This window comes from Phycisphaerae bacterium, assembly GCA_035384605.1.
GTDB lineage: Bacteria > Planctomycetota > Phycisphaerae > UBA1845 > PWPN01 > JAUCQB01.
The window spans coordinates 1-52,209 of sequence record DAOOIV010000024.1 but is presented as its reverse complement, the minus strand read 5'-3'; the positions used below and the strand labels follow the sequence as shown (position 1 = coordinate 52,209).

Genomic DNA, 52,209 nt, shown 5'->3' with positions numbered 1-52,209 from the left:
CCGCTGATCCTCGGCTGGCGACATGGCCAGACCGCAACAGATCCCGAAGCGACCCTCGCGCGCCAAAAGCCGGACACCGACCGCCGACCACCCCCCGCGCCAAACGAACCCAACCGAGATCTTAAGTCGTTATCGATTAAACACTTAAGGAAAACCGTGCCCGATTCCCCGTCATCCGATCCACCCCGAACGCCTCGCCCAACCTCCCCACCCCGCCCACGTCCTTGGCCGAAAGGGTACGGATCAAGTTGCCAGGCCAGAGGGCTCCGCCGCACCCGCTTACGCGCTCTTGTCGGTGCAGATGCACAAGAGAAGGAGGGTCCGACAGGGCTCACTGCGCAATCCACCCAGGAACCGGTGGAGAGTTCCAAACTCACACGGCAGCGTCCCCTCACTTCTTCCGGGCCGAGGCGTGAACAGCCCGGTCGAAGGCCCAGGAACGAATGTGGTTGATCTGCTCCCTCATCGTCTTGGCCAGCGGAACGATCTGACGAAGCGCCGGGAACAGATGCTCGTCCGTGACGGTTTCCTTGGCCAGACGCGCAGAAACGAGGGCGGCGATCACCGCCTGCTCAATCTCCGCGCCGGTCCAGCCCTCGGTGCGCTCGGCGATCAGATCGAGTCGCAGTGTCGACGGGTCCACGCCACGACGGGAGAGATGAATCTTGAAGATCTCCAGCCGCTCGTCGTAGTCCGGCAGGTCAATGAAAAAGACCTGGTCAAACCGCCCCTTGCGGATCATCTCGGCCGGCAGAAGGTCGATCCGATTAGCCGTCGCCGCAACGAACAGCCCGGCGGGCTTTTCCTGCATCCACGTCAGAAAAAACCCAAAAATCCGGTTGAGCGCGCCCGTTTCATCCTGCTGGTGGCGGGAGATCCCGTTCTCAATCTCGTCGAACCACACCACGGCCGGTGAGACTTCCTCCATCGCCCGGCACGCGCCGGCGAAAAGCCGCTCCGCGTTACCCACCCCGGCAGAGAAAACCTGGACCATGTCGATGCGATAAAGCGGAAGGCAGAAAACGTTCGCCACGGCCCGCGCCGAGAGACTCTTGCCGCAACCTGAGACCCCCATGAGCAGGAGCCCCTTCGGCACGATCTCCGATGAAATGCTCTCGCGAGAAAAGAAGAGTTCGCGCCGCTCCATCAGCCACGTCTTGAGAACGTCAAGCCCGCCGATCTGCTCAACACCGACGGTGCCGGGAACATACTCGATCAGGCCCGTCTTGCGTACGAGTTGCTGCTTCTCCTGTTCCAGCGTCTGCAAGATGGATTCATCGAGCTTGCCATGCTCGGCCATTGCCCGTCGCAGGGCATGCCGAGCCTCATGAAACGTCAGCCCCTGCACCGCTCGCGTGAGCCGGTGGATGGTCTCCGCGGAGAGACCCGCCGAGCCGCCGGCCCCACGGACGGATTCAGCCTCGGTCCGCAGCAGCTCCTCCAGTTCCTTCAGGTCCGGCCGCGGCAGTTCAATGAAGGCCACCTCGCGGTTGATTTCCTCCGGGATGCACTTGACCGGCGAGCAGATCACCGCGAATTTGTCCGTGCCCAGACACCGATAGTAAAGGTCGCGGAGCCGACGGCGAATCTCGACGGCATCGCGCATGAACTCGTGAAAGTCCTTGAGCAAAAAAAGGCCGGGCTTGTCGTGCGTTACGACGAAGTCGAGAACTCCTCGCGGCCCATCAGGCTGGTTCTTGACCGGCTTTCCATTCTGTTGCAGGCCTTCCGTCGCGCTCCAGAGAAACAGGTCCACGCGGCCCCCGCGTCGCTGCTCGGCGATCCGCGAAAGCAACCCGATGACCCGGTCTTCTTCGGCGGACTGGATGTAAATCAGCGGTCGTCCGGCATCGATGATGCCCTGGATCGCCGCCAGACTTTTGCTGGGTGGCTCAGTGCTCATAGTCGGCAACTGTCTGAGATTCCTCCGGATGACGTTGCCCGCCGGCGCCCGCGATGGGCAATTGTACCTCGCCCCCATCCTCACGCCTATAACGTGTACTGCGGAATCTTTAACGTTTCCCCGTCCTTTAACGCCGATAGATGCGCATAGTAGCCCGGCACGGTCATATTCAGCGCGTCGATCACGTCGACCGCCGGCTTGCGCCCCCGAAGGATGGCGTCAATAAAGTCGTCGCCAAGGTAACCGTGAGAGCCCCCATGGCCGCCCGGTTCGACCCCCGGCGGCAACGCGTACTTCTCGATCTGCAAGCCCTTCGCAAGAGCCTCTTCGTACCGCTTCTTGCCCGTTGCGTCCCCGACGAACGTCTTGTTGAATCCGCCATATTCGCCGCGTATGCGCCCCGCTTCCAGGTACTCGCCTTGCGAGTAGCAGACTATCATCCGCGAAATCCCGCCCTCCGCAGTCCGAAACAGCCCGACTTCGGATCTGAAGATGTTTCCGATCGCGTTGGGAACCCGCCGGGATTCGTCGAAATCCGGCGTGCCCTGACATGAAACCTCGACGAAGCTCTTGTGCGTCACCCCGACATAATAGGCCGTCGCATGCGTCGGATACCACATCGGGCAACCGTTTTTCCTCCAATCCTTGTATGAGTCCAGCGGCGGAGCGTCGAGAGAATGAGGATGGCAATACTCGCCTTCGCTGTAGATGATGCGCCCGAACACCCCGGCCGCAAAGAGCTTCTCCATGGCATACAGATCGTCATGAAAGACGGAAGTCTCGAACATCGCATAGACCAACCCCTTGTTCTTCCTGCAACATTCCAAAAGCCTTTCGGCATCTTCGATGTCGCCCCGGAAGGCCGGAACCGCGGTAGCCACGTGCTTGCCATGCTCCATGCACAGAATGGCGTGTTTGGCATGCGACGGTGCGTCGGTGGCGCAATAAATGGCCTCGATCGAATCGTCCTTGACCATCTCTTCCAGTGACGGGTAGGTCTTCTCGCATTTCGCTTTCCGAGCCATGTCCGCACAGCGGTCCGGAAACAGGTCGCTGACCGCCACCAGTTGGACATTCGGGTGATTCTGGAGGTCGAACGCCAGACCGAACTGACACACGCCATGCCCGACAATCCCGACCCGAACTTTGCGGTCGCTGAAGGGCTTCCATTCTTTTGTCCGGTCGTGGTCGGTCTTCTTCTGGTCGACGCCCGGAATGCTCTCGGCTGCTTCAGCGCGTTTGGGCAGGAAATCTCCGATAACGGCCGCCGCAGCCGATGCGGCCAGGAGGGATCGGCGAGATACTTGTGACATGTCGGGACACTCCTCAAAACAAGCGGAAACCCCCACCTACCCAGGCAGGCTCTCTTGTTCCGCAAGTGTAATGATAGCTTTCCTCCCACACGAACGCAACGATCCATCAGACCGCTAACGCAAGGCGTCCCATTCATGTGGTGAAATGGAGCGAGTGGGGTCCCGATAGTGGCCTCCGCTGAGTATCTCTGCTGCCCTCAGACCCTGATCGCCGCTACCGGGCGCCGCTGGCGGCTTGCCCGCCGGTCGTCCCGTGCATTCTGATCATCGGCCCATGGCGTCCATTCAAGCACAAGCAAACCCGTCCACGGCTCCCAGTTGCAGTCCGCACCGCACTGCGGCGAGAATAGGGCCATGGACGAACCAACAGATCAACTGCGTCTGACCTGTGCCCAATGCCGCGCCATAGACAGGTACGCCATCGAGGAGCTCGGCATTCCGGGCGTCGTGCTCATGGAAAACGCCGGACGCAATGCGGCGGACCTGATTCACAAATGGCTTGCCGACCTCGCCGGGAACCGGAAGCGTCCGGGTCGAATCGTGATCATCTGCGGCCGCGGCAACAACGGCGGCGACGGCTTTGTCGTCGCCCGCCACCTGGTGCATCGCGGACACGAGGTGTGGATCGACCTGGTGGCTGACCCCGCCACACTCGCGGGCGACGCGGCAGTCAATCATTCCATTGTCGAGAAGATGGGCCTTCCGATCCGGCTGCTGACCGATACTGCCGCCATTTCGGAAGCGACCCAGCACTGGCGGCAAGCCGATGTGATCGTCGATGCCCTGCTGGGAACGGGGTTCACCGGGACGGTGCGCGAACCGCTGGCCCAAGTCATCCGGGAGGTCAACGCCCTGTCCGGACCGCTGGTGGTCGCGATCGACGTGCCCTCGGGTCTGGACGCCGACACCGGCCACGCGGCCGGTGAAGCCGTCCGCGCTCATCAGACTATCACTTTCTTGGCAGAGAAAAGCGGATTTGCCTGCGAATCGGCCCGGGCATATACCGGCCAAGTCACGGTGGTCGACATCGGCGCTCCCACCTCGATGATCCTTTCGCGCCTCGCTGCCGCCCGATGACCGCACCAGACGCGACCGGTTCATTGCCCCCTGTCGCGCAAAACAACGGCCGGCACAACGCCGGCCGCCGTCGTGAGTGGTTGCGCTTACCCGTCCCAGATGTCGATTACCGCGTACTGGCCTCCACCGCAGGGTTGGTCGCCGGGGAAACAGTCGACTCCGGTTGGCTGGCGGCGGTTCTGGTCGAAGAAACCCGCCCCGTCAAACGAGCCATCATCCTCTCCTGTTTCTCCCTGTGCATCCGCCGTTGATCCTCCGTCGGAATGCGATCCAGGCGGGTCAACAGTTGCCGCCACAAGTCCTCCCTGATCGGCTTCTCCAACTCGTTGAGCCGGTCGTTGAGCTTCTTAATCTCCTCTGAGGCTTTCTTCCTCTCTTCAGGGTCGGTCTTCGGCTCCGAGGCATACAGCTCTTTGAGTTGGTCGTTGAGCGCCGTCAGCTTCTCCTGGTTCCGCTCACGGTAACGTTTCGCCTCCTCCTTCAGCTCCCTCAGAATCGAGCGGGCCGTGCCCTGCTGACCGGCGTCCAAGTTGTACTCGGCAATGAACGAACTCACCCGATAGTCCCATGCGTCCTCCGGCTTGATCGGTGCAGAACGGGGTCCGACCTTGCGCCGAGGAACGTCGGTCGGATCCACGATGCCTTTGCTCCACCGATCCAGCCTCTGCTCAAACTCGTCGAACGTCTTGCTCATCTGTTCGAGATCGCGGTCATGGATCTTCCGCTGGTTCTCATCGAGGATCTCTCTCCATTTCTGGTTTCCGTCCAGAATCTCTTTCTTGATGGCAGCAATCAGCGGTCCTCCACGCCGTGCCAGATCCTTGGCTTCTTCCGCCGAAGGCAGTTCGCCTCGTAGCTGGAGGTACCAGTACTCGGCGAACAGCGACCGGACATCCTTCTCGTAGTCATTCAGGAACCGCTTGACCCGCTGAGTCAGGAGTTGGCGGGTGTACTCCTCCTGGTCCGGCGTAAGGTTGTAGTAGCGGGTCATGTGGCTGACATAATTGTCGATGATCGACTCGACGTTCCACGTCAGCGGAGACCCGGCATAAGGATTCTTCTTCGACGCAGATGCTTGTGCCTGGTCCTGATCCTGGGGCAAGGCCGTCGTCACCCCCAAGACCACCATGGCCACAAACGCCGGGACGAAAACGCTTCTTTGCATGTATCTGTCCTCGTGTAGTTCCAAGGTGCGGGCCTGCATCTCCCTCTCGGCCGGCAACCTCTCATCCCTGGTTCACCATTGGCGGGTGCGGAGGCACTTCTCGTTGTCCGCCCGACGGGCGCGATCCTAGACTCAGGCTGAGCCCCGCCCCCGCACCTAACTTATATTGCCAACCCCCAAGGAGGTTGCAGACAACAATTCAAGCCGGAACGAAACCACAGGGCTTAAAGGCTCACTTGGCTCCGAATACGCTGGAATTGATGCTAACCGATGATCTGCCCGCAGGGCAAGAGCGGCCCTCGATCAGCGCTGCCGCCCGCGTAGCCAGGAAGGGATGAGCCGCCGGCCGAGTTGCCGAAAGCGAAGACCAATGAAGGTCTTGGGCAGGGCCTTGAGACCCGCATGGTCCGGTTGCAGCGCCAAGCCCCGTTGAATCATCTGCCGGGCTTTCGTCCAGTTGCAGGTGTGCAGATAGGCCAAGGCCAGCTTGTGTATGGCCATGATGTTGCCCGGATCGAGCCGCAGGGCTTCGTGGCAGTGACTGATCCCCGCCTCGAAGTCGTTTTGGAGAAAATAGCAGACTGCCAGATTGTGATGGGCTCCCACGGCGCCGCTGTCCAGTTCGATCATCCGCTCAAAGTGGCGCGCCGCCTCCTCCGGACGACCCAGTTCCAGAAGGCAGTTGCCCATGGCCATCCGCGCCATGCAGTCGTCTGGTTGGTCCTCCAACGCCAGGGACAAATGGTGGAGGGCGTCATAGTAGTTGCCGCGACGAAGCTCAACCTCGCCCATATGCGCCCGCAGGCCGGGGCAAGCCTCGTCCAGCATCAGAGCCGACTCGAAATAACGAACCGCCCTGTCCAAGTCGTCCCGCTGCGCGGCAATAAGCCCCAGCATGGCGTAACCGTGCACAGACTGAGGATCCAGCTCCACCAGGTACTGAAACTTCGCCGCAGCACCCTCCAGATCGTCCATCTCGATCAGCAGGTCACCCAGTTCCGCAAGCAGCTCGGTATTCCCGGGATCGTGCCGCAGCGCCGCCAAGTACCCCTCGCGGGCCTTGTCATAAAGCTTCTGCGCCCGGTAGGCCTCCGCGATACGCTGGCGAACCTGAGGATAATCCGGCGCGATTTCAAGGGCCCTCTGCCAGCAGAAGATGGCCTTAGAGTACTCTGCCCGGCAAGCCAGCGATTCCGCCATGTGGTGGAAGCAGTTCGGACAGTCGGGGTTGATCTGCTGGGCAAGATAGAACATCTCCTCGGCCTTGTCGTGCAGGCCCATGCGCGTGTACGCCGCGACCCGGTGACAAAACGACGGCTCGTAGTTCGGGTCGATCTTCTCCATCTCCGCCAGGACTTCAACGGCGTCTGCATATCGTCCGACGCGAATCATGTCGATGGCCAAGGCCGTTTTGATGCCAAGGTGTTCCGGGTCAAGATCAAGCGCCTGACGATACGCCTCTACCGCCGAGTCGTAATTCTCAAGCTGGTCCAGAATCTGACCTCGCTGAGCATGCCAGATCGGATCGTTCGGGTTGATGGCGATGGCCGCCTCCAGCTCCCGCAAGGCCTCACTCCACTGTTGCGCCTCGCTAAGCTGCAGCGCCCGCTCCACGCGACTCTCGGCATCCAGCCAATCATTCATCGTCTCAGCACCCCGATATCTCGCCGGGTGGTCATTGGTGCGCTATAGATATCGGTTGGTGTCGACGCGTCCTCTGGTAAACCGGACAGAAATCATCTCCAGGTTTGTGCCCATCCGTCGCGGCAGTTATGGGGCATCCCTGGTTCCCGTCGCCTGAGCCGCATGGCTGCTTCCAACCTCGGTTATTTCACAAACCGAGACGAAGACCCGTTGCCGACTGTGTCCTCGCAGCGGTGGCGACGCTCGCCTTACCAAACGAACGGGCACAGGACGTGAATGTGGGGACCTCAAGAGGGTGACGACAATACGTCATTCACCCCCAGACCGGTAATCAGGTTCAAATACCTCATCGAACGAGTATACGTCCTGGAAATCCTCGATCTTGTCGCTGGGGAGCTTCTTCAGCCAGTCATTCTCGACCAGCGCAAAAATGATCGCTCCGATGTCCTCTGTCCGCCTGATGTTCCACTTGGCCAAGACGCTTCGGGCCATCAGCCCGTAGCGGCTCAGGGCAACGTCGCGAACCGCCCAGCATAGCTGCTGGCCGGTCACGTGGCGGTTCATCTTTTCCGGCCCCCCGATCTTCGCAAGAATGTCCGCGATATCCGGGGGAAGCGAACCGGTTTCACTCAAGCGACAAAGCGTCTCCAGATCGACGTTGTGCCGATCCATCCACCCGGCCACGACGCTCTCCTCGGGGGTCATCGGCCCGTGGACCTGCTCCGAGGCCGCTCCGATGCACTCCTGCATGAAGATGAAGGCCTCTAACGGATAGCGGCCCAACTCCGCGACGACCTCTTCAATGGGTTTCTTCGGTCGTTGGGGCATCGCTAGACCTTGGCTGAACCGCCCTCCGTCCCGCCGCTCGATCCGCCGTCCGGGCCACGCCCCGGCCGGTTTCGTCGACCACGTCTACGCGATCGGCGGCCTCGTCGGCCATGACGTTGTTGCCGCAGATTGTCGGATGGTTCCTGGATCTTCTGGCCGGCCTCCGGGCCCTTGGGCAAACTGTCCGGCTGGGTTTCGACAGCCGGGCCTGGCTTTTCGGGAAGAGGCGAGTCCGCTTGAACCTGCTCGATCGGAACATCCTCCTCGGTCGGCTCATCATATTTGGGCACGAGTGTGCGCAACAGCCGGCGGTCCGATGGGGCCGGCGCCTCGCGACGATCTCGCTGAGAACTAGAACCGTTACCCCTCTCATCCCCAGGCGGCCTGGGCGGAGGCGCCGGCAGGTTCGTCTCCAGGATCTCCTCGGCAGGAACGACGACAATGCGGTCGTCCTCCATCCGGATTCTCACCAACTGGGTGATGATCTGACGATCCATGACCTTCCCGATGCCTGCGGGTGTGCGGACCCAACTGTTGTTGCGCGGCAACTTCTTGTTCAGCGCGTCGTATGTCTCGTGCTCGTATCGCAAGCAGCACTTGAGCCGTCCGCACCGACCGCTGACCTTCGCCAGGTCAAGGGTAGTCTTCTGGAGCTTGGCCATGGACATGGTGATGGGCTTGAGAGTCTTCAGAAAGTTCTTGCAGCAGCACTCTCGCCCGCACGTTTCATAATCCGCGAGCAACCGCGCCTCGTCGCGCGCCCCGACCTGCCGCATCTCGATCCGCGTCTGAAACTCGGATGCCAGCCGTCGAACCAGTTGCCGGAAATCAACCCGCTGCTCGGACATGAAAAACAGGATGATTCGCTCGCCGCCGAGGATCTGCTCGCAATCCACGATCTTCATATCGAGCCCGTATTCCGCGGCCAGCTTCGAGGCAATGGCCAGTTTCTGGGGCGTGGTCGCCTGAATGTGTCTGAACTCGGCCAAGTCGGCTTCGGTCGCCTCGCGAAGAATACGACCGTTCTTGAATCGATAGGTCTCGTCACCACTACTGGCTTGCGTGTAGGCTTCAATCTGCTCCCGGCGAATCTGTCGTTCGCATCCGGTGCACGTCAGCGGCACGTGCTCGCCAATCTCAAGCCCCCGATCAGTCGAAATCACCAGCTTGCCGCCGCAGGTGAAGTCAAGGTTCGGTGGGTACGAGAACTCGCCGATCAGCCCCATCTTGCCGTACCGCACCGTCGTGAAAAGCTGCATCCGCTCGGCCTCCGGGCCGATTCGGTCAATCGCGCTGGCACGTCCGCCGCATTTGCCCATTCGTTGACACTGCCTCGCTGAGCTTGCACAAAGGCAACGGTTTCGCCCGTCAGCCTCGGCGACGGACGACCCCGGCCTGACCGCTCATAATATCGGACCGGCCATTAGATCTCAAATATCACCTTCACCGCCGTTCCATCCCCCGCAACGCGAAACGCCTGCTCGTACTGATCGAGAGAGAACCGATGCGTCAGCAGCAAAGCCGGGTCGATGATGCCTCGTTGGACCAGGGACATGGCTTCGGCAAAATCACGGCGGCGGGATTCGGAGGCGCCTGATATGGTGATCTGGCCGTAATGGACGGCATTCGGATCGATGGTTGCCGTTGCGCCGCCACTGAAACCTGCGAAAAGACTGATTCTGCCCGTTTTCTTGACCGCCCGCAATGCGACATTCACCAGCTCCGGAACGCCCACGGCCAGGATGGCGGCGTCGAATCTCGCGGCAACAACGAATTGATCGGGCGAGACGACCTCATCGGCCCCGAACCGCCCGGCCAGCTCGCGGCGATGAGCCACCGGCTCAACTACGGTGATCGGCCTCACGCCCTTGGCCTTGGCCAGCATCAAATGGATCAGGCCGATCGGCCCGGCCCCGAAGATAAGCAGCGACTGGGGACGGCCGTCCTTGACGCCCTTATCTTGGCCAAGCCCCATTTCATGCTGGCCGTTCAGACAGCAGGCTATCGGCTCGAGCAAGGGGGCCATCTCCATCGGGATCTGCGGCGGCAGATGAAACAGGTTGCCGCGTGAAACGGCCAGAGCCGGAATGAGCATGTACTCGGCGAACGACCCGTCCGTCGCGTAACCCAGGGTGTATCGCGTGTCACACAGGTTTTCGCGGTCGGCCCGGCAGTACTCGCACTGGCCGCACGACACCACCACACACACGGCCACCGGCTCGCCCGACGTATACCCCGTGACTCCCGCCCCGACGGCGGCGACCGTCCCGGCGCACTCATGCCCGATGGGATGACCATGCCGGATCTCTCGCGTTTTGCGACCGGTGAAGATGCGGATGTCCGTACCGCAGATGGCCGTCGCATGGACGCGAATCAGCACTTCGCCCGGCCCGGGCCGGGGCCGCGGGATCTGACGCAGGTTCATCCGATTGGGGCCTTCAAACACCAGTGCCCGCATCATGTCGGTCATCGTCGCCTCCGGCCGGATATGGTAGCATCTCATGTGCAGGGTGCGAAGCGGGCAGCGGGCAGTCGGCCGCTCGAAGACCCTGCAACAGAAGGAAACAGCCCATGCCACCGATTCCTCAACCGGTTTTTTGTCCTCGAATCCTTTCCATGCTGGTCCTCGCCGTTGTGGTCACCAGCCGGCAAGTGTCGGCCGCCCCGCCGGAAGTCCTGCGCCGCTGGGACTTCGACAGACCCGCCGACATCGAAGGCTGGCGGAAAGGAAACGGTGCGCAGGACCTGGTCGTCGCCGATGGCAGCCTGCGCCTTACCACATCTCACCCCGATGCTTATGTCTTCGCGCCCCCGATCGAGGTGCCCTTGGACGGTCTCGTCGTGCGTGTCGGCCTGCGCGGCGAGAAGAGCGGCGAATCAGCCGTTTACTGGACCACCAAAGATGATCCAACCTGGAGCGAAAAGCAGCGTGCGCCACAACACGTCGCCGATTGCGAATCATTGACCCAGCCCCGCGGCTTCGTGGACGTTGAGTTCACGCTGGGCAAGCCCGCCGACGCCGGCCGTGTCGTGACCGCATTTCGGATCGACCCGCTCAACGGCCCCTCCGCAAACAAGATTGAGATTGACTATGTCGAACTGATTCGCAAGCCACCCGTCTTCGACACGCGACTTGCAGTCAAAGCCCATCATCTCGCCGTCGGAGAACAGACACAGGCGACGGTCACGATCCGCCAACTCGACGGCCGCGGCGCGACCGGCGCTTTTGAAATCGAAATCCCCGGCATCTCGGCCGCTCAGCCGGCATCGCAGGACGTCAATGTCATTCACCCCGCCTCACCGGGCGACGCTGCCCATTCCAGGGCCATCGTGCGTTTCGAAAAGCCGGGCGTGCATTGGTGCCGGGCTCGTGTCTCGTCCGAGGAGCAAGTGCTCGCCGACTCCGAGGCCGCGGTCATTGTCGGCAAAGGCGAGTCGATGCCGACGCTGCCGGGTTTGCGGTCCGATCGCGTCCGGCTCGACCTTGTTCCCACCCCTGACAACAAGCATGTCGGGGCGGCCCGCTGGATGGTCGCCGGCCGACTTGCCGGCTGGCTGCTGCCGCTGGCCGAGATCACGGTGCTCAGCGGCGACGTGGCCGTGACGCGCTGCCCGGTCTTGGCGGTGGCCCGATCGTCACCTGAAATGGTATTGCTCAACGGACAAATCTCCGACCTGCCGGCTTGGGAAATCGAGATTCTGCTGAGCTTGAGAAGATTCGGCGAGCACGAGGCGATCGAGATTGCCGGTCGCCTGCGAGGCCCAAAAGGGGGGCAAGTGCTTGACTTTTCGGTCCCCGTGCTTCGGACAGACCGCGACCCCGCCGGCGACCCGATTGACCGTTACGCCATTTTTGGCGGTCTGGAATTCCTGGAGCCCGGCTGGTCATCATCGAGCGATCGTGCCGTGGGAGACAGGTTCGCCGACCGCTGGTCGCCCCATCCCTTCAAGATCACGCTGCCCATGATGGCCGTCGAAGCCGGCCGGATGACCTCGGCACTTGTATGGCAGCCGGCGGTTTCAGGCTCTGAGGCCGGTCCCTGTGCCACTTTCGCATCGCCCAACTTCCTCGACGGACAATCCAACCACCTGATGAAGCTCTCCGTGCCTGCTCGTGAGGAAAATGAGTCGTCAGCCCGACGGCCGTACGCACTCACGAACGACAGACTGCTGAGTATTCAGGCAGTGCTCGTCGCCGAGCCCGACGTTCCCGTCGCTATGGCCGCCCGCTGGTGGTACGACGTATTCGGCGCGCCCACGCCACCGCCTCGTCGTTACGACGATCGCCAGATATACGACCTGATCGCCCGCAGCCTCGGCCAGACGATTTACTGGCCTCAAGAGAACGGTTGGCGGCATCACTGGTACATGGGCAAAAGCAGCCACTACAATCCGGAAATCGCGGCCACGCTCATCGGCCACTACATCGAGACCGGACAGACGCAGTGGGTGGATCACACCGGGCTGAAAGGCAAGCAGATCATCGATACGGCGGTCCCGCTGTCCGCGCGCCTGGTCCACGAAGCACCGTCGAGAAACGCGATGGCCGCCATGCGACCAGACGGCACTTGGCCTTTCACCAACACCGACGAAATACGCAAGACCTGCCGTGAGCTGACGCAAGGCAAGTACGACAGCCTCGGCGAAGACGGCTCAACCTGCGTCGGCACCTGTGTCCAGCAGGCTCTACCGATCCTCAAGTACGCTCATCTCACGGGATCCGGGCCTCAGATCGATGCCGCCCTTAAAGCGCTCGACGCCATGCGGCGCTTCCGCGTACCTCGCGGCGCCCAAGTCTGGGAGGTGCATCAGCAGATTCCCGACATCCGGGCCGCCGCCCTGGCGACCGAGGCCTACCGGATGGCTTACGAGATTACCGGCAATCCGCAATGGCTGGATGATGCCTCCTATTGGGCTTGGTGCGGCGTGCCATTCGTCTACAGTTGGCGCGTGCCCATAGAACACCGCGGGGGGTTCCTGGTGGCGACTCGCGACAAGGACGACTGGAACCGGCACTCCATTCCGCTGGCCGAAGCCTACCACAGCGGCCGGCCCCAGGTCACGCCCTACGGTACCGTCCCAGTCCTCGGCCTGACGTTCTACGTGGTCAACTGGTTCGGCGTACTCGTGCAGTGGTGCGGCCTTGAATGGGCTCAGCATGTCATCGAACTGGACGCCTGTCGTCCCGACCCGCTGCTGCGGTACATCGCCGACGGCGTGGTCCTCAGTGGCTTGCAGCAGATGATGGACAAGGAGCCGTGGGTCGGCCTCTACCCCGACTCCTGGCATACCCAGACCAACATCGCTTACCCCGCCCTGATCTATCCGGGTCTGCTGATGCGTTGCCTCCAGGCACAAGGCCGGCTGCCCAACTGGTGCGAACCCTGGACGCGCGTCGTCCGCGATAAACTCGGCCACCGTCGCTGGCATGTCAGTTCCTGGGGCAAGCCCGTTGAGGTCGCTCCCCCGGTCGCGGGCGGACCATGGCACGTGAAAGTCGCCTTCCCGGCCGGCCAAGACAACGAACTGCTCGTGACCAACGTCGACAAGCCGCTCGCGGTCCGCGTCGGCCAGGATGTCCTTGACTCCCTGGCCCCCAACGCCGCGCCAACGGCTCTTGGCTGGCGCTACAACGCCCAACGGCGAGCCATGCTTGCGCGATTCAGGCAAACCCTGCCGACATCGGAGATTCGGGTTACCTGGTAACCGGATCAATCGCTCGCTTGCACCCGCAGAGATGTGCGGGCGCTTTTGTTCTTACTGCTCGTCGAGTAGGCTTTGATCCGGCAGAACCTGTGGCGTCACGTCGCCGCAGGCAGGCTGTGCCACCACCGGCGGGCGACCATGTGGTATTTGGCGTAACCCCATGGCCCAGGTTCATGGAACGGACGCCCCTGATCGACGCACGGGATTGACCGACTTTGAAGTGGACTGTGTTGACATCGGTGTTGCTGCCGGTCGCATTGTCGGCCTGTGATTCGCGCCCGGCGCCGCCGGCGTCTGCTCCGGCCGGCGATCCCGCGAGCCAGGCAGCCTCGGCACCGGCCCCCGCCGGCGCCTGGGGCGGCTCGGAGTCATGCAAACGTTGCCACGAAGAGGCCTACGCCGAGTGGAAGACATCGCATCACGCCAACGCCCTGCGCGACATTGTGCCCGATCTGGACCATGAGGCCTTTTCGCCTCGCCGCGAGATCCGCCACGGCACTCAGACCTCATATGCCGACATGCGCGACGGCCGCCTGGTTCTGACCACCATGGGGCCCGACGGCAAGCAACAAGACTTTGAACCTATCGGCGTCATCGGCGTCGATCCGTTGTGGCAATACCTGATCCCGTTCCCGGGCGATCGTCTGCAGGTCACCGAACTGGCCTTCGACCCCGCGAAAAAAGAGTGGTTCGACGTCTACGGCGCCGAAGACCGCCAGTACTGGGAATGGGGCCACTGGACGCAGCGCGGCATGAACTGGAACGACATGTGCGCCGTCTGTCACACCACGAGTTTCCAAAAGGGTTATCGCTCGTCCGACGACAGCTACGCCTCGACCTATCTTGAAAAAGGCGTCGGGTGCGAGCAATGCCACGGCCCCATGCAGGCCCACAACGACTGGCAGGACCAGCATCCCGACCAGCCCGGCGACCCCACCATCCCCGAGTTCGACCGCGACCGGTACACCGAAACCTGCGCCGGCTGTCACGCCCGCCGCGGTACATTGACCGGCAACTTCATCCCGGGCGAGAAGTTCCTCGACCACTATGACCCGGTGATTCCCGACCTTTCTGACATTTTCTATCCCGACGGCCAGGTCCGTGAGGAGGATTTCGAATATGTCCCCTTCTCACTCAGCCTGATGTACGCTTGGGGCGTGCGGTGCATCGACTGCCACTACTATCACGGCGGCAAGGTCGCCACCACCGAGAACAGACTGTGCCTTCGCTGCCACGAGAAGGGCATCGCCACCAAGCGGCCGATCGACGAGGTCGAGCATAGCCGCCACCCGTCCGACAAGCCCGGCTTCAAGTGCGTCGATTGCCACATGCCGCAGACGGTCTACATGGCCCGTCATTGGCGCCGCGACCACGGCATGACCATCCCCGATCCGATGCTCAACAAAGAGCACGGCATCCCCGACGCTTGCATGCGCTGCCACGAGAAGGAGGGCCTTGACTGGAACATCAAGTACGTCCGGGAGTGGTACGGCGACCGGATGGACCGTCCGACACAAAGGCGAGCGCGGCTCCAGGCCCGGCTCAAGGCCGGTGATCCGTCCGCCGCCCCCGACCTGCTGGCCATGCTTCGCGAGGAGAAAAACGCCAACTGGCGGGCGGTGAACCTCAAATTCCTCGATGCGGTGCTCCAGAGCCCGGACCCATCGCCGCTGCGGCAAGCTGTGGCGATTGAGTTCGTCAGTCGGCTGGGGGATGAATCGCCGCTGGTCCAAGCCGTGGTCATAGACGCCCTTGAGCCGTTGGGTCAGAGCGTCACCCAGCTATTGGCTCCGATGCTGGCCAGCCCAAGCCGTCTGGTGCGTATCAAAGCCGCGTGGGCCTTGCGAAGGCAGATCGATCTGACCTCGTCGCCTGGCCGCGAGCTGACCGCGTTTATCGAGTATCGTTGCGACCAGCCCATGGGAGCCTACCAGCAGGCTCGGCTCCTGATGGACACCGGACGTTCCGCTCAAGCGGCTCCGTGGTTTGAGCGAGCCCTCAAGTGGGATTCACGACTGGCTCCCGCCCGCCACGAGTATGCCACGCTCCTGCAACAGCAGGGGCGGTCCTTCGATGCGGTCAAGGTGCTGCACGACGGCACGCGGATAGAACCTAATAACCCCTATTACCCCTATTGGCTGGGTCTGCTCTATAGCGAGATGGGAGAAAACCTCGCCGCCCGCGATTCGCTCCGGGCCGCCGTCCAGCGCGATGCCTCGCAGGCCCGTTTCTGGTACAACCTATCACTGGCCGAGCATAAGACCGGCGGCACCCAAGAGGCCCTTGACGCCATCGCCCGCGCCGAACAGCTTTCGCCGCGAGCACCGTTCTACCCCTACACGCGGGCTACCATCCAAATGGAGTCGGGCCAATCCGACCTTGCCCGCCAGGCCCTCAACCGCTGCCTCGAAATCGACCCCCAATACCGCCCGGCCCTGGAAATGCTCCAGGCAATGGCGAACCAGTGAACGCCTCGCGGATGCCGCTGTTGCGCTCAGGCCTCCATCAATCCTCCTGACAGTCTAGATGACTAATTGACTAACAGACCAATAGACCCACAGACTGCTGCCCTACTCGCTCTCCTCCGTGGCCGGTGCGGGCACCGGGGCCGTTGCGGCCCTCGCGACCGGTCGGTTCGGTGGAAGCTTCTTGACGACCTTCAGCTCCAGCGACGTTTTCGGGTTCGACTGCTTGAACAGGTTCATCAATCGGACCTCCAAGCGAATCGATCCGAGCTTGAGCCTGCTCGGCAGGGGTACCGTAAGCAGGTTGGTCTGCTTGTCGAAGGTGAACGGCAGGTCTTTTCCATCTTGTCGCACGACGATGCTGTCGCTCAGGATCAGCGGCCGGTCCCATCCCCAGCTTTTGCGGTCGCGGATGCCGTCGTTCAGCTCAATCAGGATTGCCTTCGCACCGCTCTCCGGCAAAAGCCCGTCTGGCGGGTCCAGGAGCTGCACGCGAGGAATCCCCGCGTAGGCGTACCGGGCCAGCCCGACAAACAAGGCGTGAGCCTCGCGGCGGTTGTACTCGGGGTTTCGCAGCCGCGATTCCTCTTCCGGATTTGAGTGAAACGAGCACTCGCAAAGAACTGCCGGCACCTTCGCCTGCCGCAGCACGGCAAACCCGCTCTTGGCATAGATCAGCTTGTCACTCATGATTGGGCAACCAAGCTGCTGAGGAAGTCGCAGTTCATCCATAAGCGCCACCGCCAACTGCCGGGCGACGTCCAGGCTGGCCGGGCTGTGATCGGGATCGTCGTGGTACCAGACCGAAACGAAATTCGCGTTCGGGTTGGCATCGTTGGCGTTGTGATGAATCGACACGAATACATCGCAGTCGTTGCGATTGGCCATCTCGACCCGAAGCCGCTGGTCTTCCCGCTCATCCTCGGCCAGATAGATATCCCGGGTCCGCGTCATGTACACCTTGGCCCCGCCGGCCTCCAGAAACTCGCGGAGATACAAGGCCACCCTCAGGTTCACCTCCGCCTCGCGCAGACCCGTCGGCCCCCGCTTGTATCCCTTCCGGTTGGCACGGCCGCCATGTCCCGGATCCAGGCAAATCTTCATCCCCTTCAAGTAACCCGCGTAGATCGGAGCCGCGAAAGGGCCGGTCGTCGGCAACGGTGCCGCCGGCGGAGGCGGAGCCCCCTCCTCATCCCCGCACCCGCCCAGAACGACAAGAATACAGAGAATGCCTCTGAAAGATCGACGCATCCATGTGTTCACGGACCCATACCCCGTTTGGGCTTGATTTCGCCCTCCGCCCTTAGTCTTCATCCTTCGCCGTCACCACCTTGAACGGGCAGTTTGTCGGTATGTACTCGATCTTCACTTCGGGGAACTGCCGCTTGAGGTACTTGGCCAGGTTGATCATGCCCGGCTCCTCGCTGACGGTGTGATCGACCACGATCAGCGGCATGCCCATGTCCAATGCCCAGCGGGCGTCGCGCCACCAGGTGATCTCGGTCACGATGCCGACATCCGCCCCGATGCGATGAAACTCGCGGGCGCTGGTGATCGCCCCGGTGCCGATCGCAACCTTCGAGACTCTCTTGTTCTGGTCGCCTATGGTCAGGACGGCATCCTGGCCCAACTGCCTGACCCGACGGCCGATCTCATGCGCCAGGACGATAACCGGCTGCTCCTTGATCGGCATCACCTTCCAGAATGTCTCGGCGTTGATCGGCTCGCCCGTCAGCCCAAGGAACGCCGCCCAACTGTCAAGAATACCCTCGTTCGGAAAGCGATCCCACACGTCGTGGCAACGGTACACCACCATCCCCGTTTCCTGCAGGAACGCCCGTTTCACCTTCGTGCAGGTGTCGTTGTCGTAAGCCTTCTCGTTGTCCATGTGCGAGTAGAACGTCGGCTCGTGGGTGATGAACAGGTTGCACCCCCGGGCATGCGCTTCCCGCAGGTTGGCAATCGAACTCATCCACGAAACCGCGATTCCTCTGATCGGCGTCGACGCGTCCCCGGCCTTGAACGTATCGCACGTCCCCGACCAGTCCACGTACTTGCCGATCTCCCGCATGTGCCGATCAATGTCTTTTGCTGTCAACGGCATGAGATTCCTCCGTTCACTCGCCCGATTCCGCTCCTGGCCCTCAGTATACGCTCAAACCACGACGAGCCGCCAGGCAATCGCAGGAGCGCATCGCGAAAAGGGTAGCATGGCCAGGCCCCTGCCTGCTGGGGCACGGCCAAGTCTTTCAACGGAACGGTCCCTGTAATGTCGGTCGACCCTCTTGCTCCTCTGCAAGGCCGAGGACACCGATGACGAAATCCCAACGCAACAGCCGGCACAGTTCTCCGTTCCACGGTTGCTTTCTGCTCAAGCAGGCGCTGCTCCATAGTCGCGGATTTTCATGCACGCGCCGCCGGCCAAAGCCGACTGGTGCGCGATGACGCCGGGCATGGTGTAGGCGACGGCTTCCCAGACATTCACCTCCGGATGACGGTCCTCGATGATGGCGCTGACAAACTCGTGCGTGATGAACGCGTGAGAGTTGCCGTGGCCGGTCGCGATCCGCAGTGGTTCCGGAAGTCGATCCAGGTAATTCGGCTGCTCGAAAGGACGGCTCACCGCCTCGCCGCCGAATACCCCAAACGGCCCGTTCGGATCGATCTTCTGCTCCACCACGGTATTCGGCGAACCTTCCGGCCGGGCCATGATAAAGGACATCTTGTCTCCGTAAAACAGACCTCGCTCTGTTCCTTGAGCCGCGATGTTCCAGCCGATGGAGATACGGGAGCAATGACCTTTGGAAGTCTTGAAGAGCGCGACCGTGTGGATAAACGGATTGTTGTCGTAGTAGTTCTTCTTCAGCATCTCATGGTCATTCCCCCAGCCGTGGGCCGTTACTTCCGTCAGCCGTTCGCCGGTGACCGGAATGATCATGCCCGTGCAGTGTGTTGGATAGAGCATCGGCGGGTAGGCATACGCCCAGGTCGGCACGAGCTTGTCCGAGAATCTCGCGTCCTTATCCACTTGATCAACCGATTTGATGAAGTCACAGGACTGGCAGTCAAAGCTCGATCCATAGGCGTATGGCCCGAGACCGGTGTGATGATACTCGGATTCAGAGTAGAAGATCTCCCCGAAGCGACCTTCCCTCGCCCAATCAATGCAGGTGAGCACTTCCTGTCGATAGCGGCTGGTCTCCGCCATCATGTACTTCAAACCGGTCTGTTTCACGACTTCCAGCAGTTCTTCGAGCTCTGCGACCGACATCCCCGCCGGCACTGCGCTGACGACGTGCTTTCCCAGTTTCAGCGCCTCGACCGCCATCCTCACGTGGTAAGGGGCGGGCGTGAACAGCGCCACGGCATCCAGTTCAGGATGCTTGAGAAACTCGTGATAATCCTTGTAACCGTTATCGCATTTGTAGACTCTCTTGAGCTTCTGGATCCGCTCCTCCCGCAGATCGCACACGGCCGTCACCCGGCTGTTGGGGTGCAGGTGCCATTGAAACGCGGCACCGAAACCGCCGCCGACTACGCCGATTCGCACCTGCTTGGACGAAGGGCGAACCGTCCGGACGGCGCCTTCGGCCTGGACCAGTGCAGGTGACGCCGACAACGCAACCGCCCCCGTGCCGACTTCCAGCAGGAATTCCCGTCGCGATTTTCTTACCGATTGATCGTTCTTCATTTCGGACTCCCCGTGTGACCTCGCCCGGCTACGCCGCCGGGACCTGACCCGGCATTGTACCGCACGTGCCGCGCCATTTACAGCCTTCCGCAGCGACGAACACGCGAGCGGAAGACATCGGTCAAGGGTGCGACCGTCCGTTCGGCGACGGCTAGCGCGGCGACGAGAGGATACGAAGGCGCGCGGGGCGGAGCTTTTCGCCGGGTCTGATTGTCACATGAAACCACATACCCCCGTCGTGCCGCTGCCCCGCCGAGCTTGTTTTGCCGGCATTCTGAGCACGCCATATAGTTAGCATATAGAGGCTATAAATACCTAATTCTTCTCAACGTGTTACCGTCATCTTGTGACAGCCTCATGCGTCGAATGACTCGCATTGTTGCGCCCGGCTATCCGCATCACATTACCTGGCGGGGAAACCGGCGGCTTACTGCCGGAGGAGTACCGCTGCTCGCATCGCCGGCACCCATGATCGGCCGGCCACGGCCGTTGCGCTTCCGGCGAGGATGGGAAAACCGGCGAAGATTCCCCGGCAACCCGATGCCGACCATCTCCAATCACGCCTTTGACGCCACGGACGAACCGGACGCCCGCCTGGCAACCAGGCCTTTCTCGGCAGACCCGAGGCCACTCTCAACCGGCCCCTCGGCCCCCAAAAACCAAAAGCAGCGTCGAAATAGGTATGGTGTCCTGCGGAGTCAAAAACCTGGGTGGGATCGAGAGGGCGGGCAAGGTGTTCGGGGCGGATCGGATACAGGAAGATCATCCCGTGTTTTACGCAAGTATTTATGACACGAGGACTTCGGATCTTAATTGGGTTCGTTTGGCGCCGGCGAGCCGTGAGGCACATTGTTATGGAAGCGCAACCTACCTTCGGTCGGCAGAAGGCTGTTATTAACTTCTCAAAGAGCGTTGGCGGGGGCCAGGGGCCGCGGATGGTTCCGGTCGGCGCGCAGGGTGTCCGCCGGTGTTGTCGCCGAGGAGAACACCAGGCCTGCTCCGGAAGGGGCGGTTGGAACGGAGCGGCGACGGGGCTCTCAGCTTCAGGCTCTTCCGTCGGGGCTGGTGCGCATTGTGCGCGCATGTTGTGGCTGTGGCCGAAGGGTGCCTTGAGAGTCCTGGCAAACAGATTTCAACACTCCTGCACGTTCTTAAGCCGCCGCAATGAGCATTATGCCAGCTACGGCCATCACGGTCTCGATCATTGCGATGAAAAACCGTTCGCTCATCCGGTCCAGCAGCCGCTTGCCCGCCCATGAGCCGGCAAACATGCACGGTGCCAGGAGCAGGCCCGTGACCAGGACCCGGCTTGAAAGAAGGCTGGTCCAGCCGTAGGCGGCGAGTTTGAACGTATGCGTGATCACCGTCGCGGCCGCCTCGGTGCCGATATACGCCCCTCGCGTCAGTCCAAAGGCCAGGAAGAACGGCGCCGTGACGGGGCCGGTGCTGCCCACGAGCGCCGAGAGCAGCGATGCACCTGCTCCGACGGCAGCGAACGCGTGGGCCGGGCAGCGAGGATATCGGCCCCCGCCCAGCCGGCGGTACACCACGATACCGACGAGAAATGCGCCGACCCCTCGCGTCAGCCAACTGAGCGGCGCGGCGGCGAAGATCACGCCGCCGAGCAGCGCCAGCGGCACGGCGCCGGCCGAGTACCACCCGACCACCCGGCGATCGATGTCGGTGCGGTTGAACCAGACGCGAGAGCCGTTCCCGACGAATTGTGCGATCGTGAGGATCGGTACTGCATCGCGCACGCCGAACACCCAGGTAAGCACCGGCAGCAATAGAACTGCGCCCCCAAACCCGGCCACCGCCGCGACGGCCGAGGCAAAGAGGGCGCCGGCGATAAGTGCGGCCACCTGAAACCAGTGAATGTCCCACATCGGTCGCGCTCACTTGTTGTCGGCGGACGGATCTCGGATAAGAGACAGCCGCCTTGCCACATGTCACCTCGATTTCCGGCGACCCGGTTGTACTTGCAGATCCGCGGCCGTGGCTGCCGTCCGAGTTACGGCCGTCAACGCGCCGAGAATCGCATCTGCGGTGAGCTTACCCCTGTCGGGTTGGATAGGCGGCCTCCTTCGTCGCAATCACCGGTTTGGCTAAGATGGTTGCCTGCTGCAGCATGGCGACGAGGTCGTCCTGAACGATCGTCTCTGCCGGCAGTTGACGCAGGGCACATATCACAGGTTCCAAGTCGTACTCCGCTCTTCGGCAATGAACGACGCCGTCTTCCCACAACACGTACGGCGCCCGAACATCGCCATCCAGCGGCTGTCCCAGCGAGCCGGGATTCACGATTTGCAGGGAGCCGCGGCGGCGGGTCAAGGGGAAGTGGGTGTGGCCCAGGACCAGAACATCGGCCTGGACCTTGGCGGCCACGTCGTCAAGGATTGCATCGCACTGCTGAGGAGTCAGTCGGTAGTCGTACAGCGGGTCGAGCGGCGTCGCATGGGTCACCGCGAAGCAAACGCCACCGATCTCCCATTGCAGGCTCAAAGGCAGTCGGGCCAGCCACGCCATGTCGTCCGGGCCGAGTTGGGCCCGGGTCCAGTCCCGCATGCACATGGCCAGCGGCTGCTTGGCCGGGCTGGCTTTGGGATCAGCGTGGAAGGCAACGGCGTGATCGTGATTGCCCCGCACAGTAATCGAGCCATGCTGACGAAGCCAAGCCACCGCGATCGAGGGGGCCGGCCCGTAGTTGACGGTGTCGCCGGCGCAGATGACATGGTCGAACCGCCCGGCGTCCCGCTCCACGGCGGCGAGCGCCCAGGGATTGGCATGGACATCAGAAAGAATCAAAATCCGCATGGCCGCAAGCGCTTCCAGGCTGGTCGCAGCAACGCGAAGACCCCAGCCAGTTTCTGCTCCTGGTGGGGTCTGTTGCTTGCTACGCTGAGCCGGTACGGACCCCTACCCGAGACACAGGTAGGAGTCATCAAGCCCCCACGGGGGGGCCGGTTAAGGGCGGACTCCATCGCCCGCCGGATCTTAGCCGCAGGGCTTACGGGCCGCAAGGATGCATTCAGGGCGCGATGGGCCGTGGCGGAAACGGAGTCGTCGTTCGAGTTCCCTTGACGCGGCCGCTCGACTTTCGATGGAGCCGACTTATTGTGCCAAGTGGTCCATACCAGGCCCTTGTGCGGCGATTGGCCGGGCATGCTCCTGGCTCACCGGGGTTCCTGCCGTGGACGACGGCGGCGATCGTTGTACCACCGACCAGTCCAATCTGAATACGATCTTACTATCTACTCAGGCTCTGCAGCCAAGCGTACCGCCGGTTCCGGGCGACGCTCGCGGGTGTCCAAGGGTCTGCCCTCGCCAACCTCACCGATCGTCGAGCAGACTTTGGTGGGCAAGCAGAGCAGGTCACAGCTCAGCCTGCGCACATTTCAGCGACCCTCCGGATGCAAGACCAGCTTGCTTTGCCCGTGGCCAAACTGATGATAGGGTGGTAAGGTTGCCGCATTCCCGTTGTCGCAGACGACTCAAGTACTCAGAGGAGGCACATGATGACGGTTTCCCGCGAGGTGTATGTCGGAGCACTGGCCGGTCTTCTGCTCGCGACCTCTGGTTGTTCGCTCGAATCCAGCAAAACAGGAAACGCGCGGTTCAGCGACGCCGAGTTGCTTCGGGCCGGGCGATTGACGAACAACGAAAAGCTCTATTTCGACAAAGTCCACGGTGCCTGGTCGGGCAAGCTGATCGGACTCATCCTCGGCCAGCCGACCGAAGGCTGGGGCCGGGAGCAGATCGAAACCAAGGCCAGAGAGGCGGGCTGCTATCCGATAACCGCCTACATGCCCGCCGCCTTCGATACGCCGCATAAAGGTTTCCTTGCAGGAAACTTCGACAGCTCCCCGCCGAACGACGACTCGGACCTCATGCTGGTCGCATTGCTGGCCGTTCGTGAACGCGGAATCCATTTGACCGCGCGCGACCTTGCCGAATGCTGGCTTAAGTATGTACCATCGGCCTGCACGGCTGAGCTTGTTGCCCTTGAGAACTTCAAACGCAACATCTGGCCGCCGGAATCCGCAACCACCGGCAACCCCTATGCCGAGTGGATTGGCGCACAGATGCGGGTCGACGTCTGGGGCATGATAGCTCCCGGAATGCCGCGTCTGGCTGCGGAGTATGCGACCATGGACGCGTCTCTCTCTCACGCTGACAACGGCATCTACGCTGCGCGCTTCATCGCGGCTGCCGTCAGCCTCGCCATGGTCGAGAACGACGTGAACACCGTCGTGCGTCGTTCGCTGGAGTTGATCCCTGCCGATTGCCGCTACGCGGAGGCGATTCGCGATGCAGTCGCCTGGAACCGCCGATACAGCAATTGGCAAGCCGCCTGGGAGCAGCTCGATCGGAAATACGGCTTTGACCCGGACGGCACTCGTGGCGACCAATTCGCCGAGGAGCAGTACAACACAGGCGAGGCCCCCTACCTGTGGGGCAATTGGCGATGGGTATACGCAGACGTCAATGGAGCTGCCTGCGCACTGGCTCTCTTGTACGGTCGTGGCGACTTTTCCAGGAGCATTTGCCTGGCGGCCATGATGGGCTACGACAACGACTGCAACAGCGGCACGGTGGGCGCGATTCTCGGAGCGATGCACGGCCATAGCGCCATCCCCGAACAGTGGAAGAAGCCGCTGAATGATACATATCAGACCGGCTTGAACCTGGCCGAGCGGAGACTCAAAATCAGTGAACTGGCCAAGGAGACGGCCGGCTACGGTCGGCAGCTTGTCCGGTCGTGCCGGGAAAAACGATCCTCCCGGCAAGAACATCGGACCGCTGCCGGCACGGCCGGATCAGATTCATCTTGTGCCGGCTTCGCCTTGCCACCGGGAATCTAGATGGGAGTTCGTCCGGCGATAGCGGCCTCGAGCATCGCTCGCGAGGCGTATTCGACCTGAGAACCGACAGCCAGGCCCCTGGCCAGGCGCGAGACGGTCACGCCCAGCGGCTTGAGAAGACCCTGGATGTACAGCGCCGTCCCGTCGCCCTCCATGGTCGGATTTGTCGCCAACAAAACCTCGCGAACACCACCCGCCTTGACACGGCGCACCAGCGCATCGATCGTCAGATCCTCCGGCCCAATTCGCTCCAATGGGGCAATGTGACCCATGAGGACATGATAATGGCCTTTCAGCAAGCCGGTCTGCTCCAGGAGGATCACCTCCTTGGGCTGCTCGACGACAACGATCAGGGAGGCATCGCGCCCCGGGTCGCGACAGATCGGGCAAGGGTCTGAGTCGGTGAGGTTGTAGCACCGCGAACAGTGCCGGAGGTTCTCTTTCATGTCGCGAATCGCGTCGGCCAGCGCCATGGCCTCGGCTTTTTCGGCCCGCAGCAGGTGAAAGGCGATACGTTCGGCGCTGCGAGGCCCAATACCTGGCAGCCGAGCCAGTTCGGTGATCAGTCGACCGAGGGAAGCCGGCATGCCGCTGTGTTGCTCGTCCACGGCCAATCCTCCTGAATCGTTATTATTCACCGCCTGCGCGCAATCACCGGCCGACAAGCCGCCGGCGGTACCTCAGGAACTCCGCCCCCTGCTCCTCTTGTTAAGGAAGAGAATTGCCGCCGAGCAGATCGGTCAAGCCCGGTATGTTCAAGCCGCCGGTCAGCTTAACCACCTCAGCCCTCATGCCTTCTTGAGCCTTACGGCCGGCCGCCCCCAATGCCCCCTTGATCATGTCCTCCAGAAGCTCAATGTCCGACACGGCCTTGGGGTCGATTTTGATATCAACCAGCTCAGACCTCCCATTGACCACGACGCGAACCAAGCCGGCCCCGGCCTCGGCCTCGTACCGCTGCTCCCCAAGCGTCTCCTGCATCCTCTGCATGTTTTCCTGCACGGACTTCGCCTGCTTCATCAGACCGGCCAGATTGCCCAAGGCTCCGAACATTCTCAGACTCCTTACACGATCACGGCATGCGTATCGCCGCCGTCGATGTACCCCAAACCCCAAGATTCTTCACGTGCCGGGCCCCTTCAAGCGCTCCACATGAACCAGAGTCCCGTCAAAAAGGTCCATCGCCTCGCGCACCATCGGATCGCTTGTGGCCGCTCGAACATCTTCGCTGCTCGGCGGAGAAACGACGCGCGGCGGCGGAGCAGCCGGCTTGGGGGGCACCGGCCGTCGGAAACCTCCGGCCACAGGTTCAATCCTTGGCGACGCAGCCGATGTCGGGCCGCCGGACACGACAGCCGGCCGCGGTAAAGGCTGCACTTGCGACGGCCTGGAGCTTACGGAAGTGGGCGTCGTTGGGGGAGCCTCAACCGGCCCCCCGGGTCCCCCCCCCAACTGGTCCAGCAGGCTCTGGATCGACGCATAACTGGCCGCCGAGGCCAATCGTACAATCCCCGCCTCCATGAGCGCCCGCCCCATGGTGCTGAACCGGACGCTGCGTCTCAAATCCTCAAGCACCATAATCATGTAGACGTAAGCGTCCGATTCAAAGCGCTGGCAGAGCGAGAGCATCGCATCCCGAGCCACGGCCGGAACCTCGGCCAGCGGCGTGTCCGGACCGCACAACTTGAGGAGCATCAACGTCCGGATCTGATCGGCCAGTGACTCGGCGAATCGTTCGAGGCTGTAGCCGGCCGCCAGACAAGTGTCGAGCGAGACGAGTGCCCCGGCCGCGTCGCGATCGGCGATCTGCCCGATCAGGCGCGTCAGCACCTCATCGTGAGGCACCGGCAGGATGTCGTCGACCATCGACGACGTCAGGCGGTCGCTGCCCATCGACAGCAGTTGATCCAGCAGCGACAGCGCGTCGCGCATCGAGCCGTTCGCCAACCTGGCGACCCGCCGGATCACGGCCTCATCCGCCTGAACGCCCTCCTGGCCGAGTATCCACTTGAGGTGCCCGGCAATCTGCTCCACGCCAATGCTGCGAAAATCGAATCGCAGACAACGGCTTTGAATCGTGGCCGGAACCTTCTGCGGCTCGGTCGTGGCCATGATGAACTTCACATGCTCCGGAGGCTCCTCGAGCGTCTTGAGCAATGCGTTGAACGCGCCTGTGCTGAGCATGTGGACTTCGTCGATGATGTAAATCTTGAAGCGGGCTCTGGCCGGACGATATGCGGCGTTGCTGCGAAGCTCGCGAATATTGTCGACGCCGGTGTTGCTGGCCGCGTCGATCTCAATCACATCGACGTCCTGCCCCTCGGCGGTGGCAACACATGACTCGCACTCGCGGCATGGACTGGTCGTCGGCCCATCACTCTTCAGACAATTGAGCGACCTGGCCAGAATACGGGCAGCGGAGGTCTTTCCGACACCACGCGTGCCACAGAAAAGGTAGCCGTGGTGCAGTCGCCGACTGTTGATCGCGTTCTTGAGCGTAGTCGCGACGGCTTCCTGCCCGACGAGCTCGTCGAACGTCCAACTGCGGTACTTTCTAGCCAGAACCGTGTAAGCCATCTCGCAAACCGTTGTTCTCAACCCCGTCGGGCCGCAAAGCGCCCGTGCAAGGGCCTCCGAACCAACCCCCGATTATCGGACAAAGCCGACCGCATAGGAGACCAGGTGAGCCACGGCACCTGAAACACGAAGGCTGGGCTGCTACCTCTCGGTCCTGACCCGTTGGCCAACGGCTCCATTGCGTGGAACCTGGCCCCCAATGCGATCGGCTTTGCCTGAAAGTCGATCCCGATGCGTTCAGCCGTCCGGCCCGGCTCATTGGTCGCTGGACGCTGCCGGCTGCGAGGTCGCAGGGTTTGGGCCAACCACCGAGGAGCCCTCGGCCCTTGAGGTCTTGCCTCGGGTTGAGTTCTGCACCCTAACCACGGCGCGGGCTGCCGCCCCCTCTCGGTCCGGAGCCGAGGGAGAGGTCGCCTGCGAACGCTCGGGGATATTCTCCAACGAAATGGTCTTGATGTAAACCGGCTCGATGGGACGATCTTTAACCGTGGTGGGCACGGAAGCGATCTTTTTGAGGGTCTCAAACGATTCCTGGCCCACAACCTTGGCAAAGGCTGTCTGGTTCCCCACGAACGACGGTTGGGCGCTCAGGCAGATGAAGAACTGGCAACTGGCGGAGTCCGGGTTGTTGGGCGACCGTGCCATGCCCACCGTCCCGGCCTCGAACGGGATCTTGCTGAATTCCGCCTTGAGCGTTTTGCCGTCCGGGCGAGCACCCTTGTTGTCGCCGGTGGGGCTGCCCCCCTGAATGATGCCGCCGGGAATCACCCGATGAAAGGTCAGATTGTCGTAGAAGCCTTGTCGTACCAGCTCAACAAAGTTGCGGACGTGGTTGGGGGCCTCCGCATAGTAAAACTCTATGGTGATGGTCCCGAGGTTCGTGATCATCTTGGCCCTTTGCTTGGCCATGACGGTCAGCACGGCAGGCTCAGACTGGAGCACCCCCTCGTAGGGCTTCCACGTAAGCTTGTAAACTCCGGGCCGCCTCAGGATGTCGTAGTATTGGGTCAACTCGATTCGCACGCCCAGACAGGCATGGGGCGCAAGGGTAATCAGTGGTACCGGAACCACCGGCCGTTGCGTGACCGTCTCACCCGACACGGTTCCCCGGTCCTCCTCTTCGATCGTCAACGCGCCGAAATTCCTCGCGCTGAAGACATGCTGCAGCGGCAGACCCACCTCCGTGGATGGCATCTCTGCCAGTTGAGCACCCGGAACCTGAAGCCCGACGGGCTCGTCAATCAGGTTAGTCACAGTGAAGGTAGCCCAGACCTTCTGACCGGTCTGGAGCACGGGCTGATCAAGGCGAACATCGGCCCGGACAATCGAGGCCGGGTCGTCGGCGTTACTTTGCCCCGTATCTTCCGCATCCGCACCCACAGTCAGAAGCAGGGTCAGGATCAACGCCCCGGTCGCGCTCCGTGACAACAAGCTGCTCATGAATCCATCCTGTGGAAATACCATCGTCCCGCGCCGACCAGAATCCTAAGTTCCTTCAAATAAAACACTTAGGTCCAAGACAAAATCCGGCATATGGCTCCAGCGGCCCGCATTGGAAACATCCAGTCCCGATCAGCCAGTCTGGACCGCCCTTGCATACGGCCGGGATGACGTCCTCCGGTCCTTATACACCCCTTCTCGGCATCCGTCGCATCCTTGTATCGCAATATCTCTAGCAGCAAGGCTTTAGGCACTTCTCAGGAGGCCGGAAGCGAAGCCGGCCAAGTTGCCGGCCGGCTTGCGGCTCGGACGATGACGTCAACTACCTCGCCAGGTGCCGGGCCCAACCGCCAGCGACCGGCCTCTTTGAAAAGCATCACGACACGGTCCAACTTCGTGCGTCCCCTGCCATCGGGGCTTCGACGGTCGACCACCGCGTGCAGGTAATACTTCTCAGGCTCGGGACTGTCCCCATACAAGCCACTGACCCGGATACCCTCGATGGCCTCCCAGGCGCGCTGGAATTCCTGGCGGGACGGCGGCGTGTGAGTCATGGCGAAAAGCTGCCGAAAGCCGTCATAATCACCCTTGGCGGCAATGGTGAGAACCGATTCGACGAAGGCATTCACCTCCTGGTCAGAGGCTCGCCATTGCTCGGGAAAGTCAAGTCTCAGCGGCTTGGTACTACCGTCGATCTCGCCGCCGGCCCGGTGACTGGGACCAGGAGATGTTGACTTCTTGTCGCCCTTGCCACATTGGCAACCGCCCATGCCGCCGACAACGCATGCAACCACCCAGAGCAGCAGAGCCCTTTTGCGGATCTTGATGAGCAACGGTCGCCTCCGAACGCACCCGGGTTGGATGCGAGCTTGTCGCCTGAGCTCCAATCCTTCATTCGAGAGCGGCATCATACTGCTGCCGGACACGTGCGCCAATTCATCGAGCAACCTACGGCCACCCTCGCCCATTCCAGCTCTGCGTCTCATGGTCGGTCGAGCAGATAGGTCGCGATCTCATGAGGCTTCAGGGTAACGGTTACCTCACCGGCAGGGGACAGCCGCAAAGCCCGGCCGCTGGGACGCTCAAGCAGGTCGCAACGACGCAGGCTGCCGGGGCGCCTCATCTCGGGGAAAACCAGCCGGGCTTGGGCAGTCTCCCAATGGGCATTCCACAGCCGCAGAACCACGCCCGGTCCAAAATCCGCGGGCTTGAGCACGACCAGTTGAACACTGGCAGAGTCGATCATCAACAAGGACCGACTTGGCGACCCGCTGAAACCCGAAACGACCCTCGCCGTCACAGGCCGATGAAACTCATACCCGCCCCTGCTCAGGCCGCCGTCCCCTGTGTCGTTGGCCGTCGGCTGCAACACGAAATCAAAAGAGAAATCTCCCTCCTGCCAGAGGGCGAAATTCGTGTTCCAGCAATTGTTGAACAACATCGCATACAACACGCCGTTGTCGTACTGATGCTCGGAGTCGAAGATGTAAGCTCCGGGCCCGCCGAAACAAACCAGCGGGGTGTCCAGCGGATAGAGGTTCATTCCCGCGTACCGTCCCTCGACCCTCACTCCGTGATGCACGGCCATCACTGCCGCGTTGCACCCCGGCGCCAAATCCCTCGCAGGCACCACGAGCCGCGAGATCCGCTCGACGATGATCCGCGGCTTCGGCAGGTTGATCGGAAACACGGCATAGCCGGCCTCGGCCGCATAAGAGGACCGCTTGCCGAACAACTGGAGATTGATGTGTAGTTCCCGCCGATCACGGTATTGCGTGAAAGTCGTGCGATACCCGCGACAGTCGCCGGAACGTCGCCCCGCAGCCCGGCGAACCGGGCAATCAGCTTCCACTACCACGCGGGCATAGGCTGAGGTGATCTCCGGCCGGATCACGGCCTTGCGGCCACCCAGCGGACCATATTGACTCATCCGATCGTAGTCGCAACGGTGAAAGTAACCGACGGTCCCCTCCCAACAGTTCGTGTGAACCTGGTGAGTAAACTTGTTGAGCTTCCGCCCCCCAGGCATTTCATAGAGATAAGCCCCCAACGGATGGGTCGCGTCAGTGTGGCACCATTGCATCGATCGAGCCCGATCAAACCAACGAATCAAGCCCCCGGCCGTGTGGAACTGCAGCGATTCGTCAGCCGTGTGCAGGGTCAGATTGCCTCCGGACCACTCCGCGACCCGACCGGGGCGCAAGCGGCGAGCTACGGGCCGTACCTCCAGATACAGGTAACCGCACGGCGGCACGAGCGGCGAGACGAATTCCAGGAGTCCCTGCCGCCGCTCATATGGAACGGACGTGCCGTCCGAAGGGTTCAGTAGCTCGAATTCGCCGGATGGCAGACCGCGATCAGCCACCCGGACCGCGCCCGTTCTCGCCCAGGGTAGTGGGTTGAACAGCAGAACGCCTCGCTCTCCACCCGTGCTTCGACGGCCGGCATTCAGGCTGCGAACCAGATCTGCCTCCGCCTGGTCTGTCAATCGGCAGGCCTGCGTCGCAAAGCCCGCCTTATGTTTCCAGGAAGCCACCCAGCGATCCACGGGGGGCGGCGGCTGCCGGCGCACGAACACCTTGCTGATATAGAGCTCGTCTCGAGGCACGAGTTTCCGCCCATCGGTTGAGTGATCCCCCCAGGTGTGCTCCGTGTACAACGCCAGCTTCTCATAAGCCTGAACAAACAGGCTTCTGAGACCGGCGTCCATGTCCTTGCTCTGCGACATTGCTGCCGCAGTCGCGAGCGTCTCCACCGCAGCCAGACGCTCCTTGGTTCGCTTTGCCAGTGCCGTCGGTCCCGCTTGACTGGCGATACCGTAGATCCACCAGTCGGTCAGCTCCTTCCCGAACACGGGCAGCTCATCGCCGTGGTCGTGCTCCACCGCGGTGGCGAAGTCTTCCAGTCTCCCCGTGCGACACACCGGCCAATCGAAGTGCTGCTCGATCCAGTCCATATGATCGAGAAGGTCAAGATTCTGCGGCCCCACGTTATCGCTGGTCATCTGGACGGACAGCCAGTTCTTCCACGGCCAGTCTTGCGGCGGCAGCAGGGGCGTACCGTAGGTGGCGTGATAGTGACACAGCAGCCTTTGCCCGTCCGGCAGCGCCCACCAGAACAGCGGCGGCACTTCCGGCGGGCGGCTGTCGGGGTTGGTGCCAATCTGGAAGAAGCGACCGCCGGCGGCGGCAAAAGCCATGGCCAGCGCCGACGTGTGAGCGGGTACATCGGTCATCTTCGCGGCCTGCGGCACGGGCACGCCGTACCGCTCGGCCAGCCGCCGAGCCGCATAGATGCTCCGACACATCTCCTCGATGCCGAAGAACTCGCTGTGCGTCGTGAAAGGCATCAGACCCCACACCACCTGACCGGCCCGGATGTAATGCTCCAGCCTGCGGATGTACTCGCGGCGGGTACGGCGGGGATCGAGACACTGCTCCAGCAGCCAAGTGGACAGCATCCAGATGAAACGCCGCCCCGCTTTGCGATTCGCCGTCCGATCAAGGTTCTCCAGGAGCTGTTCCAGCAGACGCGTACGATAGAGGCGCAGAACCTCCTGAAACGTCGCTGTGTAACCAAGATCAATGTGGGTCTTGAAAACCACACATATCTCACGCGGTTCGGCCGGATGCAACAACAACGACGCCCGATACGACTTGCCAAGCGAGGTCCGCCACAAGGCCGTGATCGCCACAGGGCGTCTCGGCCGCGGAACCAGCCAGAGGTACGTCCGCGGCTTGTCAAGCGTGTGCAGGTGCTCGGGATACGAGATCAGATCAATCTTGCGCGCCGCCTGTTGCCAGTCGCCGACCCGGAGTCCCAGTTCTCCGCCAGACCCCAGCACCGGCGGGCACACCAGGCCGACGGCCTGCATCATCGTTCCGCTCTGCTTTTTAAGAAACGGCGTCCATACCAGCCGGAAACTGTCCGCAATCGACATATCCTGCTCCATCCTCGCGGCTCGTGAACCCCCCTCACCCATAGCGCGGCCGCTCGACGTTGCGAGGTTGTACCCCCCAGACAGCGGCTTTTCAAATGGATAGGTACGACTCGGGCCTCGCGGCCCTGCATAGGCCGCGACGAGATGAATGCTATAATGCCCCGGGAACCTGAGACTCAGCGTGTTATTCTGGAGTGCCCGTGCCCCATCCCGGTCCCATCCCGATTCCCGAGTCCGGCAGCGACCAAGCTCACCCGCTCCGATTGGTCTTCTGGGAAACCACGGCCGGATGCAATCTGGAATGCTCCCACTGCCGCCGGCTCGATGTCTCCCGCGAATTGATGAGAACCGACCTGACCCCCACCGAAGGCAAGCGACTGATCGATCAAATCGCCGAGACGGGCCGGCCGGTGTTGATCTTCTCCGGCGGCGAGCCCTTGATGCGGCCGGACATCTTCGAGTTGGCCACCCATGCCAGGAATCGAGGACTGATGATCGCCTTGGCCAGCAACGGAACACTCATCGACGAACCCATGGCACGAACAATCGCCCAATCAGGCTTCGACCGCGTCAGCATCTCGCTTGACGGAGCCGACGCCGACACCCACGACCGCTTCCGCATGCAGACCGGATCCTTTGACCGCGCCATCGCCGCCCTGGCACATCTGCGAACCCTGGGCGTGCAGACCCAGATCAATTGCACCGTCGCCCGCCACGACAAGGACCAGATCGAGGCCGTGTTACGCCTGGCAGAGCAAGCCGGCGCGGCGGCCGTGCACTATTTTCTCCTCGTGCCCGTCGGCTGCGGAGAACAAATCGCCGACGACCAGATGCTCGACGCCAAGGAGGTGGAGGACCGCCTTCGACTCATTGATAACCTGCAGCAGACAACCTCCCTCCAAATCAAGCCGACCTGTGCCCCCCACTACTACCGCGTCATCCGCCAACAGGCCCGCGAGCAACACCGGCCGCGTTCAGGGCAAACACGGCAAAGCGCGCTTCACACCATGACGCGAGGCTGCCTGGCCGGCATCGGCGTCTGCTTCGTTTCGCACGAAGGCAAAGTGTTCCCATGCGGCTACCTGCCGCTGGAAGCCGGCGACGTCCGCCGGACGAGCTTCGGGGCCATCTGGCGCAACAGCGAACTGTTTCACGCACTGCGCGACTTCAGCCGATTGACCGGCAAGTGCGGAATCTGCCCGTTCAGGAACGTCTGCGGCGGCTGCCGCGCGAGGGCCTTTTACGAATTCGCCGACTACCTCGCCGAAGAGCCGTTCTGCGCGTATGAGCCCGGACAAGAGGCAAAGACGGATGAAGGATGAAGACCGCCTCGGTCTGCCCGCTCTCGTTCGCCGTGGCGAGATCAGACAAGACGAAGCCGGCCGCCTCTCGCTGAAAGCTGACGCCTGACCACCGAGAGCACGATCACGGCAGCCGGTTCCCCACAACCGATAGCTTCCCGTCGCCGCGACACGCCGCCTGTTCCTTTTCCCACATACGACGAGGCGCCGGTGTATGAGCCGAGCCGCTCGGAAATTGATCACAGCAACGGCGAGGCGAGTCGAGCCAGACCGGTTGCCATCTCTCGCGCAAACGAATGCTTCCCGAAATGACGAGAACGAATCCGCCGGGAACGGGCGGTTAGCGTCTCGAAGTCCTTGTAAAGATCATCGGCCACGGTCGGGCTGTAAAGCATGACGGTCAATTCGAAGTTCAGACGGAAGCTACGTTCGTCCATGTTGGCCGACCCCACCAGAGCAAAGGCGCGATCGATGATCATCACCTTCGAGTGCAGCATCGTCGCATCGTGCTCGAAGATTTCGACGCCGGCCTCCATCAGCTCCGGATAGAAGCTTCTGCCTGCAAAGAGGACGAAATGATGATCCGTCGTGGTGGGAATCAGCAGCCGCACACGCACGCCCCGGTAGCAAGCCGATTGCAGCGCCAGAACCATCGCCGCGTCGGGCACGAAATAAGGCGTAATCACCGAGACGGACGATCTCGCAGCGCTCACTGCGGCGAACAGCAGATGGTGCATCACCCGGATAGGCTGGCCGGGGCCGGAGGGAAGCAGTTGAACCATGTGCTCACCGGCCGGACCCGGCAGCGGGAAGTATTCGTCCTTCACCAGATCCTCTCGCGTCGTGTAATGCCAGTCCTCAATGAAAACCTCCTGAAGATGATGAACACAAGGCCCCTGAATCATCAGATGGGTGTCACGCCAGGGACCGTATCGGGCCAGGCGGCCCCGGTACTCATCACCGATGTTCTGGCTTCCCGTGAATCCGATCCGCCCGTCAACAACGACGATCTTGCGGTGATTGCGATAGTTGACCCGCCACCGCCCATGCCAGGGAATCACCGGCATGGCATACGCCACCTCCACACCCGCCTCGCGCATCGGTCGAACGAACCGCCGCGACAGGTTCCAGCACCCGATGTAGTCCAGAAGCAAGCGGCAGCGCACGCCCTCGCGGGCCTTGCGAATCAACCGGTCGCGAATCGCCTGGCCGGTCTTGTCCGGCTGAAAGATGTAGTATTCCATGTGAACGTGCGACTGAGCCTCGTCAATCGCCTTCTCGATTGCCGCATAAGTCTCCTCGGCATCATTGAAGACCCGGACCGCGTTGCCCGGAGCGGCAATATGCCCCCCGAGACGCTTCGTCAGTCGCGCGAACTCCTTGACAACAGGATCGGTGATGGACAACGGACTGGCGGGGTGCTGCTGCTGGAAGACGCCCCATTTGTGTGCCAGAGCCGCTTCCAGCCGCTTGCGTCTGCGTCTTCGCCGTAGCCGGTGCCAGCCGCCGCGCGGCTCGCCGAAAACCAGGAAAAACAGTATTCCCAACACCGGCAAAAGGCGGACGGCCAGGATCCACGCCAGCATCGAACGGGGTTCCTTTCGCCACCGCAGCACGGTGACCACGGCGACGACAACGGTCGTCTCGTGAACGGCGACCAAGAGCCAGAACCACCAAGGTTCCATCCGATTCTTCCCAGACCGGCTCGTTCCCTCAGAGTCCGCGTGAACCGCCGGGCCAGCCGGCGGCACGTGTTTGCGCCGCGAACAGCTTAAGATGGTGAGTCCGGGGCCTTGGGCCGGCCCCTGTTGCGAAGATTGAGAATCAACTCGACCTCGCCCGGCGTCCGGCCCAGATCCCGGGCGATCTCGACAGGTGAGAATCCGACGTCCGTCAGTTCATAGATCAGCGCATAACGATCTTCCGGCCGATCGGACGCCGGCTTGGCTCCCTCTGATTCCTCTCGGGCCGGCATTCGGGCCGTCGACCCTTCCTGCTGCTGCGTCAGTCGGTGCAGGGCGGCAATCCGCCTGTCTGCGTCATGCATCGCCGCTTCCAGCTTGGCAAACCGGGTATCAATCTCGGCGCTGATCTTCCTCGAAAGCTGCTCCAGCTCAGCGATCAGACTCTCCAGATCGCGGCGCAGTTGCTCCTTTGAACCCGGGGAAACCGGTTCCGGTTCCCGCTGCGGCGTTGACCGCTTCGGCTGATTGGCGTGTTGTCGCAGCTTGCGCCGGGACGTCCATAACAGGTACGTCGTGAGAGCCACAAGCAACGCAAGAGGAAAAAGATTCTGGCTCTCCAGAATCCTGCTCAGCGTCTCTCTGATGCCTTCTCCGAGCACGTGTATGCACCCTATATCGGTCCCCGCAGGTCAGACAGGTTCGCAACCACCGCTTCTTGACCGCCAGATCCGCATGGCGAGCTCCATGACCTCGCGCAAGGGCAGCGACGAACGCTTGGCCGCCTCGCGGCAATCCTCGAATTCAGGCGACGCCGTGACCACGCGGCCCCGCCGGCGCCCGACCTTGATCCGGACAGGGCCGAAGCCGGTTTCAACCGTCTCAAAAGTCCGGGCCAGTTTATGCCGCGAGGCCAGGTGGCTGCGGATGCCGAACGTCGTCGTCTCGGCAAACAGGATGCCCTCTATAGTCTCGCGCAAGGGCGGCGGCGCCAAGACGGTCAGCAGCGTCGCCGGACGATTCTTCTTCATATAGATCGGCGATGAGTAAACATCCAGTGCACCTGCGGCAAACAGCAGGTCGTAAACGTGACCGACGACCTCTCCCGTCGCGTCGTCAAGGTTGGCCTCCAGGACCAGCACCTCATCGGACTCGTCGTCGGACGCACTGGCCCCCACCGCCTCGCCGATCAGAACACGCAGAATATTCGGGCGGGTCTTGCCTTCACGCTTGCCGGCACCGACGCCGATCCGATCCGTCACCATCGCGGGCAGAGGACCAAAGGACCGGGCCACCGTCGTCAGGATCGCCGCCCCGGTCGGCGTGGTCAGTTCAGACATCTCCTCGCAGGCGGCCAACGGCACCCCCTTGAGCAGTCTGGCCGTCGCCGGTGCGGGAACCGGCATCACCCCATGATCACAACAAAGCGTGCCGCCGCCGGTCGGAATCGGCGAGCAGTGGACTTCCTCGATACCCAGCCGATCGAGTGCCACGCAGGCTCCGACGATGTCCACAATGGAATCGATCGCCCCAACCTCGTGGAAATGGACCTTCTCAACGCTGGTGCCGTGCGCCTCGGCCTCGGCCTCGGCCAGCCTCGTGAAGATGGCCATGGCCCGCTCGCGAACAGCACTGGGCAACCGCCCGTTCTCGATGATCTCGCGGATGTGTTTCAGGTGCCGGTGCGGCTTATCGGCAGCCTCGATGCGAACCTCGAACTGCGTGGCCGCGAAGCCCTGCTTTCGGATGCGCTCGGCCGCAAGTGCGTACCCCCCTATGCCCAGCGAGGCCAGGTCTTCCCTCAATTCATTCAGACACAGTCCTGCATCCAGCAGGGCGCCGAGGATCATGTCCCCGCTCGCCCCGCTAAAACAATCGAAATACGCGATACGCATGAAACCCTTCCCGGACGGCTGACACTCGGCCGTGTTCCTTCTGGTGGACTCCTACGGAGTCTATGCCGCCGTCGCGCGGTTTGCAACGACATCAATTGACCGCCCCGACAACGGGCCAGCGACAGAAGCGGCGGCACTCCCCGCGGCTGACCCGGTTGTGGCGAACGCAAGCCGAAAGCAGAACCGCTTCAGCGGTCTTTCCTGAAGGGCAATCAGGCCGGTCGTTTTACGACTGGTTCACAGTGGGCCGATTCCTCCTTCTCTGTGTTACCCCATCAAGCCCTCTGAAACGGGCCGAGACCATGGAAAGGAAGAAGAACCGCGGGCGACCACCAACCGGCCGTATAACGGTCGGCCTGTCAGCCGGCCTTTGGCGGCCCCCCTGAAGGAGGTTGATCGCCCAACCTGGACCGGTCGGCATGCCCGCCCAGACTGTCACGCACCTCCCGACAACCGACTACGCGCCAGGCATTGCGATTGCTAGAATCCCGTAAACTCTGACCTCGGTCAGGAAACACGGAGAGACACCAATGTCAACCAGGTTCAGAATCGCTGAGCGACTGCCAGAGCTGGTCAACCGCGTCATGACCAGCTACAACGAGGATGAACGAACCCGCCATCTCGATCATGTTTATCTGCCCGGCCGAGCCGAGATCATCGAGATCATCCACCTGCTGCTCGAATTGGCCTACCCCGGCTACCACGGCCGGCAGAACCTCAACCAGCACAACGTTACCTTCCACGTCGGCGAGCTGCTGCCCAAGCTCGGTGAGAAGCTACACGAGCAGATCTTCCGGGCCATCTGTCACAAACGACGCACCGAGTGCAACGAAGACTGCGCCGCCAACCGATGCGAACAGGACGCGCGGGACATGACCATGCGGTTCATCGAGACCGTACCCGCCATTCGCGAAATGCTGGCCGGCGACGTCCAGGCCGCCTACGACGGCGACCCCGCGGCCGCCAGCATGGACGAGATCATCATGTCCTACCCCGGCGTGCTCGCGATTACCGTCTATCGTTTCGCCCATGAACTGTACCTGATGGATGTGCCACTCATTCCGCGGATCATGAACGAGTGGGCCCACTCCAAGACGGGAGCCGATATCCACCCCGGGGCAAGGATCGGCCGCAATTTCTTCATCGATCACGCGACCGGCGTGGTTATCGGCGAGACTACGGAAATCGGCGACAACGTCAAACTCTACCAGGGCGTGACCCTTGGAGCGCTGTCGTTCCCGAAGGACGCCCGTGGCCGTCTGATCCGCGGACACAAGCGCCATCCGACCGTCAAGAACAACGTCACCATCTACGCCAATGCCACGGTCCTCGGTGGCGAAACGGTCATCGGTGAAGGAGCCGTCATCGGCGCATCCGTCTTCCTGACCAGCAGCATTCCGGACAATGCCACCGTCCGAATGAAGGATCCGGAGCTCACCGTCCGCAAGCGCGAACCAACCGACACCCGAGCCGAGCCCTGGAAACTGGACTTCCAGATCTGAGGTTCAGCGGTCAGCAGATGGCATTCCGGGGTCTCCGGTGCCCTACATGCACAAGACGCCGGGGACCATGCCTGCGGCTCTACCGCCTGCCTGGCCCACGGCTCTGCATCGGCATGCCCCAAATACATTGACATGCCGTCTCTGAAGACAAAGCAGGAAAACTCGCTTGGAATGTGTGCGAAACCGAGGGCGCCAGTCAGTAGATCAGTGTCGAGGTTGCCGTGGCGACCAAGACCTGCCATGTTCTGCAGCCAAGACTGGCAGGTCTTCGCCACTTGCGCCCGGCCGGGAAGCACACCATCCGCGCGGCTCATGTCGCCCGACCGGCCGCACGTGTCGCGCGTGCTCCGCCGGTCCGTGCGACCATGCCGACACAATCGTCGGCAGCACTTTGGAGTTTCCCGGAAAGGCTTCGATCTGATAGACTGTCTGGAAAGCCGGGAGTCAACCCCGGATCCAATCGAGCACACAGGCATCTGCCCCCGGCCACCCACCAGGAGGACCAAGGACATGAAAGAGACACTCTCTCGACGCGGCTTCATGAGTGCGGCGGCGGCCGGAACGGGGGCGGCTTTGTTTGGCCGGACGGTTATGGGCCAAACCGCAACGGATCGCAAGGCGGACGGACGGACGGCGTATCCGCCGGTGAAGATCCACCGGGTCTACGTCGGCCGGCAACGTGCGGCCTGGCCGAAACCGGCGTTCAAGCCCGAGGATGAGGTGCCGGTGTTCGAGCGGAAGCTGGCGGAGCTCAAGGCACGTATGGGCGACGTTGAGCTGGTCGGTGGGGAGCTGGTTCAGACGGCCGAAGAGGCTGCCAAGCTGATACCGAAGCTCAAGGAGGCCGATGGGGTGCTGCTGATCCACCTGGCACTCGGCGTCCTGCCTATCTTGCAGCAGATCGTCGATGCCGGACGGCCCACCGCGTTCTTCTCGCAGCCGTTCAGCGGGCACGAATGGATGTTCGTCCAGCAATGGCAGAACGCGGGCAAGAAGGTCGCCCTGTTCGCCACCCGTGATCTGAACGAGCTGGCCGACGCGGTCAATATCGTGGCCGTGCCAGCCCGGATGGCCCGCTCGCGGCTCGTGGTTGTCGGACGGCCGGCCGGCACGCCCCCCGCCATCGTGCCCGAGAGAGTCAAGGAAAAGCTTGGCGTTGAAGTCATCCCCGTTTCCGTCGAAGAGGTGATCGAGGCACACAAGAGCGTCGATCCGAAACTGGCCGAAGCCGAGGCCGAGCAAATCTGGATCAAGCAGGCCCGCAAGATCATCGAGCCGACACGCGAGGAGATCATCAAGTCATCCAAGATGTTTCTGGCGATGAAGGCCATCCTGACCGCCAATCGGGCACAGGCCATTACCATCAATTGTCTCGGCGGCATCCCGATCGACATCCTCGGCTATCCGTGCCTGGGGTTCACGCGGCTGTTGGACATGGGGCTGGTCGGGGCGTGCGAGGCGGACATGGACTCATCACTGACCATGCTCATCTTCACTTACGCCTTCGGCGTGCCGGGCTTCATCAGCGATCCGCTGTTCGACACCTCGAAGAACGCCGTAATCCATGCTCACTGCACCGCCCCCACGCGGATGGATGGGCCGGCCGGCGAGCGGGCGCCGTTCATCATCCGCACGCACACCGACGACGACAAGGGAGCGGCGCTTGAAGTCGAGATGCGCCTCGGGCAGGTGATCACTTGCGCCAAGCTGGTCAACCTCGACACGATGATTGCCTCGACAGGCAAGATCATCGAGATCCCCGACTTCGACGACCGTGGCTGCCGGACACAGATCACCACCGAGGTGGCCAACGCCGCGGCGATGCTGGCCAACTGGGGCGCCGGGCTGGTCGACGGCTGGGTGCCGCAACTTCACCGGGTGGTCTTCTACGGCGACCGCCTGGCCGGGGTGCGCCAACTGGCACCGCTGATGGGCTTCAAGGTGATTGAGGGCATATAGCCGTCCGAAATCCGGCGAATCTGAGCTTGTTCGCAGCGGGCAGACCCATTACCATCCGAAAATCACCAGTATTGCCCTTGGCAGGCAACGGGGCCGCACCTATCATTCTCGTCGCACCATTCATCATTCTTGACTCCCCGACGTTGCGGCATCCAATGCCGGGGTTGATCTTCTCGCGGTTTTCGGTCAACCTGAGAGCAGCCACCGATGCCCGCCGGCGGCCGCGTTCGGCGCCCCCCATCGCCGAAGAGCCGGCGGGCGGCAACCACAGCCCGGAGGTGACAAACATGCCTACCCGGCGAACGCTGGCCTTCAGCATCGCTCCATACGTGTTGTCAACAATGCTGCCTGTCTTGGCCTCTTGGTCTGGTTCGATGGCCGAACAACCGTCACTTGCGCCGGAATTCCCTGGGGTTCTGCCGAAACCCAAGGACTACCGGGAAAACGGCCCACCCCGCCTGCTGGTCCGCTCCAGCGGCGTCCTTCGCATCCAGATTTTCGGAAAGCACGCTCCCCTGTCCGCCGGCCGTCAGGAACTGATCGAGGCACTGCAGGACCTGGGCGTCCGAGCAGAGGCCAACAACGAGGGTGCTCGCGTTCGCATCGGCATCAACGCCGACTGGCCGGGAGGCACCGCCCATCTGCCAAAGCCCACCGGCGAACGGCCTCAAGCCTATGCCCTGACCGTCACCACGGCCGAGGACGGCAAGACAACCGTGGCCATACGCGCCACCGACGCCATCGGCGCATACTATGGAATCCGCACGCTGATCCAGTTGCTTGATCGCACGCCCGAAGGCGTCACCATCAGGCAGGCCCAGGTACGCGACTGGCCGACCTTCACCCTGCGCATGTTCAAGGGTCAGTGCTGGTACTACCGCGACAACCTGATGTTTGTCCGGTGGGCCCCACAGTTCAAATGGAACACGTTCGGTATTTGCTACACCGATTGTCCCGACTGGCGCAGCCCGCCGGAATCGTATCGGACCATGGTAGCCGACGCCTGCAAAACCGCCGCAAGCCAGGACACCATGCAGATCATGCAACTCGGCAACCCCTACATGCTCAAGGAAAAAGCCATTCGGGCAACCTCCGACACCGACATCGAGACGCTGGCGACGTTCTTCGAGTTGTCGCTGGCCAACGGCAGTACCGCGCTCATGCTCTGCCTTGACGACTTTGCATTCCTGCCCGACGAGGATCGATCACAATTCGAGAACCTCGCCGGGGCCAACGCCAGCATCGTCAAGCGTTTCGCCGAGCGGATTTGGGCGAAACACCCCGACACCCGGATCCTTCTCTGCCCGCCGCCCTACTGGCTCACCGCCAACAAGGCCCGCGGGTACCAGTGGGCTCACGACTACCTGCGCGACCTGTGCGCCAACATCCCACCCCAAATCTCCATCGTCTGGACCGGCCGCGAGGTGACTACCGTGTGCCATGAAACCGCCGATATCGAGGCCTACCAGGAACTGATCGGCCCCCCCCGCCGCCTGTTCCTCTGGGACAACACGTTGAAGATGCCCCCCGGCTGGGGCAACGTGTTCCGCATGAACGCGTTCCTGGAAACCTGCGACCACATCGCAACCAGCGCCTGGCCGAAGATGGCCGATTACGTCCACGGCGCGGCCGGCATCAACACTTATGGACCGGCCGAGATCTACAAAGTGCCGCTGATGACCGCCGCCGACTACCTGTGGAACCCCGAGGAATACGATCCGAAAGACTCCTTGCGCCGGGCTCTCTATTGGTTCGATACCAACCACGAAGTCGGACCGATGGTCCACCGCTGGGTGAACGATCTTCACCAGACGCTCTTCGACAAGCGTCTGGCGTTCCTCAAATCGCCGACCGAAGCCGGCCTCAAGGAGATCAATGAGTTGACCGCCAGGTATCGGGTCGAATTTGATCGCATCGCATCGATGACATCCAACAAGGCGCTGGTTGAGACGCTGCAACCTTACCTGCGACGTCACACCGAAGCGACGGCCGTTCTCTCAACGGTTCTGGATGGCTGGTCGACAAGAAACACCGACAAGGCGGCAACCAAGGACAAACTGACCCGCGCCAGGACGGCTTTCGACCGCTTGGCCAAGACTCTTGAAAAAGGAGACCAGGCCGGCCGGCAGCACGGCTTGGTCCGCCAGGAACTCGAACAGGCGACTCGCAACGCCGTCGACGCCCTTATCGCAAACGTCGCTCAGTCACCCGGCAACTGACCGGCTGTCCCTCCGGACGAACCGATGGCCGTGCCGGAAAAAACCTTGCCGGCGTTGTAGCTGCTCCGGACAAACGGACCGGCGGCAACCGCCGCGAAGCCCATTGCCCTTGCTTTGACGGCAAGCTCCTCAAATTCCTCGGGCGTATAGTAGCGGACGACCGGCCAATGCTCCTTGGATGGCTGAAGGTACTGCCCGATGGTCACGATGCCACAGCCGACCTCCCGCAGATGACTCAGTGTCTGCCCGATTTCGTCGCCGGTTTCTCCCATCCCGATCATCAGGCCGCTTTTGGTCGTGATCGACGCGTCAATCTGCCCCACCAGTCGCAGCACTCTCAGCGAGCGCCGATAGTCGGCCTGAGGGCGAACCTGCGGCGTCAACCGTTCCACCGTCTCGATGTTGTGGTTGTATACGTCGGGCCGGGCTTGGCACAATGCCAGGATGCACTCTTCACGAGCATGGAAATCGGGCGGCAGCACTTCGATGGTCGACTCCGGCAGGCGGGCACGAACCTCGCGGACGCAGGCGGCAAAATGGCTCGCCCCCTCGTCCTCCAAATCGTCGCGGCTCACGCTGGTGATGACCACGTGCCGCAGACCAAGCCCGGCGACAGCCTCGGCCAGACGCTGCGGCTCATCCCCGGCCGGCGGCAAGGGCCGACCGCGACTCACCGCACAAAACCTGCAACTCCGCGTGCAGGTACTGCCCAGAATCATGAACGTAGCGGTCCGTCGCGACCAGCACTCGGTCACATTCGGGCAACGGGCCTCCCGGCAAACGGTGGCCACACCGCCGGCCTCGACTACCGCACGCGTGGCCAGCATGGCCGCATCCGGCCTCGGACGTTTCAGCCAAGGCGGTAGTCGGCCGGTGCGAATCTCATTGACCGGAGCAGCCATGTCGCCCATTCAACCTCCTGGCATGCACGTTTGCAAGCCGAGCCGGCGTATGCGACGATTCCGGCCATGAATTCTCCATCATCACGCAGCACAGCAGCGTTTCTCGCCTGCATCGTCGTCTGCACGACAGGTTGCAGCAGGCGACCCCAGCCGTCTACCGCCAAACAGGCTCGCGAGGTTATGGGCACACTCGCCGAAGTCACGGCCGTCGCCGCCGATCGGACAACCGCACAAACGGCCGTCGAGGCCGCCTATGCCGCGTTCGAGCAAGTCAACTCACTTATGAGCGATTATCGCGACGACACCGAGATCTCGCGGCTCAACTCCCTGCCGCCCGGCGAATCGCTCGTTGTCTCACCGGAAACCTTTTTCGTACTTCAGCGCGCCGCCGAGGTGTCACAGGCCAGTGGCGGGGTTTTCGACATCACCTGCCGGCCGCTGGTCGCCTTGTGGAAACAGGCAGGCCAGAACAACCGGCTTCCAGACCCGTCCGCGATCTCAGATGTTCTTGCGGCCGTCGGCTGGACCAAGCTGGCTCTTGACCCCCCAACCCGCGGCGTCACCAAGGGCGTGGCCGGTATGCAGATCGATGTCGGGGGTATCGCCAAAGGCTATGCCCTCGACCTGGCCGCCCGGCGCATGAAAGCCGCGGGAGCAACCAGCGGCTTGATCGACGTCGGCGGCGATATCGTCGCCATGGGCAGACAGGCAAACGGAGACCCCTGGCGAATCGGGGTCCAGCATCCCTTCCAATCCGGCCTGATCATGAAGCTGGCCCTGAGCGACCGAGCCGTCGCCACCTCCGGCAACCAGCAGCGATTCACGGTCATCGGAGGCCAACGGTATTCTCACATCATTGACCCGCGCAACGGCCGGCCGGCCGAACAGGCCCCCAGCGTCACCGTCATCGCCCCGGACGGCATCAGCGCCGACGCGTGGGCCACGGTCTTCAGCGTGCTGTCGGTTGAGCAGGGAGCAAGAAAGGCCGAAGAACTTCCGGACGTCGAGGTCATGTGGATCGCCGGCGACGCAACACAACCTCAAATCGCCAAGACGCCCGGTTTCGGCAAATACATCATACCTTAGCCGAGCATGCGGGTTCGCCGCCCTCAGATCGGCCGCCGACGGCTTCATCCTGGGCCAGTATCTCCGCGTATTCGGGCTTGGGCTTGCCGAAAAACATCATGACGCCCGACGGACACTTGTTGATCGCCTTTTCGAAGTCCTCCTCCCCCGTGTAGTTATCGTAGTTCAGATATGAGAGGTTGTCGCGGACCTCGAAAAGCTGCGCGAAGTTCCGCTGACATGCCTTGCACCCCATACAACCGACCTTGCACACCTGCCTCACGCTGCGAGCAGGCTCCTTGTTCGAACAGGCAACCACAAGCATCCGATCCTGCTTGAACGGCACCATGCGGATAATGTTGCGAGGACACGCCCGCACGCAGGCCCCGCAACCGGTGCATTTCTCATAATCAACCACCGGATGCTCCTCGATCATGTGCAGGGCATCGAAGGGGCAGGCCTTCGCGCAGTCGCCGAACCCAAGGCAACCGTACGTGCAAGCCTGCGTTACGCCGACTACGTTCGCTTCCACGCAACTGGCGACGCCGTCGTAGGGCACCCGGCCCAGCTTGTCTTCAGTCTTGGCGCCGCAGTGAACCACCGGGCGATACGGAAAGGTCTCAACGACCTCGACGCCGAGAACGCGAGCCACGGCCTGGGCGGTCTTCGATCCTCCGACCGTGCAGCCGTCAACGGGCGCCCGCTTCTCGACCACCGCCTTGGCAAAATCGGCGCAGCCCGCAAATCCGCATCCGCCGCAGTTGGCGGCCGGAAGCACGTCCAGCACGGCCGGTATCCGCGGATCCTCCTCGACCCGCAGCTTCTCCTTCGCGATGCCCAGCAGCATCGCAAATACCAGCGTCAGGCCGAACAGGACAACCCCGGCGATCAGGACCACGTTCATCGCACCATCTCCAGCTTACTTGCCCATCCCCGCAAAGCCCATGAACGCCAGCGACAAGATGCATGCGGTCAGCAGCGTAATAGCGGGGCCCCGCAGAGCCTTCGGCACGTCGCTGAACCGCAGGTGCTCGCGAATGCCGGCCATGATGGTGATCGCCATCATGAAGCCGATACCGCCGGCAAAAGCGAACACCGTCGATTTCAACAGACTCGCCCGGTAGATTTCATTCATGTCAATCAACAGACACGCCCCGAGAATCGCACAGTTGGTCGTGATCAGCGGCAGGAACACGCCGAAGGCCGTGTAGAGACTCGGAAAGAACTTGCGCAGATACATCTCCACCAGTTGCACCATCGACGCGATGACCATGATGAACGTCACGTACTTCAGGAAGTACAACGACTCGGGATTGCCCAGCCACGCCCCGATCGGCGTGAGAATCCCGTGGACGATCAGCCACGTCACAATCCCCGAAATGGTCATCACAAACGTGACCGCGCAGCCCATGCCGAAGGCCATGTCCACCTTTCGAGATACACCCAGAAAAGGACAGATCCCAAGGAAGGTCGACAACACGAAATTGTTGACCAGGGCCGCCCCGATGAAGATGCCGATGAGTACGCCGATGTCCATCAGGCACCCCCTCTCGCCGACCGCATCCGGATCTGCGTGATGATTCCGATCACCACTCCGAGAGTCAGAAACGCCCCGGGCGGCATGATCATGATCACCCATGCGTGCGGCTCGAACACCTTCGGATCGCAAAGCAGAATCCGCCAGCCCGGCAGCGTGATGCTACCCGCACCCAGCACCTCGCGCACCAACCCCAGAAGCGTCAACGCCAGCGTGAACCCCAGACCGCACCCGAGGGCATCGGCCAGCGACCGCAGCAACCCGCTCCTGGACGCAACCACCTCCGCCCGGGCAATGATGATGCAGTTGACGATGATCAGCGGGACAAAAGGACCGAGTTTCTTGCTGACCTCGAAGACGTACGCCTTGAGCACCAGATCCGCGATCGTCACAAATGTCGCTATCGTCAGCGTGAAAACCAGGATGCGCACGTGCGGCTGAATCAGATGACGGAACAGGCTGGTAACCATGTTCGACATCACCAGAACGAAAATAACCGCCGCCCCCATAACCAGGGCATTGTCCACCGAATTGGTCACCGCCAGCGTCGGACACATGCCCAGCAGTTGAACCAGGACGGGATTGTTCTTGATGATCCCGTCCACAAACTGCTGAAGGTTCGATCCGTTCTCTTCGGCCATCGACCTGCTCCTCAACGACTCTCCGCCGTGGCGGGACGATCCTGCTTTTTCAACTCGGGCCGCACGCGCTGAATGGCCTTGTTGGCAAGGTCCGCCACCGCCTTGCTCGAGATCGTCGCCCCGGTCACCGCCTGTACCTCGTTCTTGCCTTTGATCGGGGTCCGCTTGACCACCGTGGTCTCCATTCCCGCGGAGAGACCCTGGTACTGATCCGCCCAGACCTTGTCCGACTCGCTTCTCGGCTCGGCGGCGACCTTGTTGCCCAGCCCCGGCGTCTCCACATTTTCGATCACCTTCAGACCCGTGATCGTCTCGGCATCCGCCGACAGGCCGATCACCGCCCTGATCTTGTCCGCGAAACCCATGCCCGCCGCGTCAATCGCCCAGCCGATCAGCTTGCCGTCGCCGTCCAGGCATCTGAAGACTTCTCGATCATAGCCGGTCACGGGCAGTATCTCGGTCTTGACCGTCCCGGGAACCACCGTGCCGACGGCCTCGTTCAGAGCCTTCTGCTGATTGACCCGAATCGTCGGCTGCAAACTCGTCTGTGCCCCCGCCAACAGCACCGCGAACACCAGCCCCAGCAACAGAATCAGCCACGACTCGGCGACGAACTTGCTCATCGATCGCCTTCTCCTTCCGCTCAACCCTGCGGCACATGCCCGCCGAACGGCGTCGGCACGGTCCAGCGCTCAATCAACGGCGTCAATGCGTTCATGATCAGAACCGCGTACATCACACCTTCGGGGTATCCGCCGAACACCCGGATCAGAATGACCAGAACGCCCACGCCCGCTCCGAAGATCCATCGCCCCAGCGGCGTGATCGGCGCCCCAACGTAGTCCGTCACGATGAACAGGGCTCCGAAAAGCATCGCCCCGCTGTTCAGGTGGTACAGGGCCGAAGCGCACTTGGCCGGTGCAAAGTGATGGGCAATGGCCGCAAAAACCATCGCCGCAACCAGCATCGCGACCGGCTGGCGGTAATCGGCGGTGCGGCGAATGAGAAGATATCCCCCGCCGATCAGACAGGCCAGGGCACTCGTCTCACCGATGCAGCCGCCAACCTTCCCCACGAACAACGGCCACATGCCCGGCAACACGTCGCTGTGGAACTTGGCCGCGGCCAGCGGCGTCGCCTTGGTAACCGCGTCAACTCCGACGGTAAGCAATGTCCCCGGCTCAGACCACGTGGTCATCGCCACGGGAAAGCAAATCATCAGAAACGCCCGCCCCACCATCGCGGGATTGAAGAGGTTGTGCCCCAGGCCGCCAAAAACGGCTTTCCCCAGGCCGATCGCGACCACGCCGCCGATGAACGCCATGTACAGAGGCAACTGGGGCGGCAGCGAGAACGCCAAAATCATGCCCGTTACCAACGCCGACCCGTCGCCGAGTGAAGCCAGGCTGCGTCCGCGGACCAGATTCGCCGCTCCCTCCGCCGCCAGGCAACCCAGAACGGTGATGATCGTCAGCCAAGCAGCCCGAGCGTGATAGAACAGAATCGCGGCAACCAGAAGCGGGATAAGCCCCAACACGACGTCAAACATCACGCCCCGCGTGGTCCGCCCCGCCGCCAAGTGCGGCGCCGCACTGACCAAAAACTGGTCCGGCCCCTTAGGCTGGGCAGCCTCGGCCGGTAAAGTTGTATCACTCATCTGAACTCGTGCTCCTGGCCCTGTGAATGACGATCACGGGCCCGACCGCCTCGCAAGACCCGTGCTGGGCTCTCCTCTCATTTCTGCTTCCTCTGACTTGCCATCAGTCGAACCTGGTTCTTGCCGGCCCGGATGTACTGCGCCAGCGGTATGTGAGCCGGACACACGTATGAACAGCACCCGCACTCACAGCAGGCCGCCATGTCATACTGATTGGCCAGATCGTAATCACGGAACTTGACCGCGTGAGCGATCTTCGTCGGCGAGAGATGCAGCGGACAGTTGTCCACGCACCGGCCGCACCGGATGCAGGGACTCTCGTCCCACCGAACAGTCTCCTCCTCGCTCATCACCGTGATCCCGCCCGTCCCCTTGACCACGGGCACGTTCAAATGCGGCACCGTCGGCCCCATCATCGGACCACCCGCGACCACCTTAACCGCCTCAGCCGTCAACCCGCCACAAGCCTCTATCAGCTCCGAAAACATCGTCCCCACCGGCACCAGCCAGTTGCCCGGCCGTGCAACCCCTCTGCCGGTTACTGTGACGACCCGGTGAGTCAGCGGCATCTTCTTCACGACCGCCCGCGCGATACTGTGGGCCGTCGCCACGTTAACCATCACTACGCCGACGTCGAGAGGCAGCCCCTTCGGAGCACTGGGAACAGTGCGCCCCAGCACCGCGGGCACCAATTGACGCTCGCCGCCCATAGGATACTTCGTGGCACAAATCGCGATCTCAATCGGCCGCCCCTGGCAGGCCTTGCGCATCGCCTCGATTGCATCAGGCTTGTTCTCCTCGATCGCAACAATCGACCGCCGCGCACCCGCCGCATGAGCCGCCAGTTGCAAACCGACCACGATCGCCTCCGGACACTCGACCATCAAGCGATGATCGGAAGTCAGGTATGGTTCACACTCGCAGCCGTTGAGAATCAGCGTATCGACCGGACGTTCCGGATTTCGCCGCAACTTGATGTGCGTCGGAAATGTGGCTCCGCCCAAGCCTACGACCCCGCAGTCCCGGATCGTCCGGCAAATCTCATCAGGATCGTACCGCGACGGGTCCACGCCGCTCCAGTCGCGGTTCAGGAACTGCGACAGGAAATCCGCCGGAAGCGCCTGACCGCCTTCCGCCGGCTTGATCCACAGCGCCGGCACGCGACGCCCGCTGGGAAGAAGAACCACCCCTGCCCCCGCGACCTTCCCGGTCACGCTCGCGTGAATCGGCGCCGCCACCGGTGAATCCGTGTCCGCCAGCTTCTGACCGTAGCTCACATCGTCTTTCGCCTGGACCAACGGAGTGCAGGCCGCGCCGATGTGCTGAACCATCGGCACAGAGATCTCGCCCTTCGGTGCGAACAAACGGATCGGTTCTGTCTCCGAGTATTCCTTGCGATGCGGAGGATGGATGCCCCTCGCGAAACTCTTGAGTCCTGACAGCCGCTCCCGCAACACGGCCACTACCATCTCACGCTCCTTCGTCTGTCTGCCGCTGCCGCATGATTCGGATCAACACCTTTGCCACAGCGATCCCCAGAACAATCCCGACAGCCATGCCGGCAATCTGCCAGCCGGCGCTCGACCCGGGCTCATGGCCGGCCCACATCCGCCACGCCAGATGAGAACAGACAATGGCCGATGCCAACGGCAACAGAAAGACCACCGCCGCCCGCAGTGCCAAGCCGCCCGTGCCATCGGGCCCGACCGGGCTGTTCGCACCCGCGAGCGGACACTCCTGCCCGCCCCTACAGTGGCCGCAACCTGTCCAGAACCTTTCCAGCCAATTCAACGCTGATCCCTCAGCAGCATAGCCGCGCCGCCTCTGCCGCCATCCAAGCGTTAAAGCACAGTATTATCGAAGCTTGTCTGCCGACTGCAAGACCGTCCCCCTGAATATCGGCTCAAGCCGCGAACAAGGAAAAGGGCATGGGCGGCAAGCGGATCGCCCATGCCCCGATACGATACCAGTGTGTCCGATTCAGCTCACCGGCAATCAGCAAGCAGACGGACACCACGTCGATGCCGATCCGGCCAGACGTGTCATCGGGAGTCGATGATGATGTTGCCGACGTCAGTTTGCAGATTGATCTCCGCACCCCCGCCGTTCAGCTTGGCAACCACGTGCGTCAGCGTGTCGGTCGTGACTGTAACAGCCGTGAAGCCGGTCTTATCAAAGTGGACCGATCCGATGCTTGCGGCTGCGTCCAGATCGGCAGCCACGCCGGCCGGCAGATCGATGTCAATGGATCCTGCGTCAATTGCCACGTCCACCACATCATCAGCCGCCAGAGCCGCAATATCGATCACCGCCGACCCCGCCGATACCGTCGCATTCAATGACCCGCTATGCGAGGTCACCTTCACATCGCCGGCATCGGCATTGGCCGTCAGGGCCGCCGTGCAGCCTTCGGCCACCACCGTTGCGGCCGCACCATCCAGCGTGCTGGCCGTGTCCAGACCGCCGGCCTTCACCAGGCCGACTTTCTGAGTCACCTCCACACCGTGGCCGGGTGGAAGAGTCACTGTGATTCTGTACTTGGCCACTCGGGCACGCGAGAAAACGCTCGTGATCACCACGTCATCGTCGTTGACGACCATGTTGAACTTGCCCTCGTCGCTCGTCGCCCCTTCCACCGCCTTGGCCGCGACAACCAGACGATTGTCCCCGCCGGTGGGCTCGGTGATGGTCACCTCCATCTGGGTCAACAGGTCCTCTGCATCCTCTTCGCTGGCCGCGTAGGCCACACGAACGATTTGCACCGTGGCTTGCGTTGCCGTCTCCTCCACCTGCACCTTGGTCGTGCCAAGTTCGTTGGATACAACGACGGATGCGCCGGCCGGCAGCGTTACGTTCCGCGTCTCCGTCGATGTCACCATCTCCGGTGTGACCAAAGTGATGGTGCAACTCGGCGCCAATACAAGTGGGATTCCTGAAACCAGCAACAATCCTGCAAGCAACGTTGAACGCTTCCGCATGACGTGTCCTCCCAAGCTTTGTCTCGGAAATGAAACTCCGACCACCAGAACGGTAAATACCCCAAATTCTATGACCCCTCATGTGTCCGCAGAACCTAAAAAGCTCACCAAACTGCCACTGACGGAGGACCGACAGTAGCCAGGTTCAGAGCGATATAAACCTGCGGATGTGCGGGAAAATGGCAGGGCATGGTCTAAGCCCTGCGAAGTCACAAGGACGGAGCAGGACGAAAACCTGCCAATCTTGGCCTGCAGAATAT

General features: G+C 62.2%; 39 protein-coding genes, 1 other RNA gene and 1 riboswitch. Of the genes, 9 read left to right on the top strand and 31 right to left on the bottom strand.

Features of this window, described 5'->3' with window-relative positions; genetic code table 11:
• Positions 1 to 391: 391 nt before the first annotated feature.
• The gene (locus PLL20_07965; GenBank protein ID HPD29913.1) at positions 392 to 1,903 is read right to left on the bottom strand and encodes an AAA family ATPase; all 1,512 of its coding nucleotides are present in this window, start codon (positions 1,901 to 1,903) and stop codon (positions 392 to 394) included.
• A gap of 86 nt (positions 1,904 to 1,989) precedes the next feature.
• Positions 1,990 to 3,216, bottom strand: coding sequence for a Gfo/Idh/MocA family oxidoreductase (locus tag PLL20_07960; GenBank protein HPD29912.1), 1,227 nt, complete (start codon positions 3,214 to 3,216; stop codon positions 1,990 to 1,992).
• Positions 3,217 to 3,570: 354 nt separating this feature from the next.
• Here PLL20_07960 and PLL20_07955 point away from each other — a divergent pair, with 354 nt between their 5' ends.
• Positions 3,571 to 4,293, top strand: a complete 723-nt coding sequence (locus tag PLL20_07955; protein HPD29911.1) for an NAD(P)H-hydrate epimerase — start codon at positions 3,571 to 3,573, stop codon at positions 4,291 to 4,293.
• 106 nt (positions 4,294 to 4,399) lie between these two features.
• On the opposite strand, the gene PLL20_07950 is transcribed toward PLL20_07955, so the two are convergent.
• The 5 genes from PLL20_07950 to PLL20_07930 all read right to left on the bottom strand — a co-directional run bounded on the left by PLL20_07950 (position 4,400) and on the right by PLL20_07930 (position 10,400).
• Positions 4,400 to 5,458, bottom strand: a complete 1,059-nt coding sequence (locus PLL20_07950) for a hypothetical protein (protein HPD29910.1) — start codon at positions 5,456 to 5,458, stop codon at positions 4,400 to 4,402.
• 303 nt (positions 5,459 to 5,761) lie between these two features.
• On the bottom strand, positions 5,762 to 7,102 hold the full coding sequence (locus PLL20_07945; GenBank protein ID HPD29909.1) for a tetratricopeptide repeat protein: 1,341 nt from the start codon (positions 7,100 to 7,102) through the stop codon (positions 5,762 to 5,764).
• Between the two features lie 309 nt (positions 7,103 to 7,411).
• The gene (locus tag PLL20_07940; protein HPD29908.1) at positions 7,412 to 7,930 is read right to left on the bottom strand and encodes a hypothetical protein; all 519 of its coding nucleotides are present in this window, start codon (positions 7,928 to 7,930) and stop codon (positions 7,412 to 7,414) included.
• Between the two features lie 2 nt (positions 7,931 to 7,932).
• A complete protein-coding gene (ricT, locus tag PLL20_07935; GenBank protein ID HPD29907.1) occupies positions 7,933 to 9,249 on the bottom strand; it encodes a regulatory iron-sulfur-containing complex subunit RicT in 1,317 nt (438 codons plus the stop codon).
• 104 nt (positions 9,250 to 9,353) lie between these two features.
• Positions 9,354 to 10,400, bottom strand: coding sequence for an alcohol dehydrogenase catalytic domain-containing protein (locus tag PLL20_07930; GenBank protein ID HPD29906.1), 1,047 nt, complete (start codon positions 10,398 to 10,400; stop codon positions 9,354 to 9,356).
• Between the two features lie 101 nt (positions 10,401 to 10,501).
• Here PLL20_07930 and PLL20_07925 point away from each other — a divergent pair, with 101 nt between their 5' ends.
• Complete coding sequence (locus tag PLL20_07925; GenBank protein ID HPD29905.1) at positions 10,502 to 13,636, top strand: hypothetical protein; 3,135 nt, start codon at positions 10,502 to 10,504, stop codon at positions 13,634 to 13,636.
• Positions 13,637 to 13,851: 215 nt separating this feature from the next.
• Positions 13,852 to 16,104 carry a multiheme c-type cytochrome gene (locus tag PLL20_07920; protein ID HPD29904.1) on the top strand — a complete coding sequence of 751 codons (2,253 nt, stop codon included), beginning with the start codon at positions 13,852 to 13,854 and terminating at the stop codon, positions 16,102 to 16,104.
• Between the two features lie 102 nt (positions 16,105 to 16,206).
• On the opposite strand, the gene PLL20_07915 is transcribed toward PLL20_07920, so the two are convergent.
• From PLL20_07915 to PLL20_07895, 5 genes are all read right to left on the bottom strand, one after another.
• Positions 16,207 to 17,352 (bottom strand): N-acetylmuramoyl-L-alanine amidase, encoded by a 1,146-nt coding sequence (locus tag PLL20_07915; protein HPD29903.1) that lies wholly within the window; start codon positions 17,350 to 17,352, stop codon positions 16,207 to 16,209.
• 52 nt (positions 17,353 to 17,404) lie between these two features.
• Positions 17,405 to 18,205, bottom strand: coding sequence for a Nif3-like dinuclear metal center hexameric protein (locus PLL20_07910; protein ID HPD29902.1), 801 nt, complete (start codon positions 18,203 to 18,205; stop codon positions 17,405 to 17,407).
• A gap of 267 nt (positions 18,206 to 18,472) precedes the next feature.
• Positions 18,473 to 19,792 carry a Gfo/Idh/MocA family oxidoreductase gene (locus tag PLL20_07905; GenBank protein HPD29901.1) on the bottom strand — a complete coding sequence of 440 codons (1,320 nt, stop codon included), beginning with the start codon at positions 19,790 to 19,792 and terminating at the stop codon, positions 18,473 to 18,475.
• 1,151 nt (positions 19,793 to 20,943) lie between these two features.
• Positions 20,944 to 21,678, bottom strand: a complete 735-nt coding sequence (locus PLL20_07900) for a sulfite exporter TauE/SafE family protein (protein ID HPD29900.1) — start codon at positions 21,676 to 21,678, stop codon at positions 20,944 to 20,946.
• Positions 21,679 to 21,844: 166 nt separating this feature from the next.
• On the bottom strand, positions 21,845 to 22,606 hold the full coding sequence (locus tag PLL20_07895; protein HPD29899.1) for a metallophosphoesterase family protein: 762 nt from the start codon (positions 22,604 to 22,606) through the stop codon (positions 21,845 to 21,847).
• A 111-nt stretch (positions 22,607 to 22,717) separates the two neighbouring features.
• Positions 22,718 to 22,786: riboswitch (Fluoride riboswitch) on the bottom strand.
• Positions 22,787 to 23,304: 518 nt separating this feature from the next.
• On the opposite strand from PLL20_07895, the gene PLL20_07890 reads away from it, so the two are divergent.
• Positions 23,305 to 24,654 carry an ADP-ribosylglycohydrolase family protein gene (locus PLL20_07890; GenBank protein ID HPD29898.1) on the top strand — a complete coding sequence of 450 codons (1,350 nt, stop codon included), beginning with the start codon at positions 23,305 to 23,307 and terminating at the stop codon, positions 24,652 to 24,654.
• On the opposite strand, the gene recR is transcribed toward PLL20_07890, so the two are convergent.
• The 7 genes from recR to PLL20_07855 all read right to left on the bottom strand — a co-directional run bounded on the left by recR (position 24,651) and on the right by PLL20_07855 (position 32,623).
• A complete protein-coding gene (gene recR, locus PLL20_07885) occupies positions 24,651 to 25,241 on the bottom strand; it encodes a recombination mediator RecR (protein ID HPD29897.1) in 591 nt (196 codons plus the stop codon). The genes PLL20_07890 and recR overlap by 4 nt on opposite strands.
• 121 nt (positions 25,242 to 25,362) lie before the next feature.
• Positions 25,363 to 25,707, bottom strand: coding sequence for a YbaB/EbfC family nucleoid-associated protein (locus tag PLL20_07880; GenBank protein ID HPD29896.1), 345 nt, complete (start codon positions 25,705 to 25,707; stop codon positions 25,363 to 25,365).
• Positions 25,708 to 25,776: 69 nt separating this feature from the next.
• A complete protein-coding gene (gene dnaX / locus PLL20_07875; protein ID HPD29895.1) occupies positions 25,777 to 27,231 on the bottom strand; it encodes a DNA polymerase III subunit gamma/tau in 1,455 nt (484 codons plus the stop codon).
• Positions 27,232 to 27,327: 96 nt separating this feature from the next.
• An RNA gene (gene ffs, locus PLL20_07870) (signal recognition particle sRNA small type) lies at positions 27,328 to 27,426 on the bottom strand.
• A gap of 60 nt (positions 27,427 to 27,486) precedes the next feature.
• Complete coding sequence (locus PLL20_07865) at positions 27,487 to 28,671, bottom strand: peptidylprolyl isomerase (protein ID HPD29894.1); 1,185 nt, start codon at positions 28,669 to 28,671, stop codon at positions 27,487 to 27,489.
• Positions 28,672 to 28,928: 257 nt separating this feature from the next.
• Positions 28,929 to 29,504 carry a hypothetical protein gene (locus PLL20_07860; protein ID HPD29893.1) on the bottom strand — a complete coding sequence of 192 codons (576 nt, stop codon included), beginning with the start codon at positions 29,502 to 29,504 and terminating at the stop codon, positions 28,929 to 28,931.
• Between the two features lie 149 nt (positions 29,505 to 29,653).
• Positions 29,654 to 32,623: a glycosyl hydrolase-related protein gene (locus tag PLL20_07855; GenBank protein ID HPD29892.1), complete on the bottom strand. Its 2,970-nt coding sequence runs from the start codon at positions 32,621 to 32,623 to the stop codon at positions 29,654 to 29,656.
• 188 nt (positions 32,624 to 32,811) lie between these two features.
• Here PLL20_07855 and PLL20_07850 point away from each other — a divergent pair, with 188 nt between their 5' ends.
• Positions 32,812 to 33,933 carry a radical SAM protein gene (locus PLL20_07850; GenBank protein HPD29891.1) on the top strand — a complete coding sequence of 374 codons (1,122 nt, stop codon included), beginning with the start codon at positions 32,812 to 32,814 and terminating at the stop codon, positions 33,931 to 33,933.
• A gap of 218 nt (positions 33,934 to 34,151) precedes the next feature.
• Here PLL20_07850 and cls read toward each other — a convergent pair whose 3' ends face one another.
• From cls to larC, 3 genes are all read right to left on the bottom strand, one after another.
• The gene (gene cls, locus PLL20_07845) at positions 34,152 to 35,597 is read right to left on the bottom strand and encodes a cardiolipin synthase (protein ID HPD29890.1); all 1,446 of its coding nucleotides are present in this window, start codon (positions 35,595 to 35,597) and stop codon (positions 34,152 to 34,154) included.
• An 86-nt stretch (positions 35,598 to 35,683) separates the two neighbouring features.
• Complete coding sequence (locus PLL20_07840) at positions 35,684 to 36,256, bottom strand: hypothetical protein (protein HPD29889.1); 573 nt, start codon at positions 36,254 to 36,256, stop codon at positions 35,684 to 35,686.
• Positions 36,257 to 36,286: 30 nt separating this feature from the next.
• On the bottom strand, positions 36,287 to 37,489 hold the full coding sequence (larC, locus tag PLL20_07835; protein ID HPD29888.1) for a nickel pincer cofactor biosynthesis protein LarC: 1,203 nt from the start codon (positions 37,487 to 37,489) through the stop codon (positions 36,287 to 36,289).
• 530 nt (positions 37,490 to 38,019) lie between these two features.
• Between larC and PLL20_07830 the strand changes: the two genes are divergently transcribed.
• The 3 genes from PLL20_07830 to PLL20_07820 all read left to right on the top strand — a co-directional run bounded on the left by PLL20_07830 (position 38,020) and on the right by PLL20_07820 (position 43,169).
• Positions 38,020 to 38,991 carry a serine acetyltransferase gene (locus PLL20_07830; GenBank protein HPD29887.1) on the top strand — a complete coding sequence of 324 codons (972 nt, stop codon included), beginning with the start codon at positions 38,020 to 38,022 and terminating at the stop codon, positions 38,989 to 38,991.
• A 510-nt stretch (positions 38,992 to 39,501) separates the two neighbouring features.
• Positions 39,502 to 40,950 (top strand): hypothetical protein, encoded by a 1,449-nt coding sequence (locus PLL20_07825; GenBank protein HPD29886.1) that lies wholly within the window; start codon positions 39,502 to 39,504, stop codon positions 40,948 to 40,950.
• Positions 40,951 to 41,237: 287 nt separating this feature from the next.
• On the top strand, positions 41,238 to 43,169 hold the full coding sequence (locus PLL20_07820; GenBank protein HPD29885.1) for a beta-N-acetylglucosaminidase domain-containing protein: 1,932 nt from the start codon (positions 41,238 to 41,240) through the stop codon (positions 43,167 to 43,169).
• Here PLL20_07820 and lipA read toward each other — a convergent pair.
• On the bottom strand, positions 43,151 to 44,080 hold the full coding sequence (lipA, locus tag PLL20_07815; GenBank protein HPD29884.1) for a lipoyl synthase: 930 nt from the start codon (positions 44,078 to 44,080) through the stop codon (positions 43,151 to 43,153). The two genes, PLL20_07820 and lipA, sit on opposite strands and share 19 nt — an antisense overlap.
• 57 nt (positions 44,081 to 44,137) lie before the next feature.
• On the opposite strand from lipA, the gene PLL20_07810 reads away from it, so the two are divergent.
• A complete protein-coding gene (locus tag PLL20_07810; GenBank protein ID HPD29883.1) occupies positions 44,138 to 45,157 on the top strand; it encodes an FAD:protein FMN transferase in 1,020 nt (339 codons plus the stop codon).
• On the opposite strand, the gene PLL20_07805 is transcribed toward PLL20_07810, so the two are convergent.
• The 8 genes from PLL20_07805 to PLL20_07770 all read right to left on the bottom strand — a co-directional run bounded on the left by PLL20_07805 (position 45,147) and on the right by PLL20_07770 (position 51,949).
• Complete coding sequence (locus PLL20_07805) at positions 45,147 to 46,040, bottom strand: RnfABCDGE type electron transport complex subunit B (GenBank protein HPD29882.1); 894 nt, start codon at positions 46,038 to 46,040, stop codon at positions 45,147 to 45,149. The two genes, PLL20_07810 and PLL20_07805, sit on opposite strands and share 11 nt — an antisense overlap.
• Before the next feature lie 15 nt (positions 46,041 to 46,055).
• Positions 46,056 to 46,673: an Rnf-Nqr domain containing protein gene (locus PLL20_07800; protein HPD29881.1), complete on the bottom strand. Its 618-nt coding sequence runs from the start codon at positions 46,671 to 46,673 to the stop codon at positions 46,056 to 46,058.
• Positions 46,673 to 47,314, bottom strand: coding sequence for an electron transport complex subunit RsxE (rsxE, locus tag PLL20_07795; protein ID HPD29880.1), 642 nt, complete (start codon positions 47,312 to 47,314; stop codon positions 46,673 to 46,675). Before rsxE ends, PLL20_07800 begins: the two co-directional genes overlap by 1 nt.
• Positions 47,315 to 47,325: 11 nt before the next feature.
• On the bottom strand, positions 47,326 to 47,937 hold the full coding sequence (locus PLL20_07790; GenBank protein ID HPD29879.1) for an FMN-binding protein: 612 nt from the start codon (positions 47,935 to 47,937) through the stop codon (positions 47,326 to 47,328).
• A gap of 20 nt (positions 47,938 to 47,957) precedes the next feature.
• Complete coding sequence (locus PLL20_07785) at positions 47,958 to 48,971, bottom strand: RnfABCDGE type electron transport complex subunit D (protein ID HPD29878.1); 1,014 nt, start codon at positions 48,969 to 48,971, stop codon at positions 47,958 to 47,960.
• A 77-nt stretch (positions 48,972 to 49,048) separates the two neighbouring features.
• Positions 49,049 to 50,440 (bottom strand): electron transport complex subunit RsxC, encoded by a 1,392-nt coding sequence (gene rsxC / locus PLL20_07780; protein HPD29877.1) that lies wholly within the window; start codon positions 50,438 to 50,440, stop codon positions 49,049 to 49,051.
• Between the two features lies 1 nt (position 50,441).
• Positions 50,442 to 50,762, bottom strand: coding sequence for a hypothetical protein (locus PLL20_07775; protein ID HPD29876.1), 321 nt, complete (start codon positions 50,760 to 50,762; stop codon positions 50,442 to 50,444).
• Positions 50,763 to 51,013: 251 nt separating this feature from the next.
• Positions 51,014 to 51,949, bottom strand: a complete 936-nt coding sequence (locus tag PLL20_07770; GenBank protein ID HPD29875.1) for a hypothetical protein — start codon at positions 51,947 to 51,949, stop codon at positions 51,014 to 51,016.
• Positions 51,950 to 52,209: the final 260 nt, after the last annotated feature.

Excerpts from the sequence above, each read along its gene's own strand:
- PLL20_07965 (HPD29913.1), bottom strand. The coding sequence starts at position 1,903 with ATGAGCACTGAGCCACCCAGCAAAAGTCTGGCGGCGATCCAGGGCATC.
- PLL20_07960 (HPD29912.1), bottom strand. The coding sequence starts at position 3,216 with ATGTCACAAGTATCTCGCCGATCCCTCCTGGCCGCATCGGCTGCGGCG.
- PLL20_07955 (HPD29911.1), top strand. The coding sequence starts at position 3,571 with ATGGACGAACCAACAGATCAACTGCGTCTGACCTGTGCCCAATGCCGC.
- PLL20_07950 (HPD29910.1), bottom strand. The coding sequence starts at position 5,458 with ATGCAAAGAAGCGTTTTCGTCCCGGCGTTTGTGGCCATGGTGGTCTTG.
- PLL20_07945 (HPD29909.1), bottom strand. The coding sequence starts at position 7,102 with ATGAATGATTGGCTGGATGCCGAGAGTCGCGTGGAGCGGGCGCTGCAG.
- PLL20_07940 (HPD29908.1), bottom strand. The coding sequence starts at position 7,930 with ATGCCCCAACGACCGAAGAAACCCATTGAAGAGGTCGTCGCGGAGTTG.
- ricT (HPD29907.1), bottom strand. The coding sequence starts at position 9,249 with ATGGGCAAATGCGGCGGACGTGCCAGCGCGATTGACCGAATCGGCCCG.
- PLL20_07930 (HPD29906.1), bottom strand. The coding sequence starts at position 10,400 with ATGACCGACATGATGCGGGCACTGGTGTTTGAAGGCCCCAATCGGATG.
- PLL20_07925 (HPD29905.1), top strand. The coding sequence starts at position 10,502 with ATGCCACCGATTCCTCAACCGGTTTTTTGTCCTCGAATCCTTTCCATG.
- PLL20_07915 (HPD29903.1), bottom strand. The coding sequence starts at position 17,352 with ATGCGTCGATCTTTCAGAGGCATTCTCTGTATTCTTGTCGTTCTGGGC.
- PLL20_07910 (HPD29902.1), bottom strand. The coding sequence starts at position 18,205 with ATGCCGTTGACAGCAAAAGACATTGATCGGCACATGCGGGAGATCGGC.
- PLL20_07905 (HPD29901.1), bottom strand. The coding sequence starts at position 19,792 with ATGAAGAACGATCAATCGGTAAGAAAATCGCGACGGGAATTCCTGCTG.
- PLL20_07900 (HPD29900.1), bottom strand. The coding sequence starts at position 21,678 with ATGTGGGACATTCACTGGTTTCAGGTGGCCGCACTTATCGCCGGCGCC.
- PLL20_07895 (HPD29899.1), bottom strand. The coding sequence starts at position 22,606 with ATGCGGATTTTGATTCTTTCTGATGTCCATGCCAATCCCTGGGCGCTC.
- PLL20_07890 (HPD29898.1), top strand. The coding sequence starts at position 23,305 with ATGATGACGGTTTCCCGCGAGGTGTATGTCGGAGCACTGGCCGGTCTT.
- recR (HPD29897.1), bottom strand. The coding sequence starts at position 25,241 with ATGCCGGCTTCCCTCGGTCGACTGATCACCGAACTGGCTCGGCTGCCA.
- PLL20_07880 (HPD29896.1), bottom strand. The coding sequence starts at position 25,707 with ATGTTCGGAGCCTTGGGCAATCTGGCCGGTCTGATGAAGCAGGCGAAG.
- dnaX (HPD29895.1), bottom strand. The coding sequence starts at position 27,231 with ATGGCTTACACGGTTCTGGCTAGAAAGTACCGCAGTTGGACGTTCGAC.
- PLL20_07865 (HPD29894.1), bottom strand. The coding sequence starts at position 28,671 with ATGAGCAGCTTGTTGTCACGGAGCGCGACCGGGGCGTTGATCCTGACC.
- PLL20_07855 (HPD29892.1), bottom strand. The coding sequence starts at position 32,623 with ATGGAGCAGGATATGTCGATTGCGGACAGTTTCCGGCTGGTATGGACG.
- cls (HPD29890.1), bottom strand. The coding sequence starts at position 35,597 with ATGGAACCTTGGTGGTTCTGGCTCTTGGTCGCCGTTCACGAGACGACC.
- larC (HPD29888.1), bottom strand. The coding sequence starts at position 37,489 with ATGCGTATCGCGTATTTCGATTGTTTTAGCGGGGCGAGCGGGGACATG.
- PLL20_07830 (HPD29887.1), top strand. The coding sequence starts at position 38,020 with ATGTCAACCAGGTTCAGAATCGCTGAGCGACTGCCAGAGCTGGTCAAC.
- PLL20_07825 (HPD29886.1), top strand. The coding sequence starts at position 39,502 with ATGAAAGAGACACTCTCTCGACGCGGCTTCATGAGTGCGGCGGCGGCC.
- PLL20_07820 (HPD29885.1), top strand. The coding sequence starts at position 41,238 with ATGCCTACCCGGCGAACGCTGGCCTTCAGCATCGCTCCATACGTGTTG.
- lipA (HPD29884.1), bottom strand. The coding sequence starts at position 44,080 with ATGGGCGACATGGCTGCTCCGGTCAATGAGATTCGCACCGGCCGACTA.
- PLL20_07810 (HPD29883.1), top strand. The coding sequence starts at position 44,138 with ATGAATTCTCCATCATCACGCAGCACAGCAGCGTTTCTCGCCTGCATC.
- PLL20_07805 (HPD29882.1), bottom strand. The coding sequence starts at position 46,040 with ATGAACGTGGTCCTGATCGCCGGGGTTGTCCTGTTCGGCCTGACGCTG.
- PLL20_07800 (HPD29881.1), bottom strand. The coding sequence starts at position 46,673 with ATGGACATCGGCGTACTCATCGGCATCTTCATCGGGGCGGCCCTGGTC.
- rsxE (HPD29880.1), bottom strand. The coding sequence starts at position 47,314 with ATGGCCGAAGAGAACGGATCGAACCTTCAGCAGTTTGTGGACGGGATC.
- PLL20_07790 (HPD29879.1), bottom strand. The coding sequence starts at position 47,937 with ATGAGCAAGTTCGTCGCCGAGTCGTGGCTGATTCTGTTGCTGGGGCTG.
- PLL20_07785 (HPD29878.1), bottom strand. The coding sequence starts at position 48,971 with ATGAGTGATACAACTTTACCGGCCGAGGCTGCCCAGCCTAAGGGGCCG.
- rsxC (HPD29877.1), bottom strand. The coding sequence starts at position 50,440 with ATGGTAGTGGCCGTGTTGCGGGAGCGGCTGTCAGGACTCAAGAGTTTC.
- PLL20_07770 (HPD29875.1), bottom strand. The coding sequence starts at position 51,949 with ATGCGGAAGCGTTCAACGTTGCTTGCAGGATTGTTGCTGGTTTCAGGA.